This is a genomic window from Pseudomonas sp. NFPP02 (assembly GCF_900119355.1).
GTDB lineage: Bacteria > Pseudomonadota > Gammaproteobacteria > Pseudomonadales > Pseudomonadaceae > Aquipseudomonas > Aquipseudomonas paracarnis.
On record NZ_FPJI01000004.1, the window covers coordinates 121,296 to 176,406 of the forward strand.

Below are 55,111 nucleotides of genomic sequence, written 5' to 3' on the forward strand. Positions count from 1 at the left end.
GCGCGGCCTACCGGGCGATTGCGCCAGGGCTGGCCACCCAACCATTGCTCCAGGTGGTCGAGCACCGGCCAATCGCCTTCGTTGAGGGTACTGCGTGCACCCTCCATGGCATGCTGGAACACCTTGTCGTCGGCCGCACTGCGGCCCTTGGCGCTGATATAGGTGCGGTACACCGGGAAATGCACGATCAGTTCCTGCAAGGCCCGGCGGATGGCGCCCAGGGTCAGGTCGCGGGTCATCACGTCATCGCGGGCCACTTGCAGCAGCGCCTGGGCCACGCTTTCGAAGTCGCCGCCCAACGAACCATTGAGGATCTGCTGGCGCGCCAGCCGCGCTTCCTCGCCGAAGGTTGAGGGCCGCTCGCTGTGACGCGTCCACATCTCGGCCAGCGGTGCAAAACCTTCGGGATGGTGTTGCAGCAATGACAACTGGTTCATGAACTCGTAGCCGGTGGTGCCATCCACCTGCCAGTCTTCACGCAGGGTTTCACCTTCGCCAAGGATCTTTTCGACAAAGATGGGCAAGTGGCGCTGGGGTGACAGCGCGTCTACGCGGCGGCGCAATTTGCGGCAATAGCCACGCGGGTCGGCCAGGCCATCGATATGGTCGATGCGCAGCCCGTCGACCAACCCCGCGCTGATCAGCTCGAAAATCTTGCCATGGGTGGCTTCGAACACCGCTGCGCGTTCGACCCGCAGGCCGCCGAGCTCATTGACGTCGAAAAAACGCCGCCAGTTGATGTCGTCTGCGGCTGTGCGCCAACTGGCCAGGCGATAGGTCTGTTGTTCGAGCAGGTGATGCAGGCGCTCGAAACCCTCGGGCTGGCGACTGTCGAATGCGGTCAGGCGTTGTTCAATAGCGGATAGCAGCCCGCTGGCGCGTTCGGCCAGGGCTTGTTTGAGCTCGGTGGCCTCGGCGTAGGCGTCGTGCTGATAGGCGAGGGCGGCGAAACGTTCGGCCAGCGATTTGAGTAACTCGTCGCTACCCAGAATCAAGCCGTAGTCCCTGGGGCAAATCGGAAAACGGTGTTCGTAATGCTCGACGTAGAAACTCCCCTGGGCGGCATCGAACTTGAGCGCCAGCGTGCCGTTCTGCAAGGCTTCGCCGTAATCGCTGCCGAGGAAGGGCATCAGCAACTGGCCCTTGAGCAGCGGATCGGGGGAGTGCCACTGGATGTCGAAGAACTCGCTATAGGGACTCATGCGGCCCCATTCCAGCAGGTCCAGCCACCAAGGGTTATCCGCGCCGCCCACGGCCATATGGTTGGAGACGATATCGAGGATCAAACCCATGTCGTGCTCACGCAGCGCGGCGACCAGGCGACGCAACGCCGCTTCGCCCCCCAGTTCCGGGTTGACGCGGGTCGGGTCGACCACATCGTAGCCGTGCATGGAGCCGGCGCGGGCGCTTAACAGTGGTGAAGCATACAGGTGGCTGATGCCCAGTTGGGCAAAGTACGGCACCAGTGGCACCGCGTCATCGAGGGTAAAATCTTTATGAAATTGCAGGCGCTGGGTGGCGCGCAGGGGCAGTGCGTTCATCGGTCACGCTCATAGGCTTGGTTGCGCGCCACGGCCAGCAGTTCGAGGCGACGCGCGGCGCTGTCATTGTCGAGCAGGCTGGCGGCTTCGCCGGGCAAGCGTCGGCGCCAATTGGGGTGGGTGTCGAGGGTGCCCGGCAGGTTGGCTTGCTCCTCGATGCCCAATGCATCTTCCAAGGGCAACAACACCAGTGGCGCACGGGTATGGCCCAGGTAGCGCACGCTGGCGTCGATCATGTGGTCGGTATCGTTGCGGATCTCGTCGATGAAGTTCTGCGGGTCCTGGCTCAAGGCTTGGCGCAGTGCCTGGCGTTCGCGCAGGCGGTGTTCGCTCCATTGGTCTACGGTGGGCGCATCGATCAGGCCCAGCTGGATATTCCATTCGATATCGCGGCTGTGCCACCAGCCATTGAGGGTCGGCAAGTCGTGGGTACTGGTGGTGGCCAAGGCGTTGTCGGGCCAATCGAGGATGGGCTTGAACTGGCCGTCATGGTTCTGTTCGAACAGCAGCACACGCATGCCCAGGATCGAACGGGCGCTGAGCTTTTCGCGCAGGCCTTCGGGCACGGTGCCCAGGTCTTCACCGAGGACGATGGCCTGGTGGCGGTGCGATTCCAGGGCGAGCAAACTCAGCAGGTCGTCCACCGGGTAATACAAGTAGGCACCTTCGCGGGGGGACGCGCCCAGAGGGATCACCCACAGGCGTTGCAGGCCCATCACATGGTCGATGCGCAAGCCGCCGGCATGGGCGAAGTTGGCCCGCAGCATTTCGATAAAGGCGCGATAGCCATTGCGCTTGAGGCCCTCAGGGGAAAAGGCAGAGATGCCCCAGCCTTGGCCTGCGCGGTTGAGAATGTCCGGTGGCGCGCCGACGGTGAGGTCGGCCAGCAGTTCATCCTGGCGACTCCAGGCCTGGCTGCCGCCGCCGTCGGCGCCCACCGCCAGGTCGGCGATCAGGCCGATGCCCATGCCGCTGCCACGGGCGGCCTGTTGTGCGCGCTCAAGGCTGCGGGCAATCAGCCATTGGGTGAAGGCGAAATAGCCGATTTCGTCGCGGTTGTCCTCAGCGAACTGCGCCAGGGACGGGCTCTGTGGCGTACGCCAGGCTTCGGGCCATTGGCGCCAATCCAGGTCCTCACCCGCGGCGGCACGCTGGGCCTGTATGGCTTCGAAGCGGCAGTGGTTTTCCAGGGCTTCGCCGCCGGCCTGGCGGAAGCTTTGAAAGTCGGCATGCTGGGGATGCGCGCCGTGGCGGAAGTCTTCATACAGTGTGCGCAGCAGGCGTTGCTTGGCTTTGGCGGCGGCCGGCCAGTCGATTAGCGTGAGCTGTTCCAGGGCATGCAGCTCCTCGGCCAACCCGGCAGCTTCGATGGCGTTGCGCACCTCACGTTCACCGAGTATGCACGCCGGCGAAGCATACAGGCTGTTGAGAAACAGGCGGCTGGAGGGTGAATAGGGGCTGAAACGCTCAGTGTCGGCGCTGAACATCGCGTGCATCGGGCTGATTGCCACGGCGTCGGCGCCGCGCTCGGCGGCGGAACGCACCAGGTGCTCCAGGGCCAGGGTGTCGCCAAAACCGCCATCGCCCAGGCGGCGCAAGGCATAGAGTTGAGCGCTCAGGCCCCAGGCGCGAGCGGGTTGGCTGTCCACCGCGTCGGCCACGCTGTAGCAGTGGCTGGGCGCGACGGCCAGGGTGAAGGTTTGCCCGTCGATATGCACCTGGTGGTAGCCAAGGGCAATCACGCCGGGCAATACGGCCTCGCCATCCAGGCGCAGCTCCAGGGTTTCGCCGCCTTCCAGGCTGACGCGACACGGGGTGTCCGGGGCGAAGTAGCGTGCCAGGTCCAGGCCCGCACCGCTGTCGGTGGTCATCAAGGGCGGCAGGTGCCGGTCCTGCTGCGCCTGCTCAAGTTGCAGCAGGCTCGCGTCGATTTCGGCATCGCTGTCGGCCGGGTGCCCCAGCCCTTTGAGGACGGCGCGCAGGGCATCAGGCTTTACATGTTGCGGGCGACCGTTGGCATCGATCCAATCGACGGCCAGGCCCGCGCGGCTGGCGAGAATTTCCAGGTTCGCTTCGCTCAAAGAATGTCTCCAACAGGGGATAAGCAAACGCGTGCGCTCAAGGGCGGTAAGTGCGCACCTTGCGGGGCAGGCGTTTGGAAAATAATCGGGTGGGGTGCCGGATGATCCAGGGGCTGTTCACTCAGGTTCAGGTCGATCTGCAGCACACGGCCGTTGCCCAGGCGCCAGCGCGCGGTGACGGCATGGTCAGCCAGCACGTGCGCGCCCAGGGCGACGGTGCCGGGCAAGTGCGGCACCACATGCACGTGACGCAGGCTCAGCAGGTGGCGGTAGAGCTGGGTGTGGTCGTTCTCGACGAAGGAAGGCATCGACTGTAAAAAGGTTTGCAGCGCGTTGGGATCGGGGATGCGCTGGCGTTGCTCGGGGTCGTGAAACGCCGCGAAGTCGGCAAATTCATTGCGCCGCCCCTCACGCACCGCCTCGGCCAGTTCGCCATGATGGTCGGTGAAAAACAGGAACGGCTCGGCGGCATTCACCTCGTCGCCCATGAACAACATCGGGATCATGGGGCACAGCAACAGTAGGGCGGTCGCGGCGCTCAGTGCCTGGGGCGAACACAGCCGGTGCAGGCGTTCGCCGAGGGCGCGGTTGCCGACCTGGTCGTGGTTCTGCAGGAACGCGACGAAGGCGCTGGGGGGCAGATCCGCACTGGGTTCGCCGCGCGCATGGCCATGGCGTGTCGTCTCGCCCTGGTAGATGAACCCCTCGGCCAGGCAGCGCGCCAGCTTGGCGGTAGGCTGCTCGGCAAAGTCGCTGTAGTAGGCGTCGGTTTCACCGGTGAGCAGCACGTGCAGCACATTATGAAAGTCGTCATTCCATTGGGCGTCGAAATCGTGCTGCAACAGGCTGGCCTGGTTCAGTTCGTTTTCCAGCATCAGCCACACGTGGCGCCCGCCGTCCACCTGCTGGCGTACCCGTTGTGCCAGTTCCTGCAGAAACCCAGGGTTGTCGATGGCGTGCACGGCATCCAGGCGCAGGCCGTCGAAGCGGTATTCGAGCAGCCACATCAAGGCGTTGTCGAGGAAGAAATCCCGCACTTCACGACGCTCGAAATCAATGCCGGCGCCCCAGGGTGTGTGCACGTCCTCCTGGAAGAAACCCTGGGCGTACTGGCCCAGGTAATTGCCGTCGGGGCCGAAGTGGTTGTAGACCACATCGAGGATCACGGCCAAACCGTGGCCGTGGGCACTGTCGATCAGCTGCTTGAGTTGCTCGGGAGTGCCGTAGGTAGCGTGGGGCGCATAGGGCAGCACGCCGTCATAGCCCCAATTGCGTTCGCCGGGAAATTGCGCCAAAGGCATCAATTCAATCGCGGTGACGCCTAGTTCGGCCAGGCGGGGCAGGTGTTTCTCGACAGCAGCGTAGCCGCCCATGGCGCCGACGTGGAGCTCGTAGATCACCGCCGTGTGCCACGGGCGACCCTGCCACTGGCTGTGGCGCCATTCATAGGCGAGGGGGTCGACTACTCGGCTCCACCCATGCACGTCCAGCGCCTGGGCCCTGGAGGCGGGGTCGGGCACTGTGTTTTCGCCATCGATGTTAAAACGGTAAAGCGTGCCGGCAGGGCACGCGATTTCGACTTCAAACCAACCACCGGCCTGGGGCAGCATGACGATGGTTTTACCCTGTTCCAATTCAACGCTGACATAAAATGCGTCTGGCGCCCATAACGCAAAGCGCGTGCGGTGCGCGTCCAGCATGATTGCGCCGTGGGGCCAGGTTTCCAGAGTCCTTGACGGCATCTATGAAGACCTCCCTTAGTTGTTCCAGTCGCTACTTGTTCGATTTCCCCAGGGCCTTGGCCACCAGTTGTTCGTAGAGTTCGGCGTAGGGTTCCACGGCCTGGCACCAGTTGAACGGCTGGGTCATGGCACGGCTGCGCATGGCATTGAGCAGACCGGGGAAGGCGAACACCTTGAAGGCGCGGCGCAGCGCCTCTTCGTAGCTTTGCACCGTGGATTCATTGAACAGGAACCCGGTGACCCCATCCTCAATGGTGTCCGCCAGCCCGCCGGTGTTACGCGCCACCGGCAATGAGCCGAAGCGTTGCGCGTACATCTGGCTCAGCCCGCAGGGCTCATAGCGTGACGGCATCAGCAGGAAATCGCTGCCGGCGAACATGCGGCGCGCATCGGTCTCGTTGAAGCCAATGCGTACGCCCACCTGGCCCGGGAAGCGCAGTGCCAATTCGCGCATGGCCTGCTCTTCTTCCGGCTCGCCACGGCCGATGATCGCAATCTGGCCGCCGTTTTCGACGATGAAACCGGCGACGGCTTCGGTGAGGTCCAGGCCTTTCTGGTAGACCAGGCGCGAGACCACAGCGAACAGCGGGCCACTGGATGGCTGCAGCTCAAACAACTCGCGCACATGGGCGGCGTTGATAGCCTTGCCTTCCCAGTCGCCGATATTGAAGTTGTGGATCAGATGCGTGTCGGTGGACGTCTCCCAGCTTTCGTCGATACCGTTGGGAATGCCGCTGAGCAGACCTTGCTGGGTCTTGCTGGCGAGGAAGCCATCCAGGCCGCAACCGAATTCCGGGGTGGTGATCTCCTGGGCGTAGGTGGCGCTCACGGTGGTGATATGGCTGGAATACGCCATGCCCGCCTTGAGAAACGACATCTTGCCGTAGAACTCCATGCCTTCCTGTTGCAGGGCGTGGGGCGGAATGCCCAGCTCGGGCGTCGAGGCCAGGCTGACCACGCCCTGGTAGGCCAGGTTATGAATGGTGAACAGGGTTGGCGTACGTGACCCACGCCAGTGCATATACGCGGGGGCCAGACCCGCAGGCCAGTCGTGGGCGTGCACCAGGTCTGGGCACCAGTGGATTTGTGCAAGGTTGGCGGCAATGTCCGCGGCAGCCAAGCCCAGGCGGGCAAAGCGAATATGGTTGTCCGGCCAGTCGCGGCCGTTGTTGGCGCCGTAGGGCGTGCCTTCGCGCTCATACAGTTCGGGGCAGATCAGCACATAGATGACCAGGCCGTCCGCAAGGTCCATGCGCCCGATCTTGCACGGGGGCAACGCGGCATGGCCACCCAGTTCACCGACGATATGAATCGGGTTATCGCTTTCCATCACTTGCGGGTAACCCGGAATCAGCACCCGCACGTCATGCAGGTGCGCCATGGCGCGGGGCAGGGCCGCGGAGACGTCGCCCAGGCCGCCGGTTTTCACCAGGTCCGCGAACTCGGAAGTGACAAACAAGACTTTCTTTCGATTCGGATTCTGACTCACGACCGGCCGCACAGTGTTGGGCAGGTCGGCCAAAGACTTTGGCCCTCCTGCCGGCTGACTAAAACGCTCTCCCTGAGTATCTACTGCGGCACTGATCATAATGCACTCCCATCTGTTGGTTGGCTAATGGCCCGCTGCCATCGGCTCCGAGTGACCGCATCCTGCGGCCAGGCACACAAGCGCTATACAAGCTGGCAAGGCGTATGCCAGTTGTAACGTCGGCTAAAAAAGATTGGATGAGCGGGCATTCGGCCTGAAGCGCGCGTGCTCGCCCTTACCTAAAACTTGACCAGCGGCAGGTTTCGAAAGTTTAGATTTTTTGCGGGGTTTTTGTTTTGGAACGGACCCATCGGTCATGAGTCTAGGACAGATCCCAGCGCCTGCTGGGTTTTCATGCAGATTTTGTAGGACAAAAAACTTTTAACGATATGCTCCTGTGGCGAGGGAGCTTGCTCCCGCTGGGGCGCGTAGCGGCCCCAAAATTTTGGGAGCGCTGCGCACTCCAGCGGGAGCAAGCTCCCTCGCCACAGGGGGGGGGTGCACTTTAATGGTGCGTCAGACGAGCCCGCGAAGGGGCACACCCTCGGCCCAGGCTTGGATATCTTCGATCATCTGCTGATAGAACTGCCGGTAATTCTGCTCGCTCACATACCCCACGTGTGGCGTTGCCAGCACATTGGGCAAGCGGCGAAACGGGTGGTCAGCCGGCAGCGGTTCCTCGGCAAACACATCCAGCGCCGCCCCGGCCAGGCGTCCGCTGCGCAATGCTTGCAGCAGTGCCTGCTCGTCCACAATCGGCCCGCGTGCGGTATTTACCAGGCGCGCTGTGGGCTTCATCCAGCCCAACGCTTGCGCATCCACCAGACCACGGCTGCGCTCGCTGAGCACCAGATGGATGGTCAGAATATCCGCCTGCTCAAACAGCTCGCGCTTGCTGACCCAGGTCACCCCCGATTCAGCCGCGCGCTCCGGTGTGAGGTTTTCACTCCAGGCAATCACCCGCATGCCAAACACCTGGGCGAACCTTGCGACTTTCTGGCCAATACTGCCCAGCCCCAGGACGCCCAATGTCTTGCCGTGCAGGTCGCCGCCGAGGCCGACCTGCCATCCGCCCCCGCGCAGCGAGTTGGCTTCGGCGAGCAGGTTGCGTGTAGAGGCCATGATCAAGGCCCAGGTCAGTTCCGGAGCCGCGTGTTTATAGCTGTCGGTGCCGCACACCTGCATGCCCAGGGCCTTGGCTGCGGGAAGGTCGATGGCGGCATTGCGCATGCCGCCGGTCACCAGCAATTTGAGCTGGGGCAGCCCTTGCAGCAGGGCTTTGTCAAAGGTTGAGCGTTCGCGCATGAGGCAAATCACCTCGAATCCTTTCAAGCGCTCGATCATGGTGGCGGTATCGGCGGGGTAGTCGTGGAGAAAATGCACCTTGCCCACGCTGTCCAGCGCCGACCAATCCGCCACGTCGCTGGCCACGTTTTGCCAATCATCCATCACTGCGATCTGTATCGACATGCACGCGGGCCTCGAAAAGTGGCAATTAAAGGGCGTTCAACCCGTGCAACAGGGCTTTATGAAACTGTTCCGGCTCTTCCATCTGGGGCGCATGGCCCAGGCCGGGGAACTCCACCAACGTGGCGCGGGGAATCAGCTTGGCCACCTGCTTGCCCAGTACCTCGTAATGACCAATTTTGGCCTTGACCGCCGCCGGCGCCACATCTTTGCCGATGGCGGTAGTGTCGCTGGTGCCGATCAGCAGCAGGGTGGGCACCTGCAAGTCCTTGAACTCGTAGTACACCGGTTGGGTGAAGATCATGTCGTAAATCAGCGCCGAGTTCCAGGCAACCTGAAGATGCCCCGGGCCTTGGTTCAGGCCGGCGAGCATGTCTACCCAGCGCTCGTACTCGGGTTTCCAGCGCCCAACGTAATAGGTGTTTCGCTCGTAATTGCGTACACCGTCGGCGCTCAGTTTCAGCTCGCGCTGGTACCACTGGTCGACGCTCTGGTAGGGCACGCCGAGGGCTTTCCAGTCTTCCAGGCCAATGGGGTTCACAAGTCCCAACTGTTCGGTTTGTTGGGGGTACATCAGCGCATAGCGTGTGGCGAGCATGCCGCCGGTGGAATGGCCGATCACCGTGGCCTTTTGAATGCCGAGCTTTTCCAACAGTTGATGGGTATTGGTCGCCAGTTGCTGGAAGCTGTACTGGTAGTGGTCGGGCTTGCTGGAGGTGCAAAAACCAATCTGGTCCGGGGCGATGACGCGGTAACCGGCGTCACTGAGCGCCTTGATCGAACCCTCCCAGGTAGCGCCGCAAAAATTCTTGCCGTGCATCAGCACCACGCTGCGGCCGTTTGTAGTGCCGGTGGCGGGGACGTCCATGTAGCCCATTTGCAGGGATTTGCCCTGGGATTGGAAGGCAAAATGATTCAAAGGGTAGGGGTATGCAAAGCCCTGCAACTCAGGGCCGTAGGTGTCAGCTAACACGGGCGCCGCGCTGACCGAAAACAAACCGGCTACGCATAATGTACGGATAAAAGGCATGGGTTTTGGCTCCGAGACAGATGGCCGGATGCTCTTTGCCCGCGATTAACGGGGGATTAACGCCCACTGCAACGTCAGCGCTGCGATTACGCCATACCGCAGGCTTTTCGCCAGGGTTACCAGCAGTAGAAAACGCCATAACGGCTCACGCATCACCCCAGCCACCAATGTCAGCGGATCACCAATGATCGGCACCCAACTGAGCAACAACGTCCAGTGCCCCCAGCGTGCGTAATGGCTGCGAGCCTTGTCCAGCTGATTGGCGCTCACCGGGAACCAGCGTCGCTCTTTGAAGCGCTCGACCGAGCGCCCCAGCAGCCAATTGACCAGCGAGCCCAGCACATTACCCAGGGTGGCGATGCCCAGCAGCAGCCAAAGGTTGTAATGCCCGCTGAGCAGCAGGCCGACCAGCACAGCTTCCGACTGCAGGGGCAATAACGTCGCGGCGCCAAATGCCGCGCCGAACAGCCCCAGGTACCCCATCAACACCGGTCAGTGAGCCGGGTAGTCCGCTACCACCACGTCTTCGCCGTCGCGGGTCAGGCCAATGATTTGATACGCCTCGCTGCGTCCGTCTACTTCCATGCCTGGCGAGCCCAATGGCATGCCCGGTGCGGCAAGGCCCAGCAGGTCGTTGCGCTTGCGCAGAGCCAGGACCTGCTCGGCGGGTACGTGGCCTTCGACGAACTTGCCGTCGATCACCGCGGTGTGGCAGGAGCCAAGGCGTGGCGCCACGCCCAAGCGTTGTTTCACCGCGCTCATGTCGGCTTCAACGTGGTCGTTGACCTTGAAACCGTTGCTCTCCAAGTGGCTGATCCACTTCTTGCAGCAGCCGCAGTTGGCGTCGCGGTGTACATCGATGGGGATCAGTTCGGCGGCCTGGGCCAGGGTGGTGGTAAACAGGGCACTGAGCAGGGCCAGTCGCAATGGGGTTTTCATCGTGGGTCTCACTGAAGGCGCGGCAATAAGCCGGGCATTCTCCCTGCTTTTGCAGGCATGTTTGCAATGTGATGTCGTGGTAATGTTTCTAAATTATACGAAACCCTGATTGTCCAGCCGCTGCTTGAGCCGGTCCAACGCAATCGCCGACAACGCGACCATGCGCTCATGCAAAGACGCCAGTTGCAGTTCAGTCTCGTAAGTCAGCACCCGTTTGAACAGGGTGCCGCCCTGATGAGCGCGCAAGCAGTAATGGATGCAACCGTCAACCGCCAGGGAGGTGAACACGGTCTTGAACTCGCTGGGGCGGCGGGCGATTTGTACGCGGTAACTCATGGGGACGCGTATGCCCAGCAGGTCGATGATTTCGGTAAAACGCGTGCCGACCGGTAATGAGCCGGTGGTGCCGGTGTCGGCGCTGAGGGAGGTGGGGTGCCACTCGTGCCAGCGGTCGGGCTGGGTCACATAGTCATAAACCGCCTCGATCGGCGCCTGGATGAACCGTTCCTGACTGATCTGCTCCAAGCGGACCGAATGCTCAGTCGCGTGCATGACACACCTCCTGTGTGGCGGGTTTTACACTAGGAGCTGTGAGAATAGTCTGACTCCCTTGCTTTGCACGAGAGTCGGCAGACCGTTGATCAATCCCGCTGAGAACGGCCCCCACAAGGGTTTCCAGCAAACGCTAGATATCCAGCATGGCCAGCACTTCCTTGGGGTAACGCAGGCCTGCGGTTGCATCGGCAGGGAAGATCGCATCCAGCGCAGCCAGTTCGTCAGCGCTGAGAGAAATCGACAGCGCCTCCACATTCTCTTGCAGATAGGTGCGCCGCTTGGTGCCGGGAATCGGGATGATGTAATCGCCTTGGGCCAATACCCAGGCCAGCGCCAGTTGCCCGGCCGTGACACCTTTGTCTGCCGCCAAGCGCTTGACCTGTTCTACCAGCAGCAGGTTTTTCGCAAAGTTCTCCCCCTGAAAGCGCGGGCTGAAGCGTCGGTAATCATCGGCGCCGAAATCATCCGGGCTCTTCAAGGCGCCGGTGAGAAAACCTCGGCCCAACGGGCTGTACGGCACAAACGCGATGCCCAGGCGCTGGCAAGCGGCGAGGCAACCATTGTCTTGCTGGTCGCGGCTCCACAGCGAATATTCACTTTGCAGGGCGCTAATGGGATGGACCTTATGCGCCCGTTCCAGAGTAGCGGCGGACGCCTCGCTCAGGCCCAGATAGCGCACTTTGCCCTGTTTCACCAAGTCGGCCATGGCGCCGACCGTTTCTTCGATGGCCACGTCGGGGTCGATACGGTGCTGGTAGTACAGGTCCAGCGTATCCACCCCCAGGCGTTGCAAGGTGCCGTCGATGGCGTTGCGGATATACTCGGGCCGGCCATTCACCCCGCGCACTACGGGGTTGGCAGGGTCGCGCACAATCCCGAATTTACTGGCCAGGAACACTTGGTCGCGCTTGCCGGCAATAGCCTTGCCGATCAGTTGCTCATTGGTGTGCGGGCCGTACATGTCCGCGGTATCGAGAAAGTTGACGCCCAACTCCAGGGCGCGGTGCAAGGTTGCGGTGGCTTCGGTGGTATCGGTGCCGGGCGTGTAGAAATCGGTCATGCCCATGCAGCCAAGGCCGATGGCGGACACATGCGGGCCGTTTTTACCGAGTTGTCGAGTGTGCATAGGGAAGCTCCTTGTGATGAGGGGCCCATTGTTACCCTTGAAAAAACGCAGATAAACCCGCTAAAAGTGCTATCACTGTTCGTAATATCTAAACAATTCCCCACGGGAGCATTTTATTGGATCGTTTTAACGCCATGCGCGTGTTCACTCGGATTGTTGAATTGGGCGGGTTTGCCAAGGCCGCCGACAGCCTGCAATTGCCACGCGCCTCCGTGACGATCCTGATCAAGCAACTGGAGGCCCATCTCGGCGTGCAACTGCTGCAGCGCACCACGCGCCACGTCAGCCCGACCCTGGATGGCGCGGCGTACTACCAACGTTGCGTGCAATTGCTGACTGATCTTGAGGAAACCGAGGCGGTGTTCTCCACGCGGCGCCAGAACCCCCGGGGCACATTGAGCATCGATATGCCCTCAGGCATTGGGAGCTTGATTGTGATTCCGGCCTTGCCAACGTTCACCGCGCTGTACCCACAGATCGAGTTGGAGATCGGCCTCAATGACCGGCCAGTGGATCTGATTCGCGAAGGCGTCGATTGCGTGTTGCGCGGTGGTCCGGCCCTGGATGAATCGCTGGTGGCACGCCCCTTGGCGATGATGGAACAACTGACCCTGGCCAGCCCCGCGTACCTTGAACGCATGGGCACGCCCACTTGCCTGGAGCAGTTGGCGGGTCACCAAATGGTCGAGTACGTGTCCAGCGCCAGCGGTAAACGTTTTGGCCTGGAATTTCTGCTGGGCAGCGAGTTGCATCCGATCAACCTGCCGAAAGTGGTTGCCGTGAACAGCTCTGCCGGTTACTTCGCTGCGTGCGAAGCCGGCTACGGGCTGATCCAGGCACCTCGTTATCACTCCCTGCGCCAACTGGCCGAGGGCACGCTGGTGCAGGTGCTCCCTGATGTGGCAGTGCCGAAGATGGCGCTGACTGCGTTGTACCCGCCTCATCGGCAGTTGTCGCAGCGGGTGAGGGTGTTCGTCGATTGGCTGGTGCAGTTGTGCGGTCGGCCCGGCACCGGCTTGCAAGGCTAGGCTTGCGCCCTGCGATAGGCGCCAGGCTGTTGCCCGGTGACTTTATGGAAGGCTCGGGTAAACGCCGCCACCGATTGATACCCGGCCGCCAGCGAAACCTCGGCCACCGTCTGGTCCGCCTTGAGCAACCCACAGGCGTGGCGCATGCGGATCATCAGCAGCACTTGCCCGGGCGACTGCCCACACAGTTCGCTGAAGCGCTTGAAAAACGCCGAGCGCGACAACCCGGTACAGGCCGCCATGCTTTCCAGGCTCCAGGGCTCGGCGGGGCGGGCGATCAATTGCTCCAGCAAATGTGCGAACGCCGGTGCCCGGCCCAGCGCCGCAAGGCCGCCAAGCTCGGTGTTGTCGAGCACTTGCTGGCGCAGCACATACAGAAACAGCAGGTGGCACAGGCGCTCAAGCAGCGCGGAAGAGGGCGCTGGGGTGCGTGCGCATTCTTGCAGGATCAATTCGAACAGGTTGCGTGCAGCCATCAGCGACGGGTCGCCGGCGCGCAGGATGATCCAGCTGGGCAGGGTGTCGACGATCAGCGTCGACAATCCGGATTGGAAGTGAAAGAAACCGCAGACTAATCCTACGCCGTCCGTGGCCGTGCTATCGAGAGGCAGCATCGAGCGGCGTGGGCACTGCTGGGCGCCGGCCGCCGTGGCTTGGCCGGAAAGCCTGAAGGCAAAGTCACGCAGCAGGAACACCGCGTCACCATTGTTCAGGTGTTGGGGCGTTGGATCACCGTCGATATGCAGCCAGCATTCGCCTTGCACAATCAAGTGGAAGCTCGCCTGCGCCAGGCCATGGGTGCTCGCGTGCCAGTCACCGCAATAACGGCCGACGTGAAACAGGCTGGTGTTGAGTTCGAGGCTATCTAATAACCAATCGACAAGTACATCGGACGAATTCATCTAATGGAAAGACTCAAGAGCAAGTAATCGCTACTTTAGCCTATTGAGCGCTTTTTTTAGAACCAACAGACTGGGGCATTCAAACCCAACAGGAGTCCACTTCATGTCCCGTGTACCGTTGCTCACGCCTGAAACCGCACCGGAAGCCGCCAAGCCCTTTCTGGAAAACGCGCTGAAAGGCTCGGGTTTTATCCCTAACCTACTGGGCGTACTGGCCAACGCACCGGCTGCGCTGGAAACCTACATCACTGTCTCCGCCTTGAATGCCAAGGCCGAGCTGAGCCTGGCCGACCGTGAAGTGGTGCAACTGATTGCCGCTACTACCCACGGTTGTGATTTCTGCGTCGCTGGCCACACGGCGGTTGCCCGCAACAAAGCCAAGTTGCCCGAGGAGGTGATCGAGGCCTTGCGCCGCCGGGGTGAGTTGCCTGACGCGCGCTATGAGACACTTGCCGCGTTTACCCGTGAAGTGATCGCCACCCGTGGGGATGTGAGTGACGCGGGCTTTGAGGCGTTCCGCGCCGCTGGCTACACCGACGGCCACGCGCTGGAAGTCATCCTGGGTGTCAGTCTGGCAACCCTGTGCAACTTCGCCAACGTGTTTGCCCGCACCCCGCTGAACCCGGAGCTGGCGCAATACCGTTGGGAAAAACCGGCCAACTGATTCGGCGTTGGCCCACCTGCTGTAAAAGGAGAGACATGAATGCTTGACCCAATCTTGAGCCGTTGGCTCGATGTTCAAGCGCAGGCCCTGGACGTGGGCAGTTGCGATCCACAGGAAGTGCTGCCACGGCTGGCAGAAGCCAATATTCTGAGAATCGGTGTGCCCACCCACCTGGGCGGCCTGGGCGGCGATGTGGCGGGTGCGGTCGAGGCCATCGCCAATGTGGCCAGCCATTCCCTGGCAGCGGCGTTTGTGTGCTGGGGCCAGCGCTCGTTTATCGAGTACTTGCTGCAGAGCCCCAATCAGCGCTTGCGCGAGCAGCTGATGCCAGACCTGCTCAGCGGCAAGTTGGCCGGCGCCACCGGGTTGTCGAATGCGATGAAGTTCCTGTCGGGTATCGAGACGTTGCAGATCAGCGCCGAGCCCAACGACCACGGTTGGATCCTCAACGGTCGCCTGCACTGGGTGACCAACTTGCGCAAGAATGGCTTTGTCGCTGCGGCGGCCATCGAGCATGCCGGGGGCGGCGCGCCATTTATCCTGGCCATTCCGGATTCGGTGGCCGGGTTGCAGCGCTCCCGTGACCTGGAGCTGCTCGGGCTGCAATCGAGCAACACCGCAGCGCTGGGCCTGGAAGGCGTGGAGCTGAGTCGCGAGTGGTTGTTGCACGAGGATGCGCGCAAGTTTTTACCGGCGGTGCGCCCGGCGTTTCTGGGCTTGCAGTGCGGTATGTCGATTGGTTTGGCACGGCGTTCCCTGGCTGAAGTAGCCCACCATTTGGGCGCCAGTCGTACCGTGTTGCGCGACGAGCTGGAAGCCCTGCGCGCAACGCTGGATCATCTGGTCCGCGAGCTTAAAAAGGGGCTGTTGGCCGGGCGCTTTACCGCCGAGCCGATACCGCTGTTCAAGCTGCGTATCGCGCTGGCCGAAACCGCCGCCAGCGCTGTGCAGCTTGAACTGCAAGCCAGCGGTGGCAAGGCCTACCTGACCGCCCACGGCAGCGGCTTTGCCCGGCGCTGGCGCGAGTCGGCCTTTGTACCGATCGTAACGCCCAGCCTGGTGCAACTGCGTACCGAGCTGCACCGCCAGGCCAGTCTATGAGCCAGGCGGTATTGACGGCCCAGGGCATTTGCCTGGGGTACGGCAGCGGGCCGGTGTTGCAAGGCTTCGACTTGCACTTGCAACCGGGTGAAGTGGTGTCGATCCTGGGCCCCAGCGGCGTGGGCAAATCCAGCCTGCTGCGGGTGCTGGCTGGCTTGCAGGTACCTCAATCTGGCCGTGTGCAGGTATTGGGCGAGCCATTGAGCGGCCCGCATCCGCGCGTGGTGGTGGCCTTTCAAGACCCGAGCCTGCTGCCTTGGTTGACCCTGGAAAAGAACGTCGCCTTTGGTCTGGATTTCGCCCGCCAACCGCACTTGAGTGGTGAAGAGCGCCGCCGGCGTGTCGACCACGCCATTGCAGCGGTAGGGCTGGAACCTGCGCGCCAGCAGTTCCCGGCGCAATTGTCCGGTGGCATGGCCCAGCGCACGGCATTGGCTCGCTGCCTGGCGCGTCAGCCACAAGTGTTGCTGCTCGACGAACCCTTCGGCGCCCTGGACGAAGTGACCCGCGCCGACATGCAGCACCTGTTGCTCAAGGTCAATCGTGAGCAGGGCTCGGCGGCGGTATTGATCACCCATGACATCGACGAAGCGCTGCTGCTGTCGGACCGCATCCTGCTACTGGGTAACCGCCCGGCGCGGACGTTGGGCGAGTGGGCAATCGATTTGCCGCATCCACGGGAAGAACAGGTCGAGGCCATCGGCGCGCTGCGTATCGAAATTTTGAAAACCTTACGGCAGGCGAGCCGCCCTCAACCCAACCCCCTTGAACAACAGGAGTTTACTTATGTGTCTGGATGACCTGGCCCACTCGCGCCGTGACTTTCTCAAACTCTCCGCCGTGCTCAGTGCCGCCGGCGCCTTGCCTCTGCTGAGCAGCCTGCAGGCGCGTGCCGCCAACGAGCCCGACGCGCCGGTGCGCATTGGCTACCTACCTATCACTGACGCCACGCCACTGCTGGTGGCCCACAACAATGGCCTGTTCGAAGCCGAAGGCATCAAGGCCGAGCGCCCAGTGTTGTTGCGCAGTTGGGCCCAAGTGATCGAGGCGTTTATCTCCGGCCAGGTCAACGTGATACACCTGCTGTCGCCAATGACCGTATGGGCGCGCTACGGCAGTAAAGTGCCGGCCAAAGTCGTGGCGTGGAACCATGTGGGCGGTTCGGGCTTGACCGTATCCCCAGGTATTACCGACGTGAAGCAACTGGGTGGCAAGTCGGTGGCGATTCCGTTCTGGTACTCGATTCATAACGTGGTGGTGCAGCAACTGTTCCGCGATAACGGCCTCACGCCGGTCACTCGTGCCACCGGCAGTTCGATTGCCGCCAATGAGGTCAACCTGATCGTGTTGCCGCCCTCGGACATGCCTCCGGCCCTGGCCAGCAAACGCATCGACGGCTACATCGTCGCCGAACCGTTCAATGCCCTGGCAGAAAACCTCAAGGTCGGTCGCGTGCAGCGCTTTACTGGCGACGTGTGGCGTAACCATGCCTGCTGCGTGGTGTTCATGCACGAGCACGACCTGGCTAACCGTCCGGAGTGGTCGCAGAAGGTGGTGAACGCCATCGTCAAGGCCCAGGTGTGGACCCGCGACAACCGTGAAGAGGCGGTGAAGCTGCTGTCCAAGGATGGCCCGAACCGTTACACGCCCCATGCCGAACCGGTGTTGAGCAAAGTCCTGGCGCCGGCGGCCAGCGACCGCGCCTCCTACGTGGCCGACGGCGCGATCCAGCACGCCAACTGGGACGAGCATCGCATCGACTTCCAACCGTACCCGTTCCCCAGCTACACCGAAGAACTGGTGCGGCGCTTGAAGGACACCTTGATCGAAGGCGACAAAAAGTTTCTCACGGACCTGGACCCAGCCTTCGTGGCCAAGGACTTGGTGGACGACCGCTTCGTGCGCAACGCGATCGAAGCCGTGGGTGGCATGCAGACCTTCGGTTTGCCGGATGGTTATGAGCGGCACGAGGAGATCGGCGTTTGAACAACAGCAGAATCCCCGGCTGGTGGCTGGGGCTGAGTGGCTTGGCGGGTTTGTTGGTGCTGTGGTGGTTGGGCGTGAAAGTGTTCGGCGAGGCCGATGGCCTGTCGGCGCGCTTTTCCCTGGCGGCCACCGCCAGCAGCTTGTGGGAATTGCTCGGGCGGGGTGAGTTGTACCTGCATATCGCCGTGAGCCTGAAGCGTATTTTCGTCGGGCTGTTTATCGCGTTGTTGGTAGGCGTACCCCTCGGGCTGCTGGTGGGCAGTTCGCGTAACCTGGAGGCGGCGACCACGCCAGCGTTCCAGTTTCTGCGGATGATTTCGCCGCTGTCCTGGATGCCGATCGTGGTGATGCTGATGGGCGTGGGCGACCAGCCAATCTATTTCCTGCTGGCCTTTGCCGCTGTCTGGCCGATCATGCTCAACACCGCAGCGGGCGTGCGTCAGCTCGACCCGCGCTGGTTACAGTTGAGCAAGAGCTTGAGCGCCACGCGTTGGGAAACCTTGCGCCGGGTGGTCATTCCTGGCGTGGTAGGGCATGTGCTGACCGGCGTGCGCCTGGCCATCGGCATCCTGTGGATCGTGCTGGTGCCCTGCGAAATGCTCGGGGTCAGTGCGGGGCTGGGGTATTACATCCTCGACACCCGTGATCGGCTCGCGTATTCGGAGTTGATGGCGATGGTGGTGGTGATCGGGGTGCTGGGGTTCGCGCTGGATGCGTTTGCGCGTTGGTTGCATCGGCGGTGGGTGCATGGCGGCTAAGTGGTTGAAACCGGCGTCGAGGCTCCGAACCCGCCTGACGAGTAGGTAATGTCGATGCAGTAACGCGTGAAGCCCCCAAGCGTGCTGCACGCGTTGTGCACGAAGCGTTATCCGGATGCAGATCAGCGGCGCTGGTAACCGCCACCACCCTCATAGCGGTGATCATGCCAGCCCCCGCCGCGCGGGAAGAAGAAACAACCGCCCAGGCTCAGCATAATCATCAGTGGAACCAGCAGGATGAGTCGTCGCAGCATTTCACAGTTCTCCAAGGGGTATTCGCAAGGCCTGTCAGGCGGAGGGCAAGCCAAAACTTTTCATCGCCTGTAACATAAGACCCTGCCGAAACCGCGCCATCCCCGTGACTGGGTATGTGCTTGGCATGCACGGCGATACACAGTGGATACATTCTTCAGGTTCAGGAACTCGTCATGACCCAAAAGCAACGCTTGAAATACTCGCTTCTGATTGCCCTGGCTGTACTGGGCGCGATGTTCGGCCTGTCTTATCTGCAGAACACAGGCGTGATCAGTGAAAAAACCTTCCAGTACCTGGCCATCGCGATTGCCGTGGTCGTCGTCGTGATCAACGGCATCATGCGCCGCAAGGTCAAGCCTAACTTCTGACGGGCGTCAGTCAGGCACGACCTTCGAGTACCTTGGCAGCCTCTTCATGGAGGCTGTAGCTCTTGTCAGCGTTGAGGGTGATCACGCCCTCGCTGCATAGACGCTTGAGTACCTCGCGCACGCTGAGAAACGACAACGGTATGCCCAGCTCCAGCAAATGGCTGTGCACGCCGCGTACCCCGAGGGTGCGCTGGTTGTCGGCGGCAGTGAGGAGGGCGTCGATGACCTTCAGCCGGATCAGGCTGGTGCGCAAACCGAAACACTTGAGCAAATGGCGGATGCGCTGGTTGCCCTGCTGTTCGGGCGCGTTACCGAACGCCCGTGCGTCGTTGCCATAGTGGGTATCTGCGGCCTTTGAATGTCCATCCGTGGGCACTTGCGGGTTATACATGCAAAAACTCCTTTTCAGAGCCTGATCAGGAAAAAGATGGTGCTCTTGGGGAATAAGACGAACGAGTGACGCAAATCATGAAACGATGGATGTAGAAAATTTGTCGGTATCAGGTTTGTCACATCCCCTGCGCCGTCGATAGGCAACCTTGTGCGGTTAAATTTTGCCGGGCGATGTGCGTTCTTACGGTGGGGTAACCATCCCTCGTAAGGCTGTTCAATTTGACTGTGGAGTCGGCGTGATTATTTCCAAGGGGTTGTCCAGAGTGGGCACGGCAGGGCTGTTACTCGCCATTAGCCTGGCCGTATCGGCACGCGAGCAAGTGACGCAAACGTCGGCGGATATACGGCGTACCAGTTATGGCGTGCCGCATATTCGCGCCTCTGATGAGCGGGGCCTGGGGGTGGGTATGGGTTACGCCTATGCCCAGGACAACCTGTGCTTGCTGGCCAATGAAATAGTCACGGTCAATGGCGAGCGGGCGAGGTTTTTCGGGCCGGACCAGGCGACCCTGGAAGAGCGCAACAACCTTGCCAGCGATGTATTCTTCAACTGGCTGAATACACCTGAGGTCGTTGCGGCATTCTGGAAAGCCCAGACGCCCGAAATGCAACAGCGCATCGAAGGGTACGTGGCCGGCTACAACCGTTATCTCAAGGATAAGGGCGCACCCGCACAGTGCCAGGCCGCGTGGGTACGGCCCTTGGTAGTGCAAGACCTGGTGAAGTTGACCCGCAGGCTATTGGTGGAAGGGGGCATCGGCCAATTCGCCGAAGCCTTGGTCGGGGCAGCACCGCCGCAGGCCACCGCCAATGTGCAGTCCGGTGCCAAAGCCTTTGCCACGGCCGCCGCCAACCAGCAACGCTTCACGCTGGATCGAGGCAGCAATGCCGTTGCCGTGGGCCGTGACCGCTCATTCAATGGCCGTGGCATGCTGCTGGCCAACCCGCATTTCCCGTGGGTGGGCGGCATGCGTTTTTACGAGATGCACCTGACCATCCCGGGCCAGTTGGATGTGATGGGCGCCGCACTGCCAGGGCTGCCCGTGGTGAACATCGGTTTCAACCAGCATGTGGCGTGGACCCACACCGTGGACACGTCCAAACACTTCACCCTGTACCGCCTGACCCTCGACCCCAAGGACGCCACCCGTTACCTGCTGGACGGCAAGTCCATCCCCCTGGAGAAAACCGCCGTAACGGTACAGGTCAAGCAAGCCGACGGCAGCCTCAAGGCCGTGACCCACACCGTCTACAGTTCGCAGTTCGGCCCCGTGGTGCAATGGCCGGGCAAGCTCGACTGGGACAACCACTACGCCTTCAGCCTGCGCGACGCCAACCTGGGCAACGACCGGGTGCTGCAACAGTGGTACGCCATGAACCGCGCCGGTAGCCTCAAGGAGCTGCAAACCTCAGTGCATACCCTGCAAGGCATCCCCTGGGTCAACACCCTGGCCGCCGATGACCAGGGCCAAAGCCTGTACATGAACCTGTCGGTAGTGCCCAACGTCAGCGCCGCCAAGCTGGCAAAATGCAGCGACCCACGGGCCGGCCTGCAAATGATCATGCTCGACGGCGCCCATAGTGCCTGCGCGTGGGACATCGACCCGCGCGCGGCCCAGCCGGGTATCTTCCCGGCCGACCAGTTGCCCCAGTTGCAACGCACCGACTACGTGCAACACTCCAACGATTCCGCCTGGATGGCCAACCCCAAGGCGCCGCTAAGTGGCTTTTCGCCGGTGATCAGCCAGGACAACATCGGCCTCGGCCCGCGTGCGCGCTTCGCGCTCCAGCGCCTGCAAACCCTCGAGCAGCAGCCGATCACCGTCACTGATCTGCAAGACATGGTCATGGACAACGAGGTGTACCTGGCGGGCCAAGTCATGCCCGACCTGCTGACGTTCTGCGCCAAACACCTGGGCGCTGACGCCGCTGCGCTACAGCCGCTGTGCACCAGCCTGAAAAACTGGGACCAGCGCGCCAACCTCGACAGCGGCGTCGGCTTGGTGCACTTCATCAACCTGGTGCAGCACCTGCAGCAAATCCCTGACGCCTGGCGCGTGGCCTTCGACCCGGCCCATCCCCTGACCACCCCTAGCGGCCTCGCCATCGACCGCGCCCCGGTCGCCAAGGCCTTGCGCGCAGCCATGCTGGCCTCCAGCGCTGAGGTCAGCAAACTGGGGCAGACCCGCTGGGGCGATATCCAAGTCTCCGGCCAAACCCCCATCCACGGCGGCCCGCAAGAACTCGGTATCTACAACGCCATGCAAACCGTGCCCCGCGCCGACGGCAAACGCGAAGTCGTCAGCGGCACCAGCTACCTGCAAATCGTCAGCTTCGACGACAAAGGCCCCAACGCAGTCGGCGTCCTGGCATTCTCCGAGTCCAGCAACCCGGCGTCCGCCTATTCAAAGGACCAGACCCAAGCCTTCTCCGAGAAAAAACTGCGCCCATTGCCCTTCACCGAGGCCCAGATCAAGGCCGACCCGCACTACCAAATCCACACGGTGAAGGAGTAGGGCAGAGGCGCAACCCCTTGATGCCAAGGCAGAATATTTTTTGAAATCAAGGGGTTGCAGGCCTAGGCAAATGAGTACATAATGGCGCCCATCGAACGCAACGAAGCATTAAAAACTTCAATGTATTCAATGAGTTAGAGTAGAGGCAGGCTTCACGTAGCCCACTCAAGTTTGTATGCGGTGAATGTCAGCAACCAGGGCATTGATCGTTTGAGGCCGAGTAGCAAAATGGTTATGCAGCGGATTGCAAATCCGCCTACGCCGGTTCGATTCCGACCTCGGCCTCCACTCTTAAAGCCCCGTAGATCAATGGTCTACGGGGTTTTTTATTGCCTGTGATTTGAGAAGTGTTCCGCAACTTTTGGAATGTGTTCCGCAACCCTACTCATTTTTGACCGCCATGAGGGGGCAGAACAGTCCCAGGGGAGGGTGTGGTTGGCCTGTTATCTCGTGGGGTTAACGATCTCACCGACGCGTCGATAGACCTTCTTTGTCATCTCCTCAGTGGAGTGGCCGAGCAGCCGACTTGCATGCGCAAGTTCTATCTCGCTGGCGGCTTTGGGGCGGATGTCTTTGAACTGAAACTGACGGATTAGTACAGCCAGGGCGGGATCGCCATCGGCACCGGCCTTGATGGCTGCTTTATCCCGGGCTTCATCCCAGCGGTTGCGTAGCATCTGCTGGCTCATCCGAAGGCCGGACGCGTTCGTGATAAGCGTTGAGGTCTTAATCCCATTTAACGATCTGCGTTCGAGCAGGTTGTCTATGAATAGACTAAGCGCTGATTGTTCGCCGGCATCGTCCAGGCGAATACGCAGAAGTTTGCCGCCCTTGCCCTGGCGAACCCCCACAAAGCCGTTGGCCAGATCGGTAGTTGCCACCTTCAGCACATCAGCAGGGCGCTGGCCGGTCAGGTAAGCAAGGTCCATGGCATCCTTTAGTTCCTGCACGGCCTCTCCATATACCGCATTCCAAACCACTTCGCCGGCATAGTAGTCCCGGGGTTTTTCCTTGTTTCGGCGTACGCCGAAGCAAGGGTTGGCATTGTTGGTAAGTCCCCACTCGCGCGCAATCGTGAACATGTGTGACAACAGCGCGATTTCTCGGTTGGCCCTGACCTTGGCGGTTCTGGCATCTCGATACTGGGCGACCACCTGGGGAGTGATTGAGTCAAGAGGCGCGTTTTCAAATGCCTTTCGTAGCTGTTTCAGTTCCTTCCGGTTGTCGGACTGCGTCCGTATTGATTTGGTCGGGATGATCTTTCTTTCGTACTTGTCGAACAGCGCACCCATTAGATGATTGGGCTTTAGTGGTTCGCGGCGTTCTAGTCGAGCCCACTCGACCTTCGCCGCGTCCAGATCACTGCCCAGCGGTATTTCTTTCCGGTTGCCGTCGGCATCCCTGCCGTTGTAGTAGAACGAGGTCCACACGGCGCCGCTTTTGCGCTTGCGGGTGCGCCGTATCATTCGTGGCGGAAGGTCGCGATTGGCTATGCTTTTCTGGCGCATCAGTCAGCTCACGTTCGCTAGGTCGAGCGACCAGGTTTCAGTTACGGCGTTGACCCCAGAAGGTTTGACGCCCGCGAGTTTCAGTCGGGCGTAAACTCGACCCACTATCGGGCGGCGAGCGCCTGTCAGAACAAACTCCCAGCGATTTTCGGTCAACCATAGAATTTGTTTGGACGGGATCTGATATCCGGTGATGGTCGCAAGTTCTTCGTCGGCGAGGGTTTCGCTTTGGAATTCCATCATGCGGCTCTCCCGATCAGGTCTGTCCGCCCATAACTACGGCGTGTGTTTTCCTTAGGAGGCAACTCGATAGTGCCCGGAGCACGCGTATACCCCACGGCAGGCTGCGCGAGCGGGCGTTCCTGAGCGTTTAGCGTTGCATTAGCGAGCGCTGCCCCGCGCAGCTTTTCGTGGGGTATAAGTGCCTCGGCGGTGGCGCTGAAAGAGGCAATATTGCCTGCTGCTGCGCAGCAGAAACTGTTTGTTTCCAGCGTGTCGACACTCACGGGTGTGCGGAGCAAAGCGGGCAGGGTGCTGATATTGTCCTGGTGGAACTTCATGCCGCTTTCCTCCGATGTTCGATGGCGAGTTGGTCCATCAGGCGCTGGTGGTAGGTGTTGCGTGCTTCGGCGGCAGGCCATGAACGAATGGTTTCAGCCATGGGCTCGACGCCGACCAAGCAATCCCAGATAGCCGGATCGGTTGGCATGAGGTCGCGGCGCTCGGTGGCCAGCGCAATCAGGTCAGCCTGGTGTATGCATGCGGGTAGATCTAAGGCCAGGTCGAAGCGCTCACAGATGCGCCCCCAAACGACGTCCTCAAATCCTCGGTAGTCGGGCATCCACTGTTTAAGTGGCCGGGTCATATCGCCCAGGTACGCCTCGGTCGCATCGTGGAGCAGGGCCGCTAACTTGTGTTCTTCCGGCACCAGCTCGGCGACGATGCAGCTGTGCTGTGCCACGCTGTAAAACTCGCGAGTGTGGCCATTGAACCGACACAGTTGGGCCAACGAGTGCGATATGTCCCGTGGGTCGATCATGTCGGCGTCTGGCTCGTACAGGTTGAAGTTCTTACCGGTGAACGTGAGGATGAAGTTCATGCTGCATCCTCCAGAGTGAATGGATCCTGCAGGGCAGCCATGCCCAGAGCCTTGTCACGTAAGGCAAGTGCTTGCGTTGCCTGGCTCTCGGATCTCACTGCTCGGAAGGTGTCAGCCGCAAGCTTCAGCTTTTCGGCTATGGCTAATAGGGTGAGTCGATCTTGTGGTTGAAGGTCCAGGATAAGTTGCAGGCGCCGGCATCGTTCGGTGACTTGCTCAAGTTCGGAAGCGCTTGCTGACTCGCCCTGGTCCATCCCTTCCATAAAGCCCTGAACGTGGCCATCCTCATAGCCCTCAGCTCGACCATCCGTTAAGCCGCCCTTGTACCAGACCCAGTAGAGGATCCCAAGCGCGATAACGATGCTGATCAGTGCGTATATTTGAATTGCAGTCATGTGGTGTGCTCCTTGTGTTGTTGGCTGGTGGTGGCAGCCGTTGGGGGTTACTGGCCTTGCTCGGTTGAGTCGGTTTCTGGGCGCGGCATGTCTTCATCTGCTCGGTAAGCGCGGATGTCGATCAGGGCCGCTACGTGTTTGATGTGGGCGTACCTCAATGCCTTGGCGCTGTGGTCCAGAGTGGTCACCGGCAGTTGGATGCGACCGGCGTTGATCGCCTCGATGAATGTCTTTTCATTGAGGTTCTTGAAGTAGTGCACGCGCAGCTTTTCCAGTGGGATAAGCACGTCTCCGAAGAGTTGATGCAGCATCTCGACGGTCGAGCTATCTGGCGCGGGTTGCAGCCGCAGCGGTGTTTGACTGGTGTTGCTCATTGGCCCCGGCCTCCTTGCGTTTGAGTCGTGATGGATGGTTCCAAGCATTCAGGCAATGACGCTTGGTCAGCTCCCGCAGATGCTCCGGCACTTCGAGAAGCGCGGCGTTGCGCTCCTCGCGTGTGCGCATGGCTACGATCTGCCGGGCGTACTCCCTAGGCCACGTCACGGTTGTCTGCCGGGATGGCTGGCAGTTCGAGTTCCAGTTGCTCGGCGAGCCAGGGCAAGCCGGCTTGCCGGACCTTCGTCGATTGGCTGTATTGCATTCCGGCCTTCTCGTGGTACCAGTTGCCGTTCTTGATCCTCAGGTACTCACGGTCACGGACGGGGAAGGCCGGCAAGTTGCGGTCGTTGAGCAAGCCCTTTTCACGCATGAGCGCGATCAGCTTGGGACGGGTGATGCCGAAATACTTGGCGGCTTTTTCGAGGCTACGTTCCATCACGGCCTCCTACGCTGCGTGCGCGGCAGGTGTAGCTGCTGCGGCCAAGTGGTTGATGGATTCGACGACCATGCCGTACATCTCGACGTCGGTCCCGTATACCGTGAAGCACTTAGTGCGCGGCGACTTCACGCCGATGCCCATGATGGTGGTGACGCCGGAGCGGGTTTTGTTGCGGTGAACAGCCAGGTAAATGGGCTGCTCGAAGCCCAGATCGAGAGTGATCGCGCCGCCGGTGCGTACCAGCTCGAACACTTGTTGCTTGTGTTCAACATCAAACGTGCCGTAGCGACGGTTTGCGTGGAGAGCCGGCAGTGATTCGGGCGATGTGCTGGGGTCGAGCGGGCCGTTGGCTATTTCTTCGATGAAGTCGGCCAGTTTGAGGTGCATTTTTTTGCTGTTGGTCAGGGTCAGCGTGTGGCGTTCGGCGCCCAGCTCAACGGTGAAGTGCGTGTCCGCTTTGCTACGTTCGACTTTCAAGCGGAAAGCCAGCACATCGCGGCGTGGTGTTGTGCGCAACGTGTGGTTGAAGGTCTCGCTGAGATTGACCTGGGCATGCAGTAGGGCAAGGGTACGGTTGTCGAGCTTGAACTTGTTCATGCTGCGTGCCCCCCGCCATTCGGATCGAACGGTACGGGCGCAGTGCGCTGTTTCAGCTTGGGTTTGGATGCGATGAACGCGCAGCCGCAATCTTGCGCCAGGCGGCGAATCTCGAAGATGCGGAAGGGGTTAGCAGCGGCCGGGTGGACGTGCAACGTGGCTGTGGTGTGCATAGTTTTGCCTCGCTCTGTGGTGGAAGAGTGAAAGCAATATTAACCATAAAGGTTAATTAATCAAATAAAAATACCCCCGCAGGTTGTTTCCATCGCCCATCGATACAGGTGACGACGCTCCCCAAAGGTGATATTGGTATGATATCTCACCATCCGTTGAGCAGAAAAAAGGGATTTTTATGGCTAAGAATTATCCGGCATTCGTCAACGCTACCGCCGCAGTTACGAAGATTCTAGAAAAAATAAAGATAGCTGCTACCCCCGACCGATTCACACAAGATTATTTAGCCACCGAGTTGGGGTTTCCTGGTGGTGGAGCAAGGGCATTTATCCCTCTTGCTAAAAAATTAGGATTGTTAGGCAGCGACGGTACACCCACCGATTTATATAAGCAGTTTCGCAATACAAATTCTTCTACGTCCAAAGCCGCGATGGCAAAAGCCATTAAGAATGCATATTCGGATGTTTATGCGCGGAACGAATATGCTCATAGTTTGAGTCGGGCTGACTTTGAGGGGTTGATTGTTGAAATGACTGGTCTTGAAAAGGGTAATCCAACGGTCAAAGCGATAGCGGGCACTTTTGATGCCTTGAAAGCTTTTGCTGAGTTCAAAGCGATAGAAACGGAAGATCCATTAATTAGTATTGATAAAAAGCCGGCTGATATTTCTCATGATGATGGGTTTTCGGATGTCAGGTTGGGATTGTCCTATACCATCAACCTCGTTCTACCAAAAACCGATGATGTTTCTGTATTTAACGCAATTTTTAGAAGCTTGAGAGAGAACCTCCTGAGGAAGTGATATGGACGATAAAATAAAAGTATTCGCTTTCTCGAATCAGATGGTCGAGCGTGCACTTGATGGCGTGGAAAAAGGACTCCAGATAGATCTTCATCGGGCTGACGAGCTTGACAGAGCAGGTGATAGGGACGACGACTATTATCCGCAGTTTACGATGGATATTAGGTTGGAAGCCAAAGAGATGGCGGTGCATTATGAGTTGTTTTACTGTCTAGAGGTTTCTATAAGAACACTCATTAAAGATAAGATGAAGTCTGAGTTGGGAAATGATTGGTGGGATGTGGGTGAAGTGCCCGAGTCTATAAAGAAGAACGTCAAAGATAATATGCAGCGGGAGCTTGACTCTTCTTTTACGCAACGATCTGATGATGAGCTGGATTACACTACTTTTGGAGAACTAGGCGATCTGGTAAGAAAAAATTGGGTGCATTTTGCGGATATATTCTACAGTGAAAAAGCTTTTAATAGGGTTATGAATAGCTTGAACTTGCTGCGCGGTCCTATTGCTCACTGTAGTCCGCTTGCAGAAGATGAGGTTGTTCGGTTAAAGCTAACACTTAGGGACTGGTTTCGCTTGATGGAGTGATAGAAATTCTGTGGACTAAAGATCTGTAATTTTCCATCGTGCCCTGCCACAGATGCTCCACTCCTCAGTCATCTTTATTATACGCTCAGGCCAGTCGGGATTTAGTGCATAAAGGTATTGTTCGCTTCCTTCCTGTTTTAACTGCTTTAGCGTAGCTGCCTGATCTCTACTTCTTTTAGCTGCAACGAAGTGGCCTGGTAATGCCTCTAGTGAGGGATCGATTACAATCTTATCTCCCTCGACAAATTTAGGCTCCATGCTCATACCTTCAACGCGAAGGATGAATGCGCGTGGTCCAACCGGCCCAGGTGCGTCGATCCATTCTTCAGCATCTCTAGGGTCGAAACTACCCTGTGACTCGCACCATGCGCCGGCGGCGATTGACCCTATTACTGGCAATTTACGTCCTGTGAGGCTCAGCACGGTGGCGTTATTGAATTCTCCAAGCCCGTAAGGCATGTCGAGGTAACCGCTGTGTAGCTTCAGGGCCTTCTCAATTTCTCGAGCAATCTGATCGCCTATGCCCTTTGTGGGCCTTTTACCCCCAAACGCGCTCACTTGTGCCGGTGCTTTGCCTAAGATTTCAGCGATGTCGGTCAGGCGTAGTTTTTTCTCAGCCATCACTCTGCGGAAATTTTGCAAACGGGTATCTGAAATTTTCATCAGCAGATTCTGTCCCGATTAACCATTAAGGTGAATGTCCGTTCTGGTATTGCAAAAATTAACCTTAGTGGTTAAATTGATGCTTCAGGAGGTACGCCCCATGAAACTGCGCGATTACATCAACCGTCTGGATCCCGATGCGCTTAAGGCATATGCAATTCGTTGCAGCATTGCTGATAGCTATCTTCGCCTTCACGTCAAGTATGCAAGCAAAGACCCAAGCGTTTCGCTTATCAAGGCATTGGCTCGTGAAAGTGAAGGCTTTGTGTCCCTTGCCGAGGTTTTGGAGCATTTCGGTGTCATTGAAAACGTTTCTACGGCCAAAGCTGCATTAGATAGAAAAAAGGCGGCCTAGTAGGCCGCCCCGTTTCTCCCGGCACACACCACCACAGTGCTGTCGGGTCGCGATAAAGAGTTGCGGGCACACCACATGCAAACCACCTCTCTTTACCGCGCTACCAAGACACGGATGTCTTGGGTTGCTGCCTTTTCCACCACAGATTGGGCAGCTGTTGCGCCAGAGGTGAACAACGGATTGTTCGCCTCGGCACGGTGCCGGTTCGATCCCGAGATCTAGCCGGCGTTTTGGGCCCTTTCAAGCCACGCGGCAAATGTATCACCACTGCATGTCGCGGGGCACTGGCAACCTTGTAGGAATAATGCCATGAGCCGAATAGCTTTAAGCTGTGTTGATCGAGCGCAAAGGGAGGTCCTTACGCTTGAATTAGCCCTGTACCACGCCGCACGGGACTATCCCGGCGGTGCCGCTGCAATCGCTGCCACCACCGGCCGCAACGCCACCACGCTGCAACACAAACTGTCTCCCACCCATCCGTCCCACACCGTGAACATCCAGGAGTTCGGCGAGATCCTCGAACTGACCAAGGACCGCCGCATTCTTGATGCGGTGCATGCCCTGGTCGGCGATACCACATGGCAGGAGCTGGCTGAAACCTATACCAGTGACATGCCCGAGACCCTCACCACAGGTATTGCGTCGTACTTCCGGCAGGTGGCTGATTTGGCGGATACGTGGGCCAAGAGCATTGGCGACGGTGTCGTCAGCGATCAAGAACTGGCCGAGATTCGCCTGCAGGTGTTTCGCGGTATTCAGGGGCTGTTGGGGATGCTCAACCGGGCCACATACGTAAACCAGACTACGCGGGGTACTGACCGTGGCTGACGTTATCGATTTTGCCAACGACCTGGTGCAAGAGCGGATGGATCAGGCCCTTGCAGCGCGCAATGCGAATAAAACGGCCACCGCTGCACATTCGTTCATGTTCTGCGAAAGCTGCGACACGCCGATCCCGTTGGCACGCCGTGTTGCGATCCCTGGTTGCACCCAGTGTGTGACCTGCCAGTCCATCGGCGAAGCCAGGAAGGCCCGCCATGCTCGATGAGGTACTCAATCAATTCTCTGATTACGGCTTGGATCCTGATCAACCCTTGGTGTTCGGCAAGCTGACCCGTTGCAAAACCTCCCAGGACAAGGGCAAGGAAAAAAACGGCTGGTACGTGGTCCACGAGCATGTCACCGAGAAGAACGGAACGTTGATCTTCGGCAGCTTCGGTGATTGGCGGTCCGGTGAGTCTCAGAAGATCAAGGTCAAGGCCGGACGTATGAGCCCTGAAGAGCGTGAGGTCATGCGCGCTCGCCAGGAAGAGGCCAAGCGCAAGGCTGCCGAGGTCGCGGCGAATGCCTCACGTCGAGCGGCCAGCCGTGCAGCGGCTCTGTTCAAGCGCATGCCCGAGAAGGGTAAGAGCGCCTATCTGGATCGAAAGCAGATCGTCGGCTTCAAGGTTCGCTATGCGCCACGCACCGGCGCATTTTTGGTGCCTATGTGCAACGTTCGCGACCAGATCGTCGGTCTGCAGGTTATCTTCCCTGCAAAGCAGGAAGACACCGGGCGTGACAAGGCCTACTGGCCTTACGGCATGTCGAAAGAGGGCGCCTTCCACTTGATCGGTCCGCACCCTGAACCGGGTGAGCCGGTGCTGGTGTGTGAGGGCTACGCCACGGGCGCCAGCCTGCACATGGCGACTTCGCTGACGGTAGCTATCGCCTTCGATGCGGGCAACCTGTTGCCAGTCTCCAAGGCTATGCGCGAGCGCTTCCCGGGCTGCCCGCTGATCATCTGTCGCGATGATGACTGGAAGACCAAACGCCCCAACGGCGATCCTTGGAACCCCGGCGAAGAGAAGGCCAGCAACGCCGCACTGATAATCGGTGGCCAGGTAGTCGCCCCCGTCTTCTCCGGCGAGCGTGAAAACAAGTGGACCGATTTCAACGACCTGCACATCGCCGAAGGATTGGAGGCTGTCCGCCGCCAGGTGCTGGCGGTGGTCAAGCCTCCAGCAGCTGGTGGTTGGAAGGACCAGCTTGCACGCACCGAGAACGGCTCCCTGATCGCGCACATGCAAAACGTCGAGCTGATCCTGGGCAATGACGAACGCTGGGCCGGTGTCATCGGCTACAGCGTGTTCAGCTCCAAGATCGTCAAGCTGCGGTCAGCGCCTTTTGGCGGTGGTGCCGGTGATTGGGCCGACATTGATGACATGCGAGTGATGAAGTGGCTCGCGCAGCAGTACAACCTGCGGGTCAAGGCGTCTCATGTGATCGAGGCGGTCAGCGTTGTTGCCCACGACCATTCCTTTCACCCGGTGCGCGAGTACCTGGAGAAACTGAAATGGGACCGCGTGCCCCGGCTGGAAACCTGGCTGACCGATGTGCTGGGCGTCCAGCCTACGGAGTACTCGGCCAAGGTCGGAAAGCGTTGGCCGATCTCGGCGGTTGCCCGTGTGATGCGCCCGGGCTGTAAGGCCGACTCGGTGATGATCCTCGAAGGAGGGCAGGGTGAAGGCAAATCCACCGCCATGGGCGTCCTCGGCGGCGAGTGGTTTATGGACACGCCCTTTGCCCTCGGCGACAAGGACAGTTTCCAGGCCATTCGTGGCAAGTGGATAGTCGAACTGGGGGAGTTGGACAGCTTCAACAAGGCTGAAAGCACCAAGGCCAAGCAGTTTTTTTCCGCGTCCACCGACACCTACCGCGAGAGCTACGGCCGCAGAACGAACGACGTGCCACGCCAGTGTGTGTTCGTGGGTACTACCAACCAAGAGGAATACCTTAAGGACGCCACAGGCAACCGTCGTTACTGGCCAGTGTTCTGCAACAAGGTCGATCTGGAGAAACTGCGCGAGATCCGCGACCAGCTTTGGGCTGAGGCGCTGTTCTGCTTTGAGGCGGGCGATATCTGGTGGGTGACCAAGGATGAAACCCGGATGTTCACGGAGGCCCAGGACGAACGCTTTGTGGTTGATGAGTGGGAAGGTCCGATTCTGACCTGGTTGGAGGAGTCGCAGATCGGCGAAACTGCCACCGGCAACGAGATCCTGAGCCAAGCGCTGAAGCTGGACTTCGGCCATTGGGGCAAGCCCGAACAGATGCGGGTCGGGGCGATCATGCACCGGCTGGGCTGGCGGAAGCGTCGCATGCCGGCATTGCCGAAAAGCGGGGTACGCCCCTGGGCCTATGAAAAGCCTGCGGGTTGGGGGCGTATGTCTGCATTGCAGCAGTCAGTGATAGAGGAGCCTTGCTTCGATGATTAAGCGAATCGACGAGATGCTCAAGCTGTGGGCGCAGGATCTGCATTCGCCTTTACCGGAGAACACTGGCGGGCCGAGCGGCGGCAACATGATCGCTATGCTGATGGAGTGCAAGGGTGAGCTGATACGCGGCACTCGCGGCAGTCGGGTGCTGCTGGATGAATCGGTGGATATCGAGCTGATCGTCAAGAAGCACCTGCCGCCCCGTCTTGCCCTGGTCGTTTGGGAGCACTACTGCAACCATGAAAGCTTCCTCTCGCAGAAGCTGTTGCACTGCGCCTGCAGCTCAAGAACCTATTACATGCGCCTCCATGACGCCCATGTGTTCATCCAAGGGATGCTGATGGGGAAAGCTGCATGACCCTCGGCGTCACTTCGCATGCCTCTGTCCTACTGTCCGGCCTTGTCCGACTCGCATTTAGCTCAGTTGGACAGGCGCAGGCCACGCCGTTGCTGGGCTGTCCTACCGTCCAACCTTCACCCGCCCCACGCACACATGAGCATATCGGGTACGTAGTCGCGCCCATGGCGCGCACGCGTGCTTTTAGCTTTCTCTCTATACACAAGAGAAAGTTAAATAAGGTAGGACAGTTGGGCGAAGCCCCGAATTTAGGCGCCTGTAGCTGTCCTACTTCGATTCTGAATAGTGGGACAGGCAGGACAGGGCACCAGAAGCGATAGCCGATTGAATGCGTTGTCCCTGTGTTGCACCTGCGTCATACCTGTATTGCACCCGTATTGCGCCATGGCATTAAAACCCGCTTGCTGCCAGTAAAATCCACCTGTAAAAAGTACCCATCTTCGATAGGTGCGACCGCAAGCAGCGGGACTCACCACCACACTAAACCCGGCCATCGCGCCGGGTTTTTGCGTTTATGGGGTAGGGCGATGACGAACGAGCAGCAAGCGCTTATTGATATGCCGATCTGGATGGTGATCGTGCTGTCCCTGGTCGGCGGGATATCGGGCGAGGCATGGCGGGCAGACAAAGCCGGGGTAAGCGGCTGGTCATTGGTTCGCCGGTTGCTCCTTCGGTCTGGTGCCTGCGTGGTCTGCGGGCTCTCTACCATGATGTTGTTGCATGCATCGGGCATGTCGGTACTGGCGGCGGGCAGCATTGGCTGCCTCACGGCGATGGCCGGCGCTGATGTCGCGATTGGCTTGTACGAACGCTGGGCAGCCAAGCGGTTGGGTGTGTGCGATGTGCCGCCCTCGGGCAGCGGTCAGGCATGATGCGCTGGAGGCCACGGAATACGTGGCTTGTGGCTGAGCGCGCCGAAATGGTGCATCGAAAGTCGTCGGGGACCCTGGCGGCATTTGAGGGACACGGGGCATGAAACCCGCGGGAAAGCGTTAGCGGCAGGCTCGCCAGCTTACTGAAATTCAATCCATTGAAATTGAAAGGTTTCCATTGAAAAGCCGTTGAAAAGGAGGGCTTATGACGGATCCACTGTTCCTGTCTAAAAGCGCTTTCGCGGTTCGCATCGGCAGGACGCCGAGCTACATCACCTGGCTGAAAGACAACAACCGCCTGGTGCTTTCGCCGGATGGCAAGAAGGTGGACGTGCTGGCAACTGAAGCGCTGATCCTCGAAACCGCCGACCCCAGCAAGGCTGCCGTCGCGGCTCGACACCAGCAGGACCGGATCCAGCGTGACGTTTACAGTCAACTGTCCCCCCTGGTCGAGCCGACTAACACGGCTGCGCCGCAGCAGCCTATCTCCGGCGGTGCGAAGGGCCACGACTTCCAGAAAGCTCGCGCCATGCGCGAATACAACCTGGCGCAACTGGCCGAGATCGAGTTGCACAAGGCTCAGGGCTCGCTGGTCGCCAGGGACGCGGTAGAGCTTGGTGCCTACAACGCGGGGCGACATCTGCGTGACCAGTTGTTCGGCCTGCTGCCCCAGCTGTCCCACAAGCTGGCAGCCATGACCGACCCTTGGGACATCGAAAAACACCTGACGGCGACACTCCGTAAATCACTGGAAGAGGCTGAACGCATGTCCTCATCCGATCTTGAACGAGCGATGACGACGAGCTGACCTATGAACACGGAATTTCCTGACGGTGACCGTGCGTACCGTGAGGCGTATTTCCGTGGGCTACGACCCGACCCAGACCTCTGGATCGACGAGTGGGCCGACGAGTACATGCGCATCCCGCGAGACACTGGCGCGCCTGAACCGGGCCAGTACCGCACCGACCGGACGCCCTATGCCCGAGAGCCGATGCGGTGCCTGTCACCGGCGCATCCGTGCCGGCGAGTGGTCACCATGGTGGCCTCGCAATTGATGAAAACCCAGATCGCCTTGAACTGGATGGGCGGCCTGATCCACATGGCGCCGTCCAACATCCTGGCGCTGTTGCCCAGTCTGAGCCTGTCCAAGCGGGTCTCCGGGCGGATCAGCAAGACGATCAAGGCAACCCCAGAGTTGGCGAAGCGTGTGGCAGCCAGCCGCTCACGGGATGCCCGCAACACCATGGACACCAAGGAGTTCGAGGGCGGCGCCTTGTACGTCACCACGGCGGGCTCGGCTGCCAACCTATCCGAATTGTCGGCACGCTACATCTACGGCGACGAGGTTGACCGCTGGGAGAACGACGTCGGCCAGGAAGGTGACCCCATCGTGCTGGCAGAAACGCGTGCTACCAACTTCGGGCGCAACGCCAAGATCTACTTCTCCAGCTCGCCGACGATCAAGGGCGCCTCGCGGATCTCGGACTTGTTCGAGTCCAGTGACCAGCGTTACTACTACGTGCCATGCCCTACATGCGGGCATATGCAGGTGTTGGAATGGGAGAGGCTGCTCTACAGCAAGGACTACAGCACGGTTCACTACCAGTGCGCCGCGCCTGAATGTGATGTGCTGATCGAGGAGCATCACAAGACCGACATGCTCGCCCGTGGTGAGTGGCGTGCCCATGGCAACGGCGACGGCAAGACGGTGGGTTTCCACCTGAACGCGCTCTATTCGCCGATTGGTTGGAAGGACTGGGCCTCCCTTGCCGAGGAGTTCGAAGACGCCAAGAAGGCCCAAGCCAAGGGCGACATGGGCTTGATGCAGGTGTTCTACAACACCCGTCTCGCCAAGGTTTGGGACAGCGCGCAAGAGCAAACCAAGGCCGAAGTGCTGGTCGCTCGGGCACGACTGGAGACCTACACCCTCGGCAGTATGCCGGCGGGCGTACTAATGCTGACCGGCGCCGTCGACGTTCAGGCCAACCGCCTGGAGCTGATGGTGATGGGTTTCGGTGTCGGCATGGAGCGTTGGGTGGTCGACCACCAGGTAATCTGGGGCGACCCTGCCGATGAGCGCACCTGGGCGGTGTTGGACGAGAAACTCAAGGTTCGATACCGCCATCCCTGCGGTGTCGGTTTGGCGATCCTGGCGACGGGCGTCGACTCCGGCGGTCATCACACTGACGAGGTATACCAGTTCTGCCGTGTGCGGCGCTGGCGCAACATCTTCGCCATCAAGGGCGCGAGCAAGCCCGGCAAACCGGTGATTGCTCAGCGACCGTCCATGGTCGACGTGACATGGAAGGGCCAGACCGAACGCGGTGGCGCCGAGCTGTGGTTTGTCGGCACCGACACCGCGAAGGACTGGATCTACAACCGCTACGCCTTCGAGGATGGCCCAGGCTCGCTGCACTTTGCCAACGACCTGCCGGACGAGTTTTTCGCCCAGTGCGTTGCCGAGCGCAAGGTCGCCCGATACATCAAAGGCTATAAGCGTATCGAGTGGGTCAAGGGCAAGGCAGAGCGCAACGAAGCGCTCGACCTGATGGTGTACTGCCTGGCAATGGCGCACTACCTCGGCATCAACCGGTACCAGGAACACGACTGGGAGCGGGTGCGACAAGCGCTGGCTCAGTCCGGTTTGTTCGACGATGTGGTGGGCGTAAAGCCGGTGCAGGGCGAACGCTTCGAGGCTGACGAAACACCGGCACCGGTTGCGGCGCGTCAGTCGCTTCCATCACCGGCACCGGTTGCACCTGTCGCCCAATCGCGACCTGCCGCACCCCCGCAACGCCGTCGTTCCACCAGCGGCTATCTGAAGAGAAATTGATATGTCGTTTACCCCGAAGCACCTCGAAGTCATCGAGCGCGCCATCGCACGCGGTGAAAAGACCGTGCGCTACAGCGACCGCACGGTGGAGTACCGCTCCATCGACGAACTGCTCAAGGCCCGCGACGAGATTCGCACGTCGCTGATCCAGGCCGCCGGACCCCGCTCTCGCGTGGTTCGGCTTACCCACGGAGGCAAAGGGATCTGATGGCACGACAATTTCCGACGCTCTCGCGTAGTGGATTCTTGCTTCCTTCGAACATCAAGGCCAGCTACGAAGGCGCCGGGGAGGGCCGCCGTTCGGCGAGCTGGGAAGCCAGCGACAACGGCATCAACAGCATCAACACTCCCGCGCTGCGAAACCTGCGCGCCCGTTCGCGGGCGGCGGTGCGCAATGATCCATACGCCTTCAATGTCATCGACAAGCGTGTCAGCAACCTGATCGGCACCGGCATCACACCCCGGCCGACAACCGATGACGCAGCGCTGCGGAAGGTGAAGCAACAGCTGTGGGATGACTGGGTGGACGAAGCGGATGCCGACGAGCTGACAGACTTCTACGGGATGCAAGCGCTGGTCGCTCGCACCGTTGAAACCGCAGGCGAGTGCTTTGTTCGGTTACGTCCTCGCAGCCTGGATGAAGGGTTGGCGGTACCGTTGCAGTTGCAGACCTTGGCCCCGGAATTTGTCCCACACGACAAGTTTGAGACCACAAAAAACGGCAACATCATCCGCGCCGGGATTGAGTTCAACCCGGCCGGCAAGCGCGTGGCCTATTGGATGTATCGCTCGCACCCTCGCGATTCTTCATCGTTGAACAGCGGTTACAACCAATTGGTGCGAGTGCCAGCTTCTCAGGTGTTGCACATCTTTGAACCGGTCGAGCCCGGGCAGTTGCGTGGTGTTCCGCGCTTGGCGCCGGTGCTGAAGCGTCTTCGCAGTTTGGACAACTACGACGATGCCGTGTTGTTCCGCCAAGAGGTTGCCAACCTGTTCGCAGGTTTCATCAGCAGGCCGCCGCCCGATGCAGGGCAAACACCCCGTGATCCTGTCACCGGGCAATTATTGGTCACCGACCGCGACGGCTTCACGCCGATGGTCGCGCTGGAGCCCGGCACCATGCAGGAGCTGGCACCTGGTGAGGAGGTCGAGTTCTCCAAGCCACCGGACGCCGGCAACAACTACCCGGATTTCATGCGGCAGCAACTTATGGCAGCGGCGGCAGGTTCGGGCACGCCCTACGAGATCCTCACCGGCGACATGCGGGAGGTTAACGATAGGGCGCTACGGGTTGTACTCAACGAGTTCCGGCGGCGCCTGGAGCAGCTGCAATTTGGCGTTTATGTGCATCAGCTCTGTCGCCCGGTGCGGGCAGCATGGATGGACATGGCGGTGTTGTCTGGCGCCCTTGTGCTGGAGGACTACGCGCAACGGCGTCGCGAATACCTGCGCACGCGTTGGGTACCGCAGGGCTGGGCCTACATTCAGCCGGTGCAGGACGTTCAGGCGCGGCGGATGGAAGTGCAGGCGGGTTTTGCCTCTCGCAGCGAGATGGTGTTGCGCACCGGCTATGACTCGGAAACGGTCGACGCGGAAAACGCCGCCGACCTCGCCAGGGCTACAGACCTCGGCCTCAATTACACGACTCTTGAAGCCATCGAAGTGATCGATGACAAGGAACAACCATGAGTAAAAAAGCGCTACCGCGCATCTATGACAAGGCTGGCAAGCAGGTAAAAGTCACGGATAAAAGTTGGTACACCCTCAGGGCTAGCGGCGAAGCCGAGCAACACACTATCGAAGTGTTCGTATACGGCGAGATCGGTACCTGGGGCGTTACCGCCAATCAGTTCGTACAGGACTTGCGCGCCATGGATAACGGCGTCTCACCTGTAATCGTCGCGTTCAACAGTATTGGTGGTGACCTGTTCGACGGGCTGGCGATCCACAACGCGCTGTCGCGCTTGGGAGAGCGCTGTACCGGTCGTATTGACGCCCTGGCAGCCAGCGCGGCCAGTGTTGCCGTCTGCGGCGCTCACCGGGTGGTGATCGCGGCCAACGCCATGTTGATGATCCACAACCCCTACACCTATGCCGGTGGTGATGCCGAAGATTTCCGTCGGGTCGCTGATGTGCTGGACCAGACCCTGGAAGCGATTATCGCGGCCTACAAGTCAAAGGCGCCGGATATCGACGAGGCCGAGCTGCGGCGTATGGTCAACGCTGAGACTTGGCTCACAGCCAATGAGGCGGTGGCGTTGGGTCTGGCGGATGAGGTGGGTGATGGTCTCAAGGTCAAAGCCTGTCTCGGCCAGGGCAGTGTGCTGCAGCGGTTCCAGCATGCGCCGGCCGAGCTACTCGCGCAGATGGATGAAGAGCCCGAGGTGGATCCGCCAGAGCCTGGTGATCCACCGGAACCGGTGCCCGTGCTGGATGTGGCCATGCTGGCGCTGATGGTCACTCAGGGGTGTGCGGCGGCGGGCATCAGCAACCTGGTGGATCCGCTGTTCGCGACTACCAAGCTGGAAAGCGAAGCGGTGGTCCAGGCTGCGCTGACCAGGGCGAAAGCGCTTCACGGTCTTTGTGTCGCGGCACGACTGCCGGAACTGACCGGTGAGTTCATCTCTGCGGGCTTGGACGAAGCCGCTGTAAGGGCTCGTCTGTTTGACAAGCTGGTGGGCAACGGCGGTGGCTTTGAGATCGACAACAGCCTGCCGCTGGAAAACGACCCAGCACCCACTATCAAGGCCAAACAGGTCGACACCCAATCAATCTGGGCTTCCCGTCAGGCAGCGCAGAACGGCAACTCGAAAGGAGCAAGAACATGAAAACTGAATCGATGCATGCAGGTGAGTTCCTGCTGTCCGAAGGCGCCGGCAATATTTCCCGCGAAGCGATCAACGTCGCGGCAGGTGCAGCCCTGGAGCCAGGCCAGATCCTCGGCTTGGTCACCCTCACTGGCGAGTTTGCCCCGTACCACCCAACCGCCGAGGACGGCACCGAGAACGCCATCGCGATCCTCTATGGGCCGCTGGGTGAATCCGATGTGCCCCGGCGTGGTCGCGCCATCGTACGGCTGGCCGAGGTCAGCGAAGCGCACTTGACCGGACTCGACCCCGCCGCCGAAAAGGCCCTGGCCGCCCATTTCGTGATCGTCCGCTAAGGCGTTCACCTCATATATCCATCCCGCCGAGTGCGGGATTTTTCGTTTCTGGAGAGTGCCCCATGGCCGATATCGCCATTTTTGAAGACGATGCGTTTAGCGTCTCCTCGCTGACCGCTGCAATCAATGAACAGGAATACTTGCCGGGCCGCATCAGCAGCCTTGGCCTTTTCCGCGAAGAGGGCATCAGCACGTTGACCGTGCAGATCGAGAAAGACGGCGACACCCTGGCCCTGGTGCCATCGGGCGAACGCGGCACCTCGGGCCTGGTGGTTGGCGGGACCAAGCGCACGTTGATCCCATTCAACACGGTGCACCTGCCAGAGCGCTTCACCATCAAGGCTGACGAGATCCAGGGCATTCGCGCCTTCGGTACCCGCAGCGAATTGCAGGCCGTGCAGGATGTGGTCAACAAGCGGCTGGCGAAGGCCCGACGACAGCTGGATGCCACCCACGAATTCCAGCGCATGGGCGCGTTGAACGGCCAGGTGCTGGACGCCGATGGCAAGACGGTCCTGTTGGACATTTATAAATCCTTTGGCGTGAATCGTCAGAAGCTTCAGATGGGCTTGAACAGTCCAGACACCGAGCTGCGGGTCAAATGCGGCGAAGCGTTGGACATGCAGGAGGAAGCCCTTGGCAGCGTCACCAGTAGCGGCTCCCGCGCGATGTGTGGCAAGAACTTCTGGAACAAGCTCATCGTGCATAAGTCGGTAAAGGAAACCTACCTCAACACCATGCAGGCCGCGTCCCTGCGTGGCGATGCCCGTGAAGCCTTCGAGTTCGGCGGGATCGTCTGGGAGCGTTATCGCGGCAAGGTGGCCGGTGTTGCGTTCGTCCACGACGACAAGGCTCTGCTGATCCCAGAGGGTGTGCCGGATCTGTATATCTCGTCCTTCGCGCCGGCCGACTACATGGAAACGGTCAACACCCAGGGCATCCCGTACTACAGCAAGATCGAGCCGATGCAGTTTGGCAAGGGCGTGGCCGGTGAAGCCCAGTCCAACCCGCTGCACCTGTGCACGCGGCCTCGGGCGCAGATCCTGCTGGAGATGTGATTGTGGCCTTCCGCGATCTGATCGACGACATCGACGACGTGGTCTTTGAAACCCTGGGCGAGAGCGCCATGATCGAAGGTCGCGCTGAACCGATACTGGGGATGTTTTCGGCGCCTTGGAAACAGCCCCAGTTCGGCAAGCTCAATACCGGCTTGCGGGAGCCACGCTTCGAGATCCGCGTCAAGGATTCGGACGGATTGGTGAAGGGCTTACGGGTCAGTGTTGATCTGCCGGCGTTGGATGGCGGCGGTGACTATGACCTGCTGCAGCTTGAGCCTAACGGTAATGGCCTGGTGGCCTTGATTTTGAGGAAGCGACCATGAGTATCGGCAGCTATCCCCAGCAGAGGCGCGACGGTGGGATGATCACTATCCAACCGTCGGCGGTTCATGTTCAGGCTCTGAAAGAGTTCGGCGAGCTGGTGCCGAAGGCAGCGGCGGCGGCCCAGCGGCGTGCAATCAACAAGACAATCCGTTGGCTGCGCACCCACATTGCACGGGCTGTCGGCAAGCAGGAGCGGATCGCCATCGGCGCTGTCCGGCAACGTCTTCGGGCGTATCCGGTGACCGGCGGCGATATGCGCGGCAAGTTGTGGTTCGGCATCAATGCCATTGAAGCTAGCCGCACTGGTCGGGCACGGCAAACCGGCGCCGGTGTTTCGGTTGCCGGTAGGCGTTACAAGGGGGCTTTCTTCAAGAAGGTCTACGGCAGTAACGCGGATATCTGGATTCGCACGTCCAGCAAACACTTCAATACCACCGATTACCCGGATGCCGCTCAGGGTGGCAGACGCTCAGGCTTTGTCGAGGAAAACGACAACCGTTTCCCCCTGGCTAAAGCCAAGGTGTCGTTGGAACAAGTGCGACCGCACTTCGATGCCTGGGTAAAACGTGCCGACGAACGCCTGCTGGAGATCCTCACGCAGGAACTCAACTTTGAACTGCAGAAGTATTTAAAGGGGACGCTGCGTGTCTGACGAAACGTTGAGCCTCGACCAACTTTATCAAGCTATTGAGCAGCACCTGCAGCAACACCTGCTGGGTGTTCAAAGCGTTGCGGCCTGGCCGAACATTCAGGATCACATTGCCTTGCCGGCCGTGTTCCTGGAGATGTCTGAGATCGAGCCAGGTACTGATCTCGGAACGGGTGAAACCACCCTGGTCTGCAAGTTCGAAGCGCGGATCATTGTTGACCCGATTAGGCCCGATCATCACCGCCAGGTCGTGCAGCTAGCAACCCAACTGATCGTGTTGTTGCGGGCGCAGAACTGGGGCCTGGAAGTCGAATGTGCTGAGTTTATCCAAGCGGTACAGGACTGGACCCGCCCTGAGCTGGATGGCTACACCGTCTGGCTTGTGGAGTGGAATCAGACGATTTATCTCGGTACCGAAGAATGGCCTTGGCCGGATGAGCCCCCGGGCACGCTGCTGATCGGTGTCAGCCCGGACATCGGCCCGGGCAGCCGAGATCAGTACGTCGCGCCGGAGCGCTTGGAATGAGTTACACCAGCGGCGAGAGCGACCGCATGATCGCCGCCATGTTGATGGATTGCGTGGTGGCCGCCGTCGATACCACCGCATCACCGCCTGTTGTACGTGTCAGGGCGGGGGAGTGGACCAGTGCGTGGGTACGTTGGCACAGCGTAGCCGCCGGTAAGGCGCGCCACTGGCGAGTGCCCAGCCTGGGCGAGCAGGGCAAGTTGTTCAGTCCCAGCGGCAACCCGGCGATGGGCACGTTTATCCCAGGCTTGTACGGGGATGCAGGCCCGCCGCCGGACAATCGCGATCACGTCGAGGTGTGGCGCTTTGACGATGGCGGCTCGCTGGTCTACAACTGGCAGGCCAGTAGCTACAGCATCACGCTGCCTTCCGGGACCGTCACCATCAAGGTCGGCGACACCGTAGCCACCGTCACTGAAAGCGCCGTCACGGTGGTGGCCGGGGATATCGGACTCACCGGAAATGTGACGATCACCGGGCCACTGACAGTGTCGGGTGATATCAACGGCGCCGGCAAGATCATTGACGCGGGCGGCAATACCGCGAACCACAAACACTGATTCATCGTTTATTTCGGCCCGCTTTGTGCGGGCGTTTTCTTTTCTGGAGTGCCCTTATGAACAAGCCAAAGCCGGACGAGCAGCCGCCTGTGGTCCAGCCATTGGCGGCGAAGGCAGAGCCGCCACCGAAATCCCCCGATCTGCCTCGGACCTTTCGCGACAAGGTGTTTACTTCGCGAACCCTGATATCGCCTGAAGGCCAAAGCATCGCAGTCGCCAAGGGGCTGGTGATAGCCACCACTCCGGATCAATACCGGTTCCTCCAACGTCACCCTGACCTCGAACCCGTGCCGGAGTAGCCCAAATGATCGGAATGGATCGCCACACTGGGCAGCCCATCTCCGGCATTGAGCATCTGCGTCAGTGCATTGAAGACATCCTGACCACCCCTGTGGGTAGCCGCCGGCAACGGCCCGAATATGGCAGCCAGTTGCGCCGCTTCGTCGACCTGCCAGTCACCGAAGGTTGGAAAAGCGCTGTCCAGGCTGAGGTGGCACGGGCGCTGGGACGGTGGGAACCTCGACTGAGCATCAGCCAGGTGCGGGTGGTGGCTGTCTTGGACGGCCGAATCGAGTTTGAACTCAAGGGCCTGTTCAAGGGCGAAAACGCGCTAGTGAGGGTCGCCGCATGAGTACCGTGGATTTATCAGCGCTACCGGCGCCACCTGTGCTGGAGGAACTCGACTTTGAGCAAGCCTACGCTGAGGAGCTGGCCGCGTTTCGTTTGTACATGGGCGATAACTGGACCGCCGAGTTGGAAAGCGATCCGGTGGTCAAACTGTTGGAGCTGGGTGTGTACCGCCGCATTCAGAACCGGGCACGGGTGAACGATGGGGCCAAGGCGCTGCTATTGGCTTACGCCATTGATGGGGATCTCGATCAACTCGCTGGCAACGTCCGTCTGAAACGCCTGGTGATTCAGGAAGAAAACCTCAACACCGTCCCCCCGACACCCCGGGTGATGGAATCCAACGATGCCCTGCGCGAGCGGGTGCAGCTGGTGTACGAAGGGCTGACAACGGCCGGCCCGCGTAACAGCTACATCCTGCATGCCCGCAACGCGTCGGCGCTGGTGGCCGATGCCACGGCTGAAAGCCCGTCTCCTGCGGAGGTGGTGGTCACGGTGCTGCACCTGCAGGGCAATGGCGTGGCCGAGCAGCCGCTGCTGGATGTGGTCATGAGATACCTCAGTGATGACGACATTCGGCCTGTTGGGGATCGCCTCACCGTGCAAAGCGCTGAGGTCATTGAATACCGCATTGACGCGGTGCTGCACATGGCCGGAACCGGCTCTGAAAACGAGGCGATCCTGGCAGCGGCTGAGCAACGCTTGGCGGGTTGGGTCAATCCTCGACGGCGGCTGGGCGTTGAAGTGCCACGTTCAGCCATTGATGCGCAGTTGCACATCAGCGGTGTTGGCCGTGTGGACCTGCTCGATTGGCAGGACATCAAGCCTACCAAGTACCAGGCGGCTTACTGCGTTGGCTTTACCGTCAAGCAGGGAGGCACGCCATGAAAAGCCTGCTACCGATTAACAGCACTCAGCTGGAGCGGGCCATTGAAGCGGCCACCGACGAAGTCACCGATGTTCCGTTGCGCAAACTGTATAACCCCGATACCTGCCCGGCGCATTTGCTGCATCAATTGGCCTGGGCTTGGTCGGTCGACCGCTGGGACAACAAGTGGTCGGAAGCTGTCAAGCGCTCGGCCATCCGCTCGGCGTTCTACGTGCATGCCCACAAGGGCACCATCGGCGCGTTACGCCGGGTGGTTGAGCCGCTCGGCTATCTGATCGAAGTGCTGGAATGGTGGCAGACAACGCCCAAGGGTGTGCCGGGTACCTTCGCGTTGAAGGTGGGTGTGCTGGAAACCGGTATCACCGAAGAGATGTATCAGGAACTGACCTGGTTGATTGACGACGCTAAGCCAGTCAGTCGGCACATGACTGGCCTGGCGATCAGTCTGGAAACCACTGGGGGCATAAACATCTTCGCCAGTGCATACGACGGCGATGAGATCGACGTCTATCCGCCCGTGCTGCAGGACATTGAAGTCACTGGCGTTATCGGTGGCGGAGGGCGTGAGCACTCCATTGACGCGCTGGATATTTACCCGCCGTCACCGGGTGTTATCTCGGTTGACTGTGTGATCGGGGTGTCTGCCCGCGAACATTCCATAGACTTTTTGGACGTATACCCATGATTGATGCCAATTCAAAGTTCTACGCCATCCTGACTGCGGTCGGGGAGGCCAAGCAGGTAAAGGCCGATGCCGGTTTGCTGACCTGGAAAATCACCCACATGGCGGTGGGCGATGCCAACGGCACCGACCCACTGCCAGACCGCTTGCAGAAAGTGTTGATCAACGAACGCCGCCGGGCTCCCTTGAACTCCTTGGCCCCCGATCCTGCCAACTCGGCCATCTTGGTTGCTGAGCAGGTTATTCCCGCTGATGAGGGCGGCTTCTGGGTTCGGGAGCTGGGGTTGTTTGATTCGGACGGCGATCTGGTGGCAGTCGCCAACTGCGCGCCAAGCTTCAAACCTAAGCTGTCTCAAGGATCAGGTCGCACGCAAACTCTGCGTATGAACTTTGTGGTCAGCAGCTCAAATAACATTGTGCTGACCATTGACCCGGCAGTGGTTCTGGCAACACGGAAGTATGTCGACGACTCGGTAGCGAGCGCGGTCAACCGGCTGGATACCAAGCAGTCGGTCCTGGTTGCAACAACCACCCCGATGGTGCTGGCTGGCATTCAGGAGATTGATGGCCTGGCAGTGCCAGCGGGATCCCGTGTGCTGGTTAAAGATCAGGATCAGGCGAAGGATAATGGCCTGTACCTGGTGAGCGCTGATAGTTGGATACGCACAGTTGATGCCGACAATAGCGAAAAGGTCTCGCCAGGGCTGCTGGTGACGGTAGAGCGGGGTGCAGTGAATGCTGACACTATTTGGCAGCTTGTTACTGACGCGCCAATCGTACTGGGCTCATCGTCCCTGACATTTCAATGGACAGCAGGGCAGAACGCGCCTACTGCTCCCATCGATGATCGTTCTAAGCGGCTGGCAAATACAGAGTCAGTTCGTCGGCAGATTGAAAGCTCCAACCAGAGTTTTCCAGCGCACGTATACCGCAAGAATCGATTGATCAATGGCAACTTCGATATCTGGCAGCGCGGAACGACAGGCTTGGTTGGCGACCTGTCGGGTTCACCCCAGGCAGTCTATGGCCCTGATCGTTGGGTTGTTTACATGCCAGCAAATTCAGCCGCAACCTGGGAAAGAATCGCCTTTGAACCAGGTGCGGGATTCAACGAAGGGCGTTACGCCTTAAGGGTCTCGCGCTCAGGTAGTAGTGACGGTGTAAACCTCAGTCAGCGCATAGAGGGCGTAGAAACCTTCGCAGGTAAAACCGTCACGGTCTCTTTCTATCTGCGTTCGTCCATAAGTCATAAATGCGGGGTGCTTTTGCGCCAGGCATTTGGTCTGGGTGGATCCGATGGTGGTCCAGCTGCTGGTACAGAGGTGACCCTTACGACAGCGTTCAAGAAGCATGTCGTCACGTTAGACGTGCCGCCCATAACCGGCAAAAAACGGGGCTCGGAGGGCGACTACCTTGAGCTGGTGTTTGGAAGTTTGGGCAAGGGAACGTATACGCTGGATATCGCTTCTGTCCAGCTTGAAGCAGGGTTTGTTGCCACTGACTTTGAATTGAGGCCGTTGGCTGAAGAGCTAATGTTGTGCCAGCGGTACTACGAAAAGACCTTCTCCCAAAATATCGCTCCGAAAAATGGTGTCGATGTTTCTGGCTCGTTAATCTCAATTGTATATGCCGGTCAAAATGGCCCAGGTAGCCAGCCGGTTGGACATTGGGTATTCAGGGTGGAAAAACGTACCACTCCCAGTATCAGGCTTTACAGACCGATGGGTGATGGGCCTGACGGGCAATGGCGCTCGGGTAGCAATAGCATCTCAAGTGCAAATGCACGCGCCTTGATTGTTGGCACGCGTCAAGCGTCAGTTGATAACAGTGATGTCGGCATCACTCCCCAAACCTATTACATTCATGCCACGGCCGATGCCGAGCTTTAGGAGGCTTAATGAGTTACCGGCTCACCGATAATCCCGATACCGTTATTCAGCTATCCGACGGAGCAACTGTTCCGCGTGGGCATCGGTTTTGGGTTGATTATGAAGAGTGGTTGGAGTCTGGCGGAGCGCCTGAACCGGCATTTCTACTTGATCCCGCTATCGCCGAAAGAGTGTGGCGTGACGCTGAGATAGAAGGCGTCAAGTGGCTACGCGAGCGCCACCGTGATGAGGTCGATTCTGCTCGCCCAACCACGCTAACGGTCGAACAGTCGGGGGAGCTGCTGGATTACGTGCAGGCGCTACGTGATTGGCCTCAATCCCCAAAATTTCCGACAGTAAGGCATCGGCCTAAAAAGCCAGACTGGATCGCACTGCAGACTCAATAACGCCCCGCATCGTCGGGGCGTTTTTGTACCCACTGTTTAACCCTCTAAAGCCTCGCACATGCGGGGCTTTGTCATTTCTGGAGAACTCGCACTATGGCCTCTTCCGGTCGTTTTCACGGCGTTACCGTCACCCTGGTGGATACCGGGGCACGGACCATTGCGCTGCCGTCGTCGTCCATTATCGGGCTGTGCGACACATTTACTGTGTTACCCACGGCGTCCGCAAAACCCAACGAGCTGACGCTGATCACCAGCGAGCGAGAAGCGGTAGCCGCTTGGGGGGAAGACTCAGCGATCACGCGTGCATGCAAGGCTATTTTCGTCCGTGCGAAAGCCGTGGTTATCGGTTGCGGTGTCGCCAAAGTTGAAGACCCTGCCCAGCAGACCTCCTCAATTATCGGCGGTGTCCTGGCGTCGGGGCAGCGTACCGGCATGCAGGCGTTGCTGGACGGCAAAAGCCGCTTCAACGCACAGCCGCGGCTGCTGATTGCCCCGGGTCACACCTCGACCCAGGCGGTTGCTACTGCGCTGGACGCGTTGGCCGGCAAGCTGCGGGCCATGGCGCTCCTCGACGGGCCGAACACCACTGATGAAGCCGCCATGGCCTACGCCCAGGAGTTCGGCAGCAAGCGCTGTTTCCTGGTCGATCCGGGGGTGCAGCTGTGGGACACGCTGCAGAGCAAAACCGTCAACGCGCCGGCCTCGGCCTTCGCCGCTGGTTTGTTCGCCTGGACGGATGCGGAGTACGGCTTCTGGTCATCGCCGTCGAACAAGGAGTTCGTTGGCATTACCGGCACCTCGCGCCCAGTCGAGTTTCTGGATGGCGACGAAACCTGCCGGGCCAACCTGCTCAACAACGCCAATATCACCACGATCATCCGTGACGGCGGCTACCGCTTGTGGGGCAACCGCACGCTGTCGTCAGACCCCAAGTGGGCGTTTGTCACCCGTGTTCGCACCGTCGATATCGTCATGGACGCGATCCTCGCCGGGCACAAGTGGGCGGTCGACCGTGGCATCACCAAGACCTACATCAAGGACGTGACCGACGGCCTGCAGGCGTTCATGCAGGACCTGAAAAACCAAGGCGCGGTGATCAACTTCGAGGTGTTCGCCGACACCGAGCTGAACACCGTCAGCCAGCTGGAGCAGGGCAAGGTGTACTGGAACATTCGCTTCACCGACGTGCCGCCTGCCGAGAACCCGATTTTCCGGGTCGAGGTCACCAATCAGTGGCTCACCGAAGTCCTGGAAACCGCTGCCTAAGGAGGCCGCTCAATGATTCCTCAAGTGCTTTACAACACCAACCTGTTCGTCGACGGCATCAACTTTACCGGCGACGTGCCCAGTCTGGGCTTGCCCAAATTGGCAGTTAAGACCGACGAATACCGTGGCGGCGGCATGGCTGGCCCCATCGAGATGGATGTCGGCCTGGAGAAGATGGAAGCCACCTTCACCACCAACGGCGTGCGCCGCGAATCCATGAAGTTCTTCGGACTGGCAGATCAAACCGCCTTCAACGGCGTGTATCGCGGATCCTTCAAGGGGCAGAAAGGGCAGACCACAGCTGTGGTGGCGACCTTGCGCGGCATGCTCAAGGAACTGGATCCGGGCGACTGGAAGCCCGGTGACAAGGCCGAGTTCAAATACTCGATTGCGGTCAGCTATTACAAGCTAGAAATCGCTGGCCGCCTCATTTACGAAATCGACATGGTTGCCGCGATCCGCGTGATCGACGGTGTGGATCAACTCGCCTCAATGCGCAGCGACCTGGGCCTCTAAGGAATTAATCGAATGGCTACCCCTGAACTGAAAAAGCTTCCCACCTGGCTGAAGCTGACCGCCGAACACGCAACAATCACCCTGTCCCGGCCTTCCGACGTCAATGGCGTCAAGGTCGATACCTTGACCATTCGCTCACCTACGGTGCGCGAAGTGCGTGCCGCAGATCGTGCCTCGGGCGACGACGAAGAGCAGCGCGAACTGATGCTGTTCGCCGGTCTTTGCGAAGCCGGTCAGCAGGATCTGGAGGGCCTGAAGCTGGTGGACTACCACCGCCTGCAGGCCGGTTATTTTCGCCTGGTGCAGGACGACGGGGTTTAACCCCGCGCTGCTGAAACTGGCGGCCAAGCGCTTGGCGGCGGAAACCGGATTTTCCGCCGCCGAGATCCAGGCCATGCCGTTTGCCGAGATGGTCTGGTGGCTCTCGGATTGAGCCACCCGCCGTAATCACTCGCTACAGGGAGCCACGACATGGCAAACAAACTCGCGCTCGGCCTGGTGATTGGCGGCGCCGTCAGCTCTACGGTTGGCACCGCGTTCAAGGATGTTCAGGGACGAATCAAGCAGCTCGAAGCCCAAGGCACCAAGGCTCGGGTCCTGCAGCGCACGATTGGCGACACTATCCGTCTGCGGGAAGAATGGAAGAAGGCCAACGACAGCGGCGCCGCTGGTGCCAGCACGTTGCTGCGCAAATTGGAATCCAACCTCAGCACCCTGAAGAAGCAGGGTGTCGAGGTACGCAATCTCGCCAAGGCTTACCAGACCATGGAGCAAGTCGCCCGTAAGGCTGATCTGAAAGCCACCGGGTACTCTCAAATCAAGGAGGGCAAAGAGGGGCTTACTGGCACGCTGGGCAGGGCGGCGGCCGCGACTGCGCTAATCGCTATTCCCACCAAGGTTTCGGCCAACTATCAGACGCAAATTCGGCAAATGGCGTTGTGGGCACACACCGCCGGCACGGACGCCGAACAGCAGATGGCCGACAAAATCAGTGAAGTGGCTGCGAAAAAGGGCATGGGCCAGCAGGCTTTGGCCAGGGCGGTCGGTGGCTTGATCGAGAAGGGTATCGACTGGGAGGAGTCGGTGGACTATGCACCGCTGATTGCTGACCTGGTCGACGGGCAAGGCATGGAAGCGGAAACCATCGCCACCTTGTTCAGCGCCTTCAAGGAGGCCGGGGTCAAGAAGGAAGACATGGGCGCTATGCTCGGCCAGGTGGCGGCTGCTGGTGACATTGGCGCCTTCGGTCCCAAGGACATGGCCAAGTACATGCCGGCTCTGCTCGGCACGATTAAACGTTTGGGCATGGAAGGACCGGAGGCCGTGCGTTTCCTCGGTGCGAGTTTGCAGTCGCAGTTCTCGCAAACCCAGGACGCGGCAGCGGCCGCGACCAACATGAATAACCTGCTCAACGCGGTGATCAGCAGCACCAGCCAGGAGCGGTTCGCGAAGCAGGGTTATGACCTGGCGGGCTCGATCTTGGCGGCTACCAAAAGCGGCAAGGCGTCCAACCCCGTCGAAGCCTTCATCATGCTCAGCGAGCAGCTGATCCAAAAACAGGATCCAGCCACGGCCAAGAAGGTCGCGGCGCTCAAAGCCAAAATTAAGGCGTCCAAGGATGGCAGCGCCGAGGAAGAGCAGGCGATGGTCGCGCTGATTCAGGCGGCTGGCTTGGCGAACATCGTCAGTGACCAGAGTGCCAGTGACGGCTTGCTCGCCCAGATCAAGTACGGCAATACGATCAAAGACAACATGACCACCATCAAGGAGACCGATGGTAAGGCCAAGATCGAGGCCGATGCCGCCAAGGCTCGCGAAACGTCCAACTCCAAGTGGAGCGCGGCGACATCGAGCATGGAAGCGACGATGACAAGTCTAGGTGATGCTTTGCGGCCTCTCACCGATTTGGCGGCCGATGGTCTGACCAAGGTTGGTAACAGCATGGCGGGCCTTGCCAATGAGTTCCCGAAAATCGTCAGCGGGACGACAGTGGCTATTGGGGCGATTGGCGCAGCGGTGGCGGCGTTTCAGACATTCAAGATCGGCAAGGGGCTGCTCAACCTAGCCCGTGGTGGTCTGGGTGGAAAAACGGGTGGCGTGCAGAAGGTTTTTGTCACCAATGCGGAGGCAGGAGGCGGTGAGGGGGGCATCAAGGGTAAGGCCGGTACCGCGTTGTCGGTGGTTGAGAAAGGACTGAAAGCCGTCGCCGCTGTCCGAGGTAAGGAGAGCTTGGAGGAGGGGGCTGATCCGAAGGCCGGTGGGTTCGATCCAGTCGCTACGGGTTTGGATGTCGTATCGATGATTCAGGATGCTGTGGGGGCAGAGGGCGGAGCTGAATCTGCCGGTGGTGGTGATGGCTGGGTTCGACGTGTATTCGTCGTCAACATGGCATCCATGGGCGGTATGGGTGATAGACGTCCGGGACGGCGGCGTAACAGAAACCCGCCTACTTCTCGACCGTCGCGTCGAAGACCAGCGGCCCCGCCACGGCCACCTCGTCCAGCTGGACCGGTGCAGGCGTCTCCAGCAGCACCGCGATCTTCGGTTCCGCCGCGCAGCCCGGTTGTTAGGCCGTTGCCACCGCCGGTTACCGTTCCGTTGCCGGCGTCAAGGCCGCCTGTTCCAGTGCCTCGTCCTCCTGTAGTACCGAGTCCCGGCAGACAGATGTTGACCTCGGTCGCCGGAGGCGTCGGTAAGGTTGGTAAGGCGGTCAAAGCAGTTCCAGGCGCTTCCCTGGTTGAGGCGGGCAGCATGGTGCTAAACACCTACCTTACCGCTGAAACTCAGGACGAAAAGGCGCAAGGCTATGGTGAAGCCGCTGGAACCCTCGCTGGGACTATGGCGGGCGCCGCTGCTGGTGCAGCTATTGGTTCGGTGGTGCCGATCATAGGCACAGCCATCGGCGGCATGGTGGGTGCTTACCTAGGCAGTATGGGAGGGCAGCAACTGGGCGGCTGGGCAGGATTGTCGATGTTTGGCAGTGACAAACCCAAAGAGCCCGCCGCTCCGATTACACCGATGCTGTTGGCACCGCGACCTGGCCCTGCTGTACCCAGTCTGGCGACTATGGCCAACAGCTTTGCCCGGCAACCCGCTGCCATAGTGGTCGAGGCTGCACCTGCTGCACCTGCTGCACCTGCTGTGCCAGATATTGGAACGGCTGTCGCTCCGGTGTCGCCTGTTGCCAGGCCGTTGATCCAGGCGGCTTCTGCGCCGGTAAACCGTATTGTCGACTCTCAAACCCGTCGACAGCCTCTAATCGCGGCGTCAGCACCGAAGCCAGCAGCTCCAATGATGCTGCCAATGGGACCCGCGCTGGGTGACGTGACTCGCTCGTTGGCGGCGCCTGCTGCTACCAAACCTGCGAACCTGGTTATTCAAACGCCTGCTGCACCCAAGCCAGACCCGGCACGGGTCGACCAGAAGTTCAGCTACTCGCTGAGCATGCCGGTCACGGTCGAGGGAGATGCCAAGGATCCGCAGCAGTTTGTTCAGCAGTTGCTGCCTTTGATGCAGCGCGCACTCAGTGACGCCGCGCAGCAGGAAGCCAGGCGCAATCTTTACGACGATGCTCATACATAAGGAGAGACCATGGAGTACCTGGAGCAGATGCAGTCCGGCTTCAAATACTTGGTCAGCGCAGGGGAGGCGGGCCGACGGAGTTTGGAAGGGATGCTTGGGCCGGTAAATGGTGCCATCAGCGAAATCACGGGTGCCGCGGCTGAACTCGAAAACGTGCCGTTCATTCCCGACGGTGTCGGGGAAAAGCTGCAGCGGGTGATGCGGGGCGTTGGCGCGGCCCAGGCCAAGGTCGGCGCCGTGGTGGAAACTTACAGCCGCGCTTCACGTGCGGCGTCGCAGATTGACGAGCGACTGGGTGTTTTGAAGGAACAAGCCGCTAAGGCGGGCGCTGCGATCAATCAGGTGGCGGGCAAGGTCAGTCCGCAACTGGCGAACATTTTTCCGACCGAAGCGCTGGGGCTGTCGCAAACGCCTCTCGCCGAAGCGGTTAAACCGTTTCCACACCTGTTGATCATCCAGCCGCTCAAACCGAACACGCAACCGTATTACTTCAACCTGGATACGGCGGCCTTCGACGAGTTACGCCGGCAGACGGAGTTTCGCTGGGCCTCGCAAGAGCGTCTCAGCCGTCGGCCGGCGCAGCAGGCCATCGGTATGGGCGAGGAGAAAATGACACTCAAAGGCTCAATCTTTCCCGGGTTCAAGGGAGGACTTAAGCAACTGGACACCCTGCGCAGCATCGGTGCCCAGTTGCTGCCACTGACCCTTACCACCGGCTACGGAGAAGTGCTGGGCACCTGGTGCCTGAAGAACCTCGATGAAGAGCAGAGCGCGCTGCTGCAGGGCGGTATCCCGCGCAAACAAGTGTTCACTCTGGAGTTTGTACGTTATGGCGATGACCTGCAGAACGTCTGACGGCGACGTACTGGATACCTTGTGCAATCAGTTTTACGGGCACTTGAACGGTACGGTGGAGGCAGTGCTGGCTAACAACCAAGGGTTGGCCGACCAGCCGCAGCCACTCAAGGCCGGCCTGCTAATTGTCTTCCCTGACCTTCCACCGATTACGGATGAGACGGTGCAGCTATGGGATTGAGGGCTGATTGCCCCAACGATTCGTCGCCGATAGACTCGCCATTTTTGGATTGAGCGCGGGACGCCTTATGGAAAGATCAACAGCGTTAAGGACGGTTAAGCGGGGCATCTGGGCTGAGTTGGGCTATAGGATGAATTGGATTTTCTTCGGCATCGTGGGGGCGATCCTCTTGGCCTTCATCCCTATCGTCGGCTGGATATTGGCAGTGGGCGTGGTCGTCGCCACGCTGTGGAAGACCTTCGGTTTCCGGGAAACGCAGGTGGTCGGCAGCTGCGCTGTGTGTACCAAGTCGATGGTCATTGAGCCGAAGACCGACGTGTTCGCTTGCCCTGTGTGTCAAAGCTGTATTGCTGTTCGAGAGGACAGCCTGGTGGTGCTCGACATCAACTGAGCACCCATTCATGACAAAGCCCCGCAATGCGGGGCTTTGTCGTTTCTGGGGTATCGAGATGAAACCAACTTTTAGAATTGTCGCGGACGGGACCGATATAACGGCCCTGATCAACGACCGCCTGCTGTCCCTGCGTACCGTCGATAAACCTGGCTTGGAGTCGGATGACTTCGAGTTGCGTATCGATGACCGCGACGGTTCGGTTTCACTGCCCAAGCGTGGTGCCGGCATTGAGATCTACCTGGGCTACGCCGGCAACAGTCTGACGCGCCTCGGCCGCTATGTCGTGGATGAGGTCGAAGCATCCGGCCCGCCGGACACCATCGTGATTCGCGGTAAAGCCAGCGACATGCGTGGAACCGGCAAAACTACCCGCACAGGTAGTTGGGAAAACGTCACCCTCGCGCAGATCGTCGCTGACGTGGCGGCTCGCAATGGCTGGCAACCGGTCTGTTCCATCACCACGGTAGTGCCCCGGGTCGACCAGATAGGCGAGTCCGACTTCAACTTCATCACTCGTCTGTCCAAACAATACGACTGCACCGCCAAGGTCGCTGACGGCAAGTTGCTGGTGATGCAGCGTCAGGCGGGTCAAAGCGCGAGTGGCAAAACTCTAGGTGTGGTCACCATCAAGAAAAGCGACGTCAGCCGCTGGCAGTTTCGTTTCGCTGACCGAACCGCGCAAAAGGCCGTCAAAACGCGCTACCAGAACAAGAAGAGCGGCGAGCTGGTGACCCTGGAGCTAGGAAACGATGACGCGCCGGAAGGCATGCCGCCGGTCCATACCGACCGACATATCCATCCCAACAAGTCTGCAGCGGAACAGGCTGCCAAGGCGCGGCTGAATGCGTTCAACCGTTCTACGGCAGCGGTTCGACTGGAGATGGTGGGGCGCGCCGACCTGTTCGCCGAGCGCCACATCAATGCGCAGGGCTTCAAGGACGGATTGGATGGGGACTTTCTCGTGGACTTGGTGGAACAGGTATTCACCCAGGCCGGCTGGTCCACCACGGTCGAGTGTAATGCCGGTAAGAAAGGCAAAGCCAGGGCCAAAGGGAAGAAAGAGAAAAAGCCGCTCACCGTGCTGACGGTGCCGTGATCGCTTAACGCACTTGTCCGATCCGCAACGATAAACTCAGGAGGCGTCATGCCCATCACCGAGCAACAACTTCAACGCATCATGCCCAACGCCCGCCGCCAAGCGGGCGTTTTTGTATCTGCCTTAAACGCAGCGATGACCAACAGGAAGATCGATACACCCAAGCGCC

The 55,111-nt window shown here is 59.9% G+C and carries 64 protein-coding genes and 1 tRNA gene (2 of these 65 only partly in view); 43 read left to right on the top strand and 22 right to left on the bottom strand.

The features are described from left to right. From BT204_RS08695 to BT204_RS08740, 10 genes are all read right to left on the bottom strand, one after another. Positions 1-1,541: the 5' portion of a malto-oligosyltrehalose synthase gene (locus tag BT204_RS08695; protein ID WP_060772955.1), read on the bottom strand. The gene continues 1,210 nt to the left of window position 1, outside the view; 1,541 of the gene's 2,751 nt are visible here — the first part of the coding sequence; it begins with the start codon at positions 1,539-1,541; its stop codon lies off the left edge, out of view. Beyond that, complete coding sequence (gene malQ, locus BT204_RS08700; protein WP_072446409.1) at positions 1,538-3,622, bottom strand: 4-alpha-glucanotransferase; 2,085 nt, start codon at positions 3,620-3,622, stop codon at positions 1,538-1,540. The genes BT204_RS08695 and malQ overlap by 4 nt, the downstream gene beginning before the upstream one ends. Then, entirely contained in the window at positions 3,619-5,364 is a 1,746-nt protein-coding gene (gene treZ / locus BT204_RS08705; protein ID WP_072446411.1) for a malto-oligosyltrehalose trehalohydrolase, read from the bottom strand. The genes malQ and treZ overlap by 4 nt, the downstream gene beginning before the upstream one ends. 31 nt (positions 5,365-5,395) lie before the next feature. Next, positions 5,396-6,952, bottom strand: a complete 1,557-nt coding sequence (gene glgA, locus BT204_RS08710) for a glycogen synthase GlgA (RefSeq protein WP_072446413.1) — start codon at positions 6,950-6,952, stop codon at positions 5,396-5,398. A 456-nt stretch (positions 6,953-7,408) separates the two neighbouring features. After that, a complete protein-coding gene (locus BT204_RS08715; protein WP_072446415.1) occupies positions 7,409-8,362 on the bottom strand; it encodes a D-2-hydroxyacid dehydrogenase family protein in 954 nt (317 codons plus the stop codon). A 25-nt stretch (positions 8,363-8,387) separates the two neighbouring features. Continuing rightward, positions 8,388-9,389: an alpha/beta fold hydrolase gene (locus BT204_RS08720; protein ID WP_072446417.1), complete on the bottom strand. Its 1,002-nt coding sequence runs from the start codon at positions 9,387-9,389 to the stop codon at positions 8,388-8,390. A 45-nt stretch (positions 9,390-9,434) separates the two neighbouring features. After that, on the bottom strand, positions 9,435-9,878 hold the full coding sequence (locus tag BT204_RS08725) for a YqaA family protein (protein ID WP_072446419.1): 444 nt from the start codon (positions 9,876-9,878) through the stop codon (positions 9,435-9,437). Positions 9,879-9,881: 3 nt separating this feature from the next. Next, complete coding sequence (locus BT204_RS08730; protein ID WP_034127552.1) at positions 9,882-10,328, bottom strand: DUF411 domain-containing protein; 447 nt, start codon at positions 10,326-10,328, stop codon at positions 9,882-9,884. Between the two features lie 93 nt (positions 10,329-10,421). Further along, positions 10,422-10,880: an SRPBCC family protein gene (locus tag BT204_RS08735; RefSeq protein WP_072446420.1), complete on the bottom strand. Its 459-nt coding sequence runs from the start codon at positions 10,878-10,880 to the stop codon at positions 10,422-10,424. Between the two features lie 133 nt (positions 10,881-11,013). Then, positions 11,014-12,009, bottom strand: a complete 996-nt coding sequence (locus tag BT204_RS08740; protein WP_072446422.1) for an aldo/keto reductase — start codon at positions 12,007-12,009, stop codon at positions 11,014-11,016. A gap of 116 nt (positions 12,010-12,125) precedes the next feature. Here BT204_RS08740 and BT204_RS08745 point away from each other — a divergent pair, with 116 nt between their 5' ends. Further along, positions 12,126-13,037: a LysR family transcriptional regulator gene (locus BT204_RS08745; RefSeq protein ID WP_072446424.1), complete on the top strand. Its 912-nt coding sequence runs from the start codon at positions 12,126-12,128 to the stop codon at positions 13,035-13,037. Here BT204_RS08745 and BT204_RS08750 read toward each other — a convergent pair. Further along, positions 13,034-13,939, bottom strand: a complete 906-nt coding sequence (locus BT204_RS08750) for an AraC family transcriptional regulator (RefSeq protein WP_057975801.1) — start codon at positions 13,937-13,939, stop codon at positions 13,034-13,036. The two genes, BT204_RS08745 and BT204_RS08750, sit on opposite strands and share 4 nt — an antisense overlap. 103 nt (positions 13,940-14,042) lie before the next feature. Here BT204_RS08750 and BT204_RS08755 point away from each other — a divergent pair, with 103 nt between their 5' ends. From BT204_RS08755 to BT204_RS08775, 5 genes are read left to right on the top strand one after another with little or no spacing between them, the layout of a single operon-like run. Further along, on the top strand, positions 14,043-14,603 hold the full coding sequence (locus BT204_RS08755) for a carboxymuconolactone decarboxylase family protein (RefSeq protein ID WP_072446425.1): 561 nt from the start codon (positions 14,043-14,045) through the stop codon (positions 14,601-14,603). Positions 14,604-14,642: 39 nt separating this feature from the next. Continuing rightward, positions 14,643-15,704, top strand: coding sequence for an acyl-CoA dehydrogenase family protein (locus BT204_RS08760; RefSeq protein ID WP_072446427.1), 1,062 nt, complete (start codon positions 14,643-14,645; stop codon positions 15,702-15,704). Further along, on the top strand, positions 15,701-16,504 hold the full coding sequence (locus tag BT204_RS08765; protein ID WP_034127546.1) for an ABC transporter ATP-binding protein: 804 nt from the start codon (positions 15,701-15,703) through the stop codon (positions 16,502-16,504). Before BT204_RS08760 ends, BT204_RS08765 begins: the two co-directional genes overlap by 4 nt. Continuing rightward, the gene (locus tag BT204_RS08770) at positions 16,491-17,690 is read left to right on the top strand and encodes an ABC transporter substrate-binding protein (RefSeq protein ID WP_072446429.1); all 1,200 of its coding nucleotides are present in this window, start codon (positions 16,491-16,493) and stop codon (positions 17,688-17,690) included. The genes BT204_RS08765 and BT204_RS08770 overlap by 14 nt, the downstream gene beginning before the upstream one ends. Beyond that, the gene (locus tag BT204_RS08775) at positions 17,687-18,448 is read left to right on the top strand and encodes an ABC transporter permease (protein WP_054897391.1); all 762 of its coding nucleotides are present in this window, start codon (positions 17,687-17,689) and stop codon (positions 18,446-18,448) included. Before BT204_RS08770 ends, BT204_RS08775 begins: the two co-directional genes overlap by 4 nt. A gap of 122 nt (positions 18,449-18,570) precedes the next feature. Here BT204_RS08775 and BT204_RS28270 read toward each other — a convergent pair whose 3' ends face one another. Beyond that, complete coding sequence (locus tag BT204_RS28270) at positions 18,571-18,702, bottom strand: hypothetical protein (protein ID WP_254914091.1); 132 nt, start codon at positions 18,700-18,702, stop codon at positions 18,571-18,573. Positions 18,703-18,876: 174 nt separating this feature from the next. Here BT204_RS28270 and BT204_RS08780 point away from each other — a divergent pair, with 174 nt between their 5' ends. Then, a complete protein-coding gene (locus tag BT204_RS08780) occupies positions 18,877-19,071 on the top strand; it encodes a hypothetical protein (RefSeq protein WP_014718591.1) in 195 nt (64 codons plus the stop codon). A 10-nt stretch (positions 19,072-19,081) separates the two neighbouring features. Here BT204_RS08780 and BT204_RS08785 read toward each other — a convergent pair whose 3' ends face one another. Continuing rightward, on the bottom strand, positions 19,082-19,462 hold the full coding sequence (locus BT204_RS08785; RefSeq protein ID WP_034127544.1) for a hypothetical protein: 381 nt from the start codon (positions 19,460-19,462) through the stop codon (positions 19,082-19,084). 238 nt (positions 19,463-19,700) lie between these two features. Here BT204_RS08785 and BT204_RS08790 point away from each other — a divergent pair, with 238 nt between their 5' ends. Beyond that, the gene (locus tag BT204_RS08790; RefSeq protein WP_072446431.1) at positions 19,701-21,980 is read left to right on the top strand and encodes a bifunctional acylase PvdQ; all 2,280 of its coding nucleotides are present in this window, start codon (positions 19,701-19,703) and stop codon (positions 21,978-21,980) included. A gap of 214 nt (positions 21,981-22,194) precedes the next feature. Next, a tRNA-Cys gene (locus tag BT204_RS08795) sits at positions 22,195-22,268 on the top strand. A gap of 155 nt (positions 22,269-22,423) precedes the next feature. Here BT204_RS08795 and BT204_RS08800 read toward each other — a convergent pair. The 8 genes from BT204_RS08800 to BT204_RS08835 form a co-directional block, all read right to left on the bottom strand. Next, positions 22,424-23,488 (bottom strand): phage integrase, encoded by a 1,065-nt coding sequence (locus BT204_RS08800; RefSeq protein WP_072446433.1) that lies wholly within the window; start codon positions 23,486-23,488, stop codon positions 22,424-22,426. 3 nt (positions 23,489-23,491) lie between these two features. Further along, entirely contained in the window at positions 23,492-23,728 is a 237-nt protein-coding gene (locus tag BT204_RS08805) for a DUF4224 domain-containing protein (protein ID WP_003207583.1), read from the bottom strand. Continuing rightward, positions 23,728-24,048, bottom strand: coding sequence for a hypothetical protein (locus BT204_RS08810; RefSeq protein WP_072446435.1), 321 nt, complete (start codon positions 24,046-24,048; stop codon positions 23,728-23,730). Before BT204_RS08810 ends, BT204_RS08805 begins: the two co-directional genes overlap by 1 nt. Next, a complete protein-coding gene (locus tag BT204_RS08815; protein WP_072446437.1) occupies positions 24,045-24,587 on the bottom strand; it encodes a phosphohydrolase in 543 nt (180 codons plus the stop codon). Before BT204_RS08815 ends, BT204_RS08810 begins: the two co-directional genes overlap by 4 nt. Beyond that, positions 24,584-24,982 carry a hypothetical protein gene (locus BT204_RS08820; protein WP_072446439.1) on the bottom strand — a complete coding sequence of 133 codons (399 nt, stop codon included), beginning with the start codon at positions 24,980-24,982 and terminating at the stop codon, positions 24,584-24,586. Before BT204_RS08820 ends, BT204_RS08815 begins: the two co-directional genes overlap by 4 nt. Before the next feature lie 47 nt (positions 24,983-25,029). Further along, a complete protein-coding gene (locus tag BT204_RS08825) occupies positions 25,030-25,356 on the bottom strand; it encodes a pyocin activator PrtN family protein (RefSeq protein WP_072446441.1) in 327 nt (108 codons plus the stop codon). Between the two features lie 155 nt (positions 25,357-25,511). Continuing rightward, on the bottom strand, positions 25,512-25,796 hold the full coding sequence (locus BT204_RS08830) for a phage antirepressor KilAC domain-containing protein (RefSeq protein WP_072446443.1): 285 nt from the start codon (positions 25,794-25,796) through the stop codon (positions 25,512-25,514). A gap of 9 nt (positions 25,797-25,805) precedes the next feature. Further along, a complete protein-coding gene (locus BT204_RS08835; RefSeq protein WP_072446445.1) occupies positions 25,806-26,396 on the bottom strand; it encodes a hypothetical protein in 591 nt (196 codons plus the stop codon). A gap of 352 nt (positions 26,397-26,748) precedes the next feature. On the opposite strand from BT204_RS08835, the gene BT204_RS08840 reads away from it, so the two are divergent. Both BT204_RS08840 and BT204_RS08845 read left to right on the top strand, forming a co-directional pair. Further along, positions 26,749-27,372, top strand: coding sequence for a DUF5343 domain-containing protein (locus tag BT204_RS08840; RefSeq protein WP_072446447.1), 624 nt, complete (start codon positions 26,749-26,751; stop codon positions 27,370-27,372). A gap of 1 nt (position 27,373) precedes the next feature. Beyond that, complete coding sequence (locus tag BT204_RS08845; protein ID WP_072446449.1) at positions 27,374-27,958, top strand: Swt1 family HEPN domain-containing protein; 585 nt, start codon at positions 27,374-27,376, stop codon at positions 27,956-27,958. Between the two features lie 15 nt (positions 27,959-27,973). Here the strand turns inward: BT204_RS08845 and BT204_RS08850 are convergent, their stop codons facing one another. After that, positions 27,974-28,621 carry a LexA family protein gene (locus BT204_RS08850; protein ID WP_072446451.1) on the bottom strand — a complete coding sequence of 216 codons (648 nt, stop codon included), beginning with the start codon at positions 28,619-28,621 and terminating at the stop codon, positions 27,974-27,976. 100 nt (positions 28,622-28,721) lie between these two features. Here BT204_RS08850 and BT204_RS08855 point away from each other — a divergent pair, with 100 nt between their 5' ends. From BT204_RS08855 to BT204_RS09010, 32 genes are all read left to right on the top strand, one after another. Continuing rightward, positions 28,722-28,976: a hypothetical protein gene (locus BT204_RS08855; protein WP_072446453.1), complete on the top strand. Its 255-nt coding sequence runs from the start codon at positions 28,722-28,724 to the stop codon at positions 28,974-28,976. Between the two features lie 309 nt (positions 28,977-29,285). Continuing rightward, positions 29,286-29,804 (top strand): phage regulatory CII family protein, encoded by a 519-nt coding sequence (locus BT204_RS08860; protein ID WP_072446455.1) that lies wholly within the window; start codon positions 29,286-29,288, stop codon positions 29,802-29,804. Further along, positions 29,797-30,024 carry a TraR/DksA family transcriptional regulator gene (locus BT204_RS08865; protein ID WP_072446456.1) on the top strand — a complete coding sequence of 76 codons (228 nt, stop codon included), beginning with the start codon at positions 29,797-29,799 and terminating at the stop codon, positions 30,022-30,024. The genes BT204_RS08860 and BT204_RS08865 overlap by 8 nt, the downstream gene beginning before the upstream one ends. Further along, positions 30,014-32,233 carry a VapE domain-containing protein gene (locus BT204_RS08870; RefSeq protein WP_072446458.1) on the top strand — a complete coding sequence of 740 codons (2,220 nt, stop codon included), beginning with the start codon at positions 30,014-30,016 and terminating at the stop codon, positions 32,231-32,233. Before BT204_RS08865 ends, BT204_RS08870 begins: the two co-directional genes overlap by 11 nt. Beyond that, on the top strand, positions 32,226-32,591 hold the full coding sequence (locus tag BT204_RS08875; RefSeq protein WP_072446460.1) for a PA0613 family protein: 366 nt from the start codon (positions 32,226-32,228) through the stop codon (positions 32,589-32,591). Before BT204_RS08870 ends, BT204_RS08875 begins: the two co-directional genes overlap by 8 nt. 527 nt (positions 32,592-33,118) lie before the next feature. Beyond that, positions 33,119-33,463: a phage holin family protein gene (locus tag BT204_RS08880; RefSeq protein ID WP_065940028.1), complete on the top strand. Its 345-nt coding sequence runs from the start codon at positions 33,119-33,121 to the stop codon at positions 33,461-33,463. Positions 33,464-33,668: 205 nt separating this feature from the next. Continuing rightward, positions 33,669-34,271, top strand: a complete 603-nt coding sequence (locus tag BT204_RS08885; RefSeq protein ID WP_072446462.1) for a terminase small subunit — start codon at positions 33,669-33,671, stop codon at positions 34,269-34,271. A 3-nt stretch (positions 34,272-34,274) separates the two neighbouring features. Beyond that, complete coding sequence (locus BT204_RS08890) at positions 34,275-36,299, top strand: phage terminase large subunit family protein (protein WP_072446464.1); 2,025 nt, start codon at positions 34,275-34,277, stop codon at positions 36,297-36,299. A 1-nt stretch (position 36,300) separates the two neighbouring features. After that, positions 36,301-36,507, top strand: coding sequence for a phage head-tail joining protein (locus BT204_RS08895; RefSeq protein ID WP_023658791.1), 207 nt, complete (start codon positions 36,301-36,303; stop codon positions 36,505-36,507). After that, complete coding sequence (locus tag BT204_RS08900) at positions 36,507-37,988, top strand: phage portal protein (RefSeq protein WP_072446466.1); 1,482 nt, start codon at positions 36,507-36,509, stop codon at positions 37,986-37,988. The genes BT204_RS08895 and BT204_RS08900 overlap by 1 nt, the downstream gene beginning before the upstream one ends. Continuing rightward, entirely contained in the window at positions 37,985-39,127 is a 1,143-nt protein-coding gene (locus BT204_RS08905; RefSeq protein WP_072446468.1) for a head maturation protease, ClpP-related, read from the top strand. The genes BT204_RS08900 and BT204_RS08905 overlap by 4 nt, the downstream gene beginning before the upstream one ends. Beyond that, complete coding sequence (locus BT204_RS08910) at positions 39,124-39,462, top strand: head decoration protein (RefSeq protein WP_072446470.1); 339 nt, start codon at positions 39,124-39,126, stop codon at positions 39,460-39,462. Before BT204_RS08905 ends, BT204_RS08910 begins: the two co-directional genes overlap by 4 nt. A gap of 62 nt (positions 39,463-39,524) precedes the next feature. Then, entirely contained in the window at positions 39,525-40,520 is a 996-nt protein-coding gene (locus tag BT204_RS08915; protein WP_056845396.1) for a major capsid protein, read from the top strand. Positions 40,521-40,522: 2 nt separating this feature from the next. Continuing rightward, positions 40,523-40,843 (top strand): head-tail joining protein, encoded by a 321-nt coding sequence (locus tag BT204_RS08920; RefSeq protein ID WP_072446471.1) that lies wholly within the window; start codon positions 40,523-40,525, stop codon positions 40,841-40,843. Next, positions 40,840-41,496, top strand: a complete 657-nt coding sequence (locus BT204_RS08925; RefSeq protein WP_072446473.1) for a phage tail protein — start codon at positions 40,840-40,842, stop codon at positions 41,494-41,496. Before BT204_RS08920 ends, BT204_RS08925 begins: the two co-directional genes overlap by 4 nt. After that, on the top strand, positions 41,489-42,019 hold the full coding sequence (locus BT204_RS08930; protein ID WP_072446475.1) for a hypothetical protein: 531 nt from the start codon (positions 41,489-41,491) through the stop codon (positions 42,017-42,019). Before BT204_RS08925 ends, BT204_RS08930 begins: the two co-directional genes overlap by 8 nt. After that, complete coding sequence (locus tag BT204_RS08935) at positions 42,016-42,579, top strand: phage baseplate assembly protein V (RefSeq protein WP_072446477.1); 564 nt, start codon at positions 42,016-42,018, stop codon at positions 42,577-42,579. The genes BT204_RS08930 and BT204_RS08935 overlap by 4 nt, the downstream gene beginning before the upstream one ends. Before the next feature lie 56 nt (positions 42,580-42,635). Next, a complete protein-coding gene (locus BT204_RS08940) occupies positions 42,636-42,878 on the top strand; it encodes a hypothetical protein (RefSeq protein ID WP_083544059.1) in 243 nt (80 codons plus the stop codon). Positions 42,879-42,883: 5 nt separating this feature from the next. Then, a complete protein-coding gene (locus BT204_RS08945; RefSeq protein WP_072446479.1) occupies positions 42,884-43,210 on the top strand; it encodes a GPW/gp25 family protein in 327 nt (108 codons plus the stop codon). Beyond that, entirely contained in the window at positions 43,207-44,094 is an 888-nt protein-coding gene (locus BT204_RS08950) for a baseplate assembly protein (protein WP_072446481.1), read from the top strand. The genes BT204_RS08945 and BT204_RS08950 overlap by 4 nt, the downstream gene beginning before the upstream one ends. Beyond that, positions 44,091-44,780, top strand: a complete 690-nt coding sequence (locus tag BT204_RS08955) for a phage tail protein I (protein WP_072446483.1) — start codon at positions 44,091-44,093, stop codon at positions 44,778-44,780. The genes BT204_RS08950 and BT204_RS08955 overlap by 4 nt, the downstream gene beginning before the upstream one ends. Beyond that, on the top strand, positions 44,777-46,666 hold the full coding sequence (locus tag BT204_RS08960) for a phage tail protein (protein WP_072446485.1): 1,890 nt from the start codon (positions 44,777-44,779) through the stop codon (positions 46,664-46,666). The genes BT204_RS08955 and BT204_RS08960 overlap by 4 nt, the downstream gene beginning before the upstream one ends. Positions 46,667-46,674: 8 nt before the next feature. Continuing rightward, complete coding sequence (locus BT204_RS08965) at positions 46,675-47,052, top strand: phage tail assembly chaperone (protein ID WP_072446487.1); 378 nt, start codon at positions 46,675-46,677, stop codon at positions 47,050-47,052. A 93-nt stretch (positions 47,053-47,145) separates the two neighbouring features. Continuing rightward, on the top strand, positions 47,146-48,318 hold the full coding sequence (locus BT204_RS08970) for a phage tail sheath subtilisin-like domain-containing protein (protein ID WP_072446498.1): 1,173 nt from the start codon (positions 47,146-47,148) through the stop codon (positions 48,316-48,318). A gap of 12 nt (positions 48,319-48,330) precedes the next feature. After that, positions 48,331-48,834 (top strand): phage major tail tube protein, encoded by a 504-nt coding sequence (locus tag BT204_RS08975; protein ID WP_072446500.1) that lies wholly within the window; start codon positions 48,331-48,333, stop codon positions 48,832-48,834. A gap of 12 nt (positions 48,835-48,846) precedes the next feature. Beyond that, positions 48,847-49,155: a phage tail assembly protein gene (locus BT204_RS08980; RefSeq protein WP_072446502.1), complete on the top strand. Its 309-nt coding sequence runs from the start codon at positions 48,847-48,849 to the stop codon at positions 49,153-49,155. Between the two features lie 150 nt (positions 49,156-49,305). After that, the gene (locus tag BT204_RS28090) at positions 49,306-52,416 is read left to right on the top strand and encodes a phage tail tape measure protein (protein ID WP_239695911.1); all 3,111 of its coding nucleotides are present in this window, start codon (positions 49,306-49,308) and stop codon (positions 52,414-52,416) included. A gap of 9 nt (positions 52,417-52,425) precedes the next feature. Then, entirely contained in the window at positions 52,426-53,271 is an 846-nt protein-coding gene (locus tag BT204_RS08990; RefSeq protein WP_072446504.1) for a phage tail protein, read from the top strand. Further along, positions 53,246-53,452 carry a tail protein X gene (locus BT204_RS08995; RefSeq protein ID WP_072446505.1) on the top strand — a complete coding sequence of 69 codons (207 nt, stop codon included), beginning with the start codon at positions 53,246-53,248 and terminating at the stop codon, positions 53,450-53,452. Before BT204_RS08990 ends, BT204_RS08995 begins: the two co-directional genes overlap by 26 nt. A gap of 130 nt (positions 53,453-53,582) precedes the next feature. Further along, positions 53,583-53,843, top strand: a complete 261-nt coding sequence (locus BT204_RS09000; RefSeq protein WP_139271493.1) for a hypothetical protein — start codon at positions 53,583-53,585, stop codon at positions 53,841-53,843. Positions 53,844-53,901: 58 nt separating this feature from the next. Then, positions 53,902-54,942, top strand: coding sequence for a phage late control D family protein (locus BT204_RS09005; RefSeq protein ID WP_072446509.1), 1,041 nt, complete (start codon positions 53,902-53,904; stop codon positions 54,940-54,942). A 48-nt stretch (positions 54,943-54,990) separates the two neighbouring features. Then, on the top strand, positions 54,991-55,111 hold the 5' portion of the coding sequence (locus BT204_RS09010) for a glycoside hydrolase family 19 protein (RefSeq protein WP_072446511.1). 443 nt of this gene lie beyond the right edge of the window; only the first 121 of its 564 coding nucleotides appear in the window; it begins with the start codon at positions 54,991-54,993; its stop codon lies beyond the right edge, outside the window.

Excerpts from the sequence above, each read along its gene's own strand:
- treZ (WP_072446411.1), bottom strand. The coding sequence starts at position 5,364 with ATGCCGTCAAGGACTCTGGAAACCTGGCCCCACGGCGCAATCATGCTG.
- glgA (WP_072446413.1), bottom strand. The coding sequence starts at position 6,952 with ATGATCAGTGCCGCAGTAGATACTCAGGGAGAGCGTTTTAGTCAGCCG.
- BT204_RS08715 (WP_072446415.1), bottom strand. The coding sequence starts at position 8,362 with ATGTCGATACAGATCGCAGTGATGGATGATTGGCAAAACGTGGCCAGC.
- BT204_RS08720 (WP_072446417.1), bottom strand. The coding sequence starts at position 9,389 with ATGCCTTTTATCCGTACATTATGCGTAGCCGGTTTGTTTTCGGTCAGC.
- BT204_RS08730 (WP_034127552.1), bottom strand. The coding sequence starts at position 10,328 with ATGAAAACCCCATTGCGACTGGCCCTGCTCAGTGCCCTGTTTACCACC.
- BT204_RS08735 (WP_072446420.1), bottom strand. The coding sequence starts at position 10,880 with ATGCACGCGACTGAGCATTCGGTCCGCTTGGAGCAGATCAGTCAGGAA.
- BT204_RS08740 (WP_072446422.1), bottom strand. The coding sequence starts at position 12,009 with ATGCACACTCGACAACTCGGTAAAAACGGCCCGCATGTGTCCGCCATC.
- BT204_RS08750 (WP_057975801.1), bottom strand. The coding sequence starts at position 13,939 with ATGAATTCGTCCGATGTACTTGTCGATTGGTTATTAGATAGCCTCGAA.
- BT204_RS08755 (WP_072446425.1), top strand. The coding sequence starts at position 14,043 with ATGTCCCGTGTACCGTTGCTCACGCCTGAAACCGCACCGGAAGCCGCC.
- BT204_RS08760 (WP_072446427.1), top strand. The coding sequence starts at position 14,643 with ATGCTTGACCCAATCTTGAGCCGTTGGCTCGATGTTCAAGCGCAGGCC.
- BT204_RS08765 (WP_034127546.1), top strand. The coding sequence starts at position 15,701 with ATGAGCCAGGCGGTATTGACGGCCCAGGGCATTTGCCTGGGGTACGGC.
- BT204_RS08770 (WP_072446429.1), top strand. The coding sequence starts at position 16,491 with ATGTGTCTGGATGACCTGGCCCACTCGCGCCGTGACTTTCTCAAACTC.
- BT204_RS28270 (WP_254914091.1), bottom strand. The coding sequence starts at position 18,702 with ATGCTGCGACGACTCATCCTGCTGGTTCCACTGATGATTATGCTGAGC.
- BT204_RS08780 (WP_014718591.1), top strand. The coding sequence starts at position 18,877 with ATGACCCAAAAGCAACGCTTGAAATACTCGCTTCTGATTGCCCTGGCT.
- BT204_RS08785 (WP_034127544.1), bottom strand. The coding sequence starts at position 19,462 with ATGTATAACCCGCAAGTGCCCACGGATGGACATTCAAAGGCCGCAGAT.
- BT204_RS08800 (WP_072446433.1), bottom strand. The coding sequence starts at position 23,488 with ATGCGCCAGAAAAGCATAGCCAATCGCGACCTTCCGCCACGAATGATA.
- BT204_RS08805 (WP_003207583.1), bottom strand. The coding sequence starts at position 23,728 with ATGGAATTCCAAAGCGAAACCCTCGCCGACGAAGAACTTGCGACCATC.
- BT204_RS08810 (WP_072446435.1), bottom strand. The coding sequence starts at position 24,048 with ATGAAGTTCCACCAGGACAATATCAGCACCCTGCCCGCTTTGCTCCGC.
- BT204_RS08815 (WP_072446437.1), bottom strand. The coding sequence starts at position 24,587 with ATGAACTTCATCCTCACGTTCACCGGTAAGAACTTCAACCTGTACGAG.
- BT204_RS08820 (WP_072446439.1), bottom strand. The coding sequence starts at position 24,982 with ATGACTGCAATTCAAATATACGCACTGATCAGCATCGTTATCGCGCTT.
- BT204_RS08825 (WP_072446441.1), bottom strand. The coding sequence starts at position 25,356 with ATGAGCAACACCAGTCAAACACCGCTGCGGCTGCAACCCGCGCCAGAT.
- BT204_RS08830 (WP_072446443.1), bottom strand. The coding sequence starts at position 25,796 with ATGGAACGTAGCCTCGAAAAAGCCGCCAAGTATTTCGGCATCACCCGT.
- BT204_RS08835 (WP_072446445.1), bottom strand. The coding sequence starts at position 26,396 with ATGAACAAGTTCAAGCTCGACAACCGTACCCTTGCCCTACTGCATGCC.
- BT204_RS08840 (WP_072446447.1), top strand. The coding sequence starts at position 26,749 with ATGGCTAAGAATTATCCGGCATTCGTCAACGCTACCGCCGCAGTTACG.
- BT204_RS08845 (WP_072446449.1), top strand. The coding sequence starts at position 27,374 with ATGGACGATAAAATAAAAGTATTCGCTTTCTCGAATCAGATGGTCGAG.
- BT204_RS08850 (WP_072446451.1), bottom strand. The coding sequence starts at position 28,621 with ATGAAAATTTCAGATACCCGTTTGCAAAATTTCCGCAGAGTGATGGCT.
- BT204_RS08855 (WP_072446453.1), top strand. The coding sequence starts at position 28,722 with ATGAAACTGCGCGATTACATCAACCGTCTGGATCCCGATGCGCTTAAG.
- BT204_RS08860 (WP_072446455.1), top strand. The coding sequence starts at position 29,286 with ATGAGCCGAATAGCTTTAAGCTGTGTTGATCGAGCGCAAAGGGAGGTC.
- BT204_RS08870 (WP_072446458.1), top strand. The coding sequence starts at position 30,014 with ATGCTCGATGAGGTACTCAATCAATTCTCTGATTACGGCTTGGATCCT.
- BT204_RS08875 (WP_072446460.1), top strand. The coding sequence starts at position 32,226 with ATGATTAAGCGAATCGACGAGATGCTCAAGCTGTGGGCGCAGGATCTG.
- BT204_RS08880 (WP_065940028.1), top strand. The coding sequence starts at position 33,119 with ATGACGAACGAGCAGCAAGCGCTTATTGATATGCCGATCTGGATGGTG.
- BT204_RS08885 (WP_072446462.1), top strand. The coding sequence starts at position 33,669 with ATGACGGATCCACTGTTCCTGTCTAAAAGCGCTTTCGCGGTTCGCATC.
- BT204_RS08890 (WP_072446464.1), top strand. The coding sequence starts at position 34,275 with ATGAACACGGAATTTCCTGACGGTGACCGTGCGTACCGTGAGGCGTAT.
- BT204_RS08895 (WP_023658791.1), top strand. The coding sequence starts at position 36,301 with ATGTCGTTTACCCCGAAGCACCTCGAAGTCATCGAGCGCGCCATCGCA.
- BT204_RS08900 (WP_072446466.1), top strand. The coding sequence starts at position 36,507 with ATGGCACGACAATTTCCGACGCTCTCGCGTAGTGGATTCTTGCTTCCT.
- BT204_RS08905 (WP_072446468.1), top strand. The coding sequence starts at position 37,985 with ATGAGTAAAAAAGCGCTACCGCGCATCTATGACAAGGCTGGCAAGCAG.
- BT204_RS08910 (WP_072446470.1), top strand. The coding sequence starts at position 39,124 with ATGAAAACTGAATCGATGCATGCAGGTGAGTTCCTGCTGTCCGAAGGC.
- BT204_RS08915 (WP_056845396.1), top strand. The coding sequence starts at position 39,525 with ATGGCCGATATCGCCATTTTTGAAGACGATGCGTTTAGCGTCTCCTCG.
- BT204_RS08925 (WP_072446473.1), top strand. The coding sequence starts at position 40,840 with ATGAGTATCGGCAGCTATCCCCAGCAGAGGCGCGACGGTGGGATGATC.
- BT204_RS08935 (WP_072446477.1), top strand. The coding sequence starts at position 42,016 with ATGAGTTACACCAGCGGCGAGAGCGACCGCATGATCGCCGCCATGTTG.
- BT204_RS08940 (WP_083544059.1), top strand. The coding sequence starts at position 42,636 with ATGAACAAGCCAAAGCCGGACGAGCAGCCGCCTGTGGTCCAGCCATTG.
- BT204_RS08945 (WP_072446479.1), top strand. The coding sequence starts at position 42,884 with ATGATCGGAATGGATCGCCACACTGGGCAGCCCATCTCCGGCATTGAG.
- BT204_RS08950 (WP_072446481.1), top strand. The coding sequence starts at position 43,207 with ATGAGTACCGTGGATTTATCAGCGCTACCGGCGCCACCTGTGCTGGAG.
- BT204_RS08955 (WP_072446483.1), top strand. The coding sequence starts at position 44,091 with ATGAAAAGCCTGCTACCGATTAACAGCACTCAGCTGGAGCGGGCCATT.
- BT204_RS08960 (WP_072446485.1), top strand. The coding sequence starts at position 44,777 with ATGATTGATGCCAATTCAAAGTTCTACGCCATCCTGACTGCGGTCGGG.
- BT204_RS08965 (WP_072446487.1), top strand. The coding sequence starts at position 46,675 with ATGAGTTACCGGCTCACCGATAATCCCGATACCGTTATTCAGCTATCC.
- BT204_RS08970 (WP_072446498.1), top strand. The coding sequence starts at position 47,146 with ATGGCCTCTTCCGGTCGTTTTCACGGCGTTACCGTCACCCTGGTGGAT.
- BT204_RS08975 (WP_072446500.1), top strand. The coding sequence starts at position 48,331 with ATGATTCCTCAAGTGCTTTACAACACCAACCTGTTCGTCGACGGCATC.
- BT204_RS08980 (WP_072446502.1), top strand. The coding sequence starts at position 48,847 with ATGGCTACCCCTGAACTGAAAAAGCTTCCCACCTGGCTGAAGCTGACC.
- BT204_RS28090 (WP_239695911.1), top strand. The coding sequence starts at position 49,306 with ATGGCAAACAAACTCGCGCTCGGCCTGGTGATTGGCGGCGCCGTCAGC.
- BT204_RS08990 (WP_072446504.1), top strand. The coding sequence starts at position 52,426 with ATGGAGTACCTGGAGCAGATGCAGTCCGGCTTCAAATACTTGGTCAGC.
- BT204_RS08995 (WP_072446505.1), top strand. The coding sequence starts at position 53,246 with ATGGCGATGACCTGCAGAACGTCTGACGGCGACGTACTGGATACCTTG.
- BT204_RS09000 (WP_139271493.1), top strand. The coding sequence starts at position 53,583 with ATGAATTGGATTTTCTTCGGCATCGTGGGGGCGATCCTCTTGGCCTTC.
- BT204_RS09005 (WP_072446509.1), top strand. The coding sequence starts at position 53,902 with ATGAAACCAACTTTTAGAATTGTCGCGGACGGGACCGATATAACGGCC.